Below are 57,543 nucleotides of genomic sequence, written 5' to 3'. Positions count from 1 at the left end.
CAACCGTGTCATCCGGGTTCATCGTTACACCGACACCAATCACGGATGGAATCTGTTCTGATTGTGTCAAATAGTAGGTGAAATCATCACCAATTTCACCAGAAACAATAATCGATTGACCGAGGTACGGCTTCGAATAAGGTGCCAATTTCGTCACTTGGAAAGAACCATGGTTGCCAACAGCGCCAGCCACGTTCAATTGATTGTCATCGTTAACGATTGGTTCCAATTGAGGATTGGTTACGTAGCCACGAACCGCCCCATGAGCGTCCGCTTCCGTTACAACGTTGCCAATCGGTCCCTTCCCGTCAATCTTCACACCAAGACGCTCTTCGCCCTTCAAAGTTGCCTGGGCCAAGATTTCTGTTGCGAGCAATGCCCGTCCGAGGACGACCGTTGCAATCCGTGAGGCATGGTGAGCGCTTGCTGCTTCTTGGACTAACTTTGTCCCGTCAATGGCAAAGGCACGGAAGGCCTCATCTTTTGTAATGACCTTAATTAATTGATCTGACATAAGAATTCCTTTATTTGTTCTTGTCTTTATTGTAAAAGAAAAAGCCGGCCTAAGCCAACTTTTTTAAAAAACTTATTTATCTGAATCAGTCGTATCGTCCGCCGATTCAGCTTGGTTATCATTTTGATCAAGAGGCTTCGTTGGGTTTTCATCACCCTTTTGCTCTTCATCTTCCACTTCGTCTTCCTTGTGATCCAAAGAAGCCTTAGTTTCATCAAATGACTTGGCATCATCTTCGTCTTCTTCACCCTTCTTGGTGAAGTGACCAGTTTCGTAGATGTCCTTAATTTGCTTTTCGTCCAATGATTCAACATCCAACAAGGCATTAGCAATCGCTGCCAACTTATCCTTGTGTTCCGTCAAAATCTTTGTTGCTTCCTCAAAGGCTTCCTTAGTCAAACGACGAACTTCTTCATCAATCAATGCAGCCGTTTCGTCTGAATATGACTGTGCGCCACCCTGTTCGCTATAGCCAACAGAAGCATTTCCTTCAAGTTGAACCATACCCAACTTTTCAGACATTCCATAGGCCGTCACCATTTGGCGGGCCAAATTCGTTGCCTGCTGGAAATCGTTCGCAGCACCGGATGAAGCTTCGTTAAATGTTGCCAATTCGGCAGCACGTCCACCCATCAAACCAGCCAATTGTTCCTTAGCTTCTGAATAACGAATGTTATAACGATCTGTCTTTGGTGTCATCAAAGCGTAACCACCAATGCGTCCACGCGGCACAATCGTAACCTTACGAACGACGGATGCGTTTGAACGAACCAAACCAACCAAGGCGTGACCGGCTTCGTGGAAGGCGGTTGTCTTCCGTTCCAACTCGGACATTGCCCGGTTGGCCTTAGCAGGTCCTTGGAAAATCCGATCTTCGGCTTCATCCAAGTCAGCGGAGTCGATTAACTTCTTGTCGCGACGAGCAGCCAGCAAGGCAGCTTCGTTCAACAAGTTTTCCAAATCAGCCCCAACGTAACCAGGTGTTTGGTGGGCAATCGCCTTCAAGTCCACGGCCGGTGCCAATGGCTTGTTCTTAGCGTGCACCTTCAAAATTGCTTCACGACCCTTAACGTCAGGAGCGCCAACCAAAATCTTTCGGTCAAAACGACCTGAACGAAGCAAGGCCGGATCCAAAACATCAGAACGGTTGGTTGATGCCAGAATAATAACACCTTCAGAGTTCTCAAATCCATCCATTTCAATCAAGATTTGGTTCAACGTCTGCTCACGTTCATCGTTACCACCGCCAACGCCAGAACCACGGCGACGACCAACGGCATCGATTTCATCGATAAAGATAATGGCAGGGGCAGCCTTCTTGGCTTCCTCAAACAAGTCACGAACACGTGAAGCACCAACACCGACAAACATTTCAACGAAGTCTGAACCAGACATTGAGAAGAATGGTACGGAAGCTTCACCGGCAACAGCCTTTGCTAGCAATGTTTTACCAGTTCCGGGAGGGCCTTCAAGCAAAACCCCCTTTGGAATACGGGCGCCCATATCTACGAACTTCTTTGGCGACTTCAAGAATTCAACAACTTCAACCAGTTCTTCCTTTTCTTCGTCAGAACCAGCAACGTTTTCAAAGCGAATCTTGTTATCCTTCGGATCAGAAGGCTTTGCCTTTGACTTACCAAAGTTACCCATCATGCCGCCTTGACCGCCCTTGCCGCTTGATTGGGACATCATCAAGTAGAAGACACCCACAATTAAGAGCAATGGCACAATGGAAATAATCAAATTCAACCAGAAGCCAGAAGATGGTGCTGGCTTTGTCGTCATATCCGTGTTGGTCTTCTTGGCCAAATCAGTAATCTGCTTCAATGATGAATCATTTTCCAAGACAGAAGTTGAAAACTTCGTTGTCGTAGTCTGATTTGCCAAGAGGCTATTCAAGCCTTGACCAGTCGATGATGACTTTTGGCTATTTTTATAAGTTCCAGTCACCGTGTAAACGTCGTTACCGGGCTGGATTGTGAAAGAGTCAATCTCCTTGTCGGACAATTGCTTAACGAAGTCAGACGATGATAACGTCTTTGTTCCGCCATTTGACCCACCAACTAGTGAGTAAATTCCAGCAATGACCGCCAAGAAGATGATGACATATAGAAAGGAGCTTCTAAAGAAGCCACCGTTATTTTTTTTCATCGGGAGTCCTCAATCTTGAATAAAAGTTGCTATAAATTATACGGGTACGAGATTAAATGGATGTTAACTATAAATATCCTTTTTCAGAATACCAACGTAAGGCAAGTTACGATACAAGCCTGCATAGTCTAAACCATAGCCAACAACAAATTCGTTGCGAACATCGAAGCCAACGTAATCGGCATCGATTTCAATCTTCCGTCCACCCTTTTTGTCTAAGAACGTAGCGACCTGCACGGAATTGGCGCCACGATCTTTAAGTAAGTCCTTCAAAAACCGCAGGGACTGACCTGTATCAACGATGTCTTCTATAATCAAGACATCGCGTCCAGCGACATCCGACTGGACATCCGTTACCAACTGAATTTCATTGGATGATGTTACCCCACCATGGTAGGAAGAAATTTTAATAAATTCTAAATCGACGTACAAATCGATTTCACGGACCAAATCCGCTGTCCAAAGGTAAGCACCTTTGAGCACTGACAACACGAGAGGCTTTCTCCCCGCGTAGTCTTTGGTAATGGTTTGACCAAGACGAACCGCTGCTTCGTGGATTTGCTCTTGGTCAAATAATACTTCTTCGATATCGTTATTCACTAATTTTCCTCAATTCGCCATACTAACCATTGCTTAGCTACATTCGGACGATCACGTCCGGCGGGCAGGTACCAAGTCTGTTGACCTAGCCAAACAGCCAAAACTACCTGACTTTGATCTTTTAATAACCAGGTCTTTTCCCGTAATGTGACCGGAATTTTTTTGTCAATTAAGAGACGACGCACTGATTTTGTACCGATTTTCAGAGGGACACGATCATCTTTTTTAGCCAAAGATAACGTTAAAACGCCCACCGAATGTTCGGGTAAAACCAGGGCTTGATCAGCTTTTTGCGGTCTTTTTTGGGTCCACAAAAGCTGGCCACAGTCAAAAAATTGCCATTGGTCTAATTTTAACACAAGTTCTTCGGGCTTTCGGTCATTTTTTACAGTTTTTTCTTCTTTTATAAGTTGAACCCGTGAATAAGCCTTAATCATCATCCAGCCATCCCCCAAATCAACCTGACCATTGGGCTTTTGGTCATTGGCTAATAAAGACAAAATGGCAATCATTTGTCCATTTTTGACTTGATAGATGCCCTGATTTTGTAGCCATAGTAAGATTGTTTTCTCCCACCAAGGTTTCGGCACCTGGTGAAAATCAGCCTGAAAAATCGGCAAAAATGTCTTCGCCTGATCTTGCAGCAGTTCTTGGTCAACAGCTTCCTGCTTGGCAAAATCAGCTAAGTGTTCTTGCGCTTTGGCATTAATGGTCGCTAAGGCCGGAATGATTTCGTGGCGCAACTGGTTCCGACCTGTATAACTAGGATCTGCATTCGTCGCATCTTCCCGCCACTCGACCTGATTATCTTTAGCGTAGTTTTTGAGTTCTTCCTTTGAGAAGTCCAGAAAGGGCCGCAAGTAATAATCCGACTGCCCCATCATCCCCACTTTTTGCTGGGCTAGACCACCCCGAATTAATTGTAATAATAGTGTTTCGACCTGGTCATCTTGGTGCTGGGCCAAAACAACAGCCCGAGCACCTGTTTCTTTTGCAACTTGGTCAAAAAAATCGTAACGCACCTTTCGTGCCCAGGCCTCCACGCCACTGTTTCCGGGCGCCGTCACCTTTTTAAAGTAACAGGGAATTTGGCGTGCTTGGCACTGATTTCTCACAAAGATTTCATCGCCATCGGAAGCGGCACCACGCAGTTGATAATTGACATGGACAACGACCAGTTTGATGTCTGGTCGATAACGGTGCAATGAATCCAGGAGTGTCATGGAATCAAGGCCACCAGAGACGGCTAGCACCACCTTCTCTGGCCACTCTTTTGCTTTAATTGTCTGTGCAATCGTTTTCTTCATCGCTTTTATTTTACCCATTGTCATCAAGAAAAAGCCACCCTTATCCAGGGTGGCTTTTAGACAATTCATTAAGATTTGTCTGGTAAATTATAAATCGTTTCGTCCTTGCGTGAGTAACCGTACTTATCACGCAAAATTTGTTGCAAGTAAACCGGATCCTTCAATTGGTTCGACATTTTTTTCAAGGATTTGTTTTCCTTTTGAACGGCTTGAAGGGATAGTTCGGACTTAGTCAGTGTTTGGTTAGCAGCGTGCAACCGCACCTGCCCCAGCACCAACTGAACCATGAAAACCACGGCCACAGCAAGACCGATTAAGACAATCCGTCGTTCCCGCAAGTGGTGGGCCCTGGCATAGTGCCTACGACTCGCTTCACGACGGGCATCGGAGGCAGCAATCTGCTTGGCAATCCGAGCATTTAACGGCCGAATATTCGATTGTCGGTGCTCGTTTTCTACCATCGCCCCACTCCTTATCAGTATTATTTTGACATAATCGCAATAGACTTGCAAGGCAAATTAGCAGGCTTTAGACAAACTTAATCTTCCTTGTCATCTTGCTGCTCATAAGATTCGGAAACAACCTCATACAGATCCTGTGCTTCGTCCTTTTTAACGATTTCGGCCAATTTCAAAACCCTGACCACCAAAGTCTTGTTACCGAAATGAATCGTAATCAAATCATTGGTACCAACATTAGCAGCTGACTTCGCCCGCTTATCGTTGATTTCAATCCGTCCTTGGTCGGCCAAATCCTTGGCAACGGCCCGGCGCTTAATAATCCGTGAAAGCTTTAAAAACTTATCAATTCGCATCAAATTCATCCTTTTTTGTTAGTTGCAAAACAACCAAGAGGAAGTTTCGCAGGTTATTGAGCCAGTATGCTGACTCCTCTTTTAAATCAACAGTTAACGTGACGGCCAGCTGAGCCTGCTTGCCATCGACTACCGCCTTGTAGGGGACGTCCTGCAAAGCTTGGAAAATGGTTTCCCCAGCTAATTTGCTGGTCATCGATTCAGCAAAGCGTACTGTGACCTGATTTTTCTGGCGCCGGATTTGCGTGGCCTCTGCCAAATCAGCCAAGTTCTTGATTCGAGAAACCAGTAATAGGCGACCAACCTCATCTGGGAAATCACCGAAGCGGTCAATCAAATCAGACTCCACATTCTCGAAGTCTTCATCTGACTTCGCCTGACGAATTTGACGGTAAAGGTCAATCTTTTCCGCCGAATCTGCCACGTAGTCATCGGGCAAGAAGGCCAATACTCCCAAAATGAGTTCGGCATCCGTTTGCGTTGTCGTTGCCGGCTTGGTCTGACCCTGCTTTGCAGCAACAGCCTCTTTGAGCATCTGGGTATACAAATCATAACCGACCGAATCAATAAAGCCGTGCTGCTGCTTACCAAGCAGGTCGCCGGCGCCTCGAATCGATAGGTCACGCATCGCAATTTTAAAGCCTGAACCCAGTTCCGTAAAGTCCCGAATGGCTTCCAGCCGCTTTTGCCCCTCTTCACTCGGCGTGCGGGTAAATGGATAAGTAAAGTAGGCATAGGCTAACCGGGCTGACCGTCCGACTCGGCCACGAAGCTGGTAAAGCTGTGACAGACCCATGTGATCGGCATTATCAACAATCAACGTGTTCGCATTGGGAATGTCGACCCCAGTTTCTATAATCGTAGTTGTTACCAGGACATCGAATTCCTGGTTTAAGAAGGAGTAGAGAATCCCCTCCAACTGGACTTCTGACATTTGACCGTGAATGACTGCGACCCGAGCATCGGGTACCAAGTCTTGAATCTGATCTGCTATCCGTTCCAGGTCGGCCACCCGGTTATGCAGGTAGAAAACCTGGCCATTACGGGCCAATTCCTTGCCAATCACATCGCGCACCAACGTCCAATCAAGTTCCACGACGTAGGTCTGAATTGGGTAACGGTTCAATGGTGGCGTTTCAATCACGGACAAATCGCGAGCACCAACCATGGCCATGTTCAGCGTTCGTGGAATTGGCGTTGCTGTTAACGTCAAGACATCGACGTTAGTCCTGATTTGCTTTAACTTTTCCTTGTGCTTAACACCAAAGCGCTGTTCCTCATCGATGACCAGTAAGCCAAGGTCGGCAAAGGCCACGTCGGCACTTAACAGACGGTGTGTGCCAACGACGATATCCAGTTCGTGGTCCTTTAACGCCTGAATGGTCTGCTTGTTTTCGGCTGCCGTTTGAAAGCGGGACAAGTGGCCAATCCGAATTTCCGGGAAATCAGCAAAGCGTTCGACCATCGTCTCATAGTGCTGTTGAACCAAAATCGTCGTTGGCGCCAAAAAGGCAACTTGCTTACCAGCGTGGGCAGCCTTGAAGACCGCTCGCAAGGCAACCTCGGTTTTACCAAAGCCAACATCCCCAACCAGTAGCCGGTCCATTGGTCGTAAGCGCTGCATGTCAGCCTTAATTTCTTCGATACTACGAACCTGGTCGGGCGTTTCCGGATAAGGAAAGGCCGTATCAAACTTTAGTTGGGCCGTATCACCGGGTGGAAAGGCATAGCCTTGCTTGGCCTCCCGTTCGGCATAGAGTTCTAACAGCTCATCAGCAATATCTTCAATCTTATTTTGAACTTGCTTCTTGGTCTTTTGCCATTCGGTCCCGCCCAATTTATTAATCTTAGGCTTCTTCCCAGTGTCTGACCCACCAATATACTTTTGAATCAGATTTAACTGGGTGACTGGCAAAAAGATCTTAGCATTCTTTTGGTACAAAATGACCAAATAGTCCTGCTTACCACCATCGGCCTCGAGACTTTGCAAGCCCTGATACTGACCGATTCCATGGTTGATATGGACAACATAGTCGCCTACCTGAAGCTCATTATAGGACTTCAAACGTTCGGCGTTCGCCATCTTCCGGGACCGACGGGCCACCGGCTTCCGTGCCTTATCAAACAACTCGCGCTCAGTTAAGACCGTTAAATGACTCTTAGGCCACTCAAAGCCGGCCACAAAGTTACCAATAATTATTTGGACCTGGTTGGGCTGAATTTCGCGGTTAATTGGCACCGTTAAATCATGATCCTTCAATGTTGCCACAAAATTTTGTGCCCGATCGCGGTCGCTGATTAAAAGCACCATCGTCATCCCGCGGTCTTTTGCAAACTGCAAATCCGGTAAAAGAGCCGGAATTTGACCGTAGTATTGGTTTGCTGGCCTGGAGGTGATCTCTTCCAAGTGAGCAAACGTTAACTTATTCAAGCCACGCTGGAAGTTGGCCAGATAAAGTTCGGCCTGGTGAACTCGACCCAAAATGGCTTCCAAGTCATCCTTAATGGCCAATGGTGGCACAATCTGGTAGGTCTCGACCTGCTGGTCAAGCCATTCCTGGTCAAGGGTATTTTGCGATAAGGCGCTTTCCTGCAAGCGAGCAAAGTCATCAACAACAAATAATCCCTCTTGACCCAAGTAATCAATCAACGTCGTCTTCTCTTGGAAAAAATACTGAGCATACGGCAGAATCGATTGATCCCGCCGCCCTTCATCAAGTGCCGTCTGCGTGCTATCAAAGCCCTCCGTGGCGTGTTTTTTCTCCACTCCCGGCAAACCCTTACGATAAGCTGAAAAGGCCTCCTCCAGACGTTCTTTACCAGCCTGATAGCGGTCTTGGTCAATCACCAAATCAGTCGCTGGCAAGACCGTCACCCCGGTCACCGAATCGGCACTCTTTTGGCTGGACGGATCAAAGGTCTTAATCATATCCAATTCATCATCAAAAAAATCGAGCCGGTAGGGATTATCGGCTGTTGGTGGAAAAACATCAAAAATAGAACCCCGTTGGGCATATTCACCCGGATTTTCCACTCGAACAACCAAGTGGTATCCCAGAGTCACCAACCGCGCTTTCAAATCTTGAAAGTCATAGCTCTCCCCAACCTTCAAGCGCATTTGTGCATTCGTGAAATCAGCCACCTGCGGCTCATAACGAACGAAGGCCGCCAAATTTGTCAGATAAATTCCAGGCCGACCAGTGGCCAAGCCTGTTAAAGCTTCTACCCGATCAGTCACAAAAGAATTGGAAGAAACGGCGAGTTCCGTCGCCAATGCTTCCTCGGCCGAAAACCGGTAAAGGTCCTCCTCGGCTACTAAATCAGCCAGATCGTTCGCCAAATCCTCCAAGTGAGCCTGAGTATCGGTGAGCACCAAAATCGGCTGTGGCCGCCGTTCATAAAGCGCTGCTAACGAGGCCGCCTTTGCTGCCCCATTCACACCCAAAAAAAGCTGGCGCTCGCCAGGCTTTTGTTGTTCGGTTAATTTCGTAATTGTTTCATTGTTCGTTAAATATTTTGTTAACGTCATGCTTACCCATTATATTGATTGCTCAATTCAGCCGCATTTGCCCCATGAACCCAATCCACGAGGGCCTGGTCGACCTTTTTAAAAGTGTCATCCCAGGTGGCTAAATCGTCTTTTGAAAATTTACCCAAAACGTAATTAACGACCGACTGATGGTCATGGTCTGGATGGCCAATGCCAAACTTTAAGCGCAAAAAACCTTGCGTTTTCGTATGGGCCATAATTGATTTTAATCCATTATGGCCACCGGCAGAGCCCTTGGCCCGAAAGCGAATCTTGCCAAAGGATTGGTCCATATCGTCGGCCAACACGAGGATGTCATCAACATCCCCACCGTAAAAGTCCAAAAAAGCTCGAACCGCCTGGCCAGAATCGTTCATGTAAGTACTTGGCTTGACCAACCAAACCGTTTCCCCATCAATCACAACCTTGGCGGCCGATGCATAAAGTTTCGTTGGTACAAATTCGACCCCCTGACTAGCCGCGAAGTGGTCTAAGGCCATAAAGCCAATGTTGTGTCTTGTCAAATCATAGCTTTCACCAATATTTCCAAGGCCAAAAATAAATTTCATCAGGGTTTCCTTTCAAACATTTCTACTAACATCCTAATCTTATCATTATAACACGCAAGTTTGACACATAAATATGTTAGGATAGAGCAAAGAAAGAACTTTTATAAAGGCAGGCAATCTATGTTTCCAAAGTCTTTGATCGTCCCTAAAAATCAATTACTTACCATCAGCGAAGACACCACTATCAAAGAAGTCTACGAACTGTTTGAAAGTAAAGAAGCCGATCACATCCGTACAATTCCAATTTTAGATACCACCGGGCACCTCTTCCGTGGTAATGTTTACCGTCAACACGTTTATGAGTATATTGCTCGTGGTGGTGATACAAGCAAGCGGGCAACTTCAATCATGCGCAATTCAACCAAGTTTATCTCAACTTCGGCTGATTTCTATGAACTTTTCTTCGCTATTCGCGACCTGCCACACATTGCGGTGGTTGATGACGCCCACCACTTTATCGGCGTCCTAACCCACTCCTCTTTGATGGACCTGTTATCACAGTCATGGTCACTCCAAAAGGGTGGCGTTTCACTGGCAGTCAAGACCAAGCAAGAAGAACGGGGAAATCTACAACAAATTACCCGAGTTATCACCCGCTATACTAATATCGAGTCCGTTCTTTCGATCCAAAACGAGAAAAACGAACCGAAATCCATTCTCTTTACTCTACCACTAACGGAAGACTCCCCCATCCTGCGCAAGATTATCACCAAGCTCGAGCGCAAGCGGTTCCAAGTTCAATCCGTTGAAAACTTAAATGAATTTGTCTAAGCACTATAAACCGATGACAGTAGTGATATAAAGCCTAAAATTCAGGGTTCATATCTCACAGTCATCGGTTTTCTTTTTGATATTTAAATCAAGCACCTGCGATTACCAACACTAAGACAAGGGCAAGCCCCGTCAAAAAGAGGTTACGCGCTGGTAAATCAGCCGACTTATCCAAGTCGGACTCCAAACCAACCGCCAATGCCTGAGCAAAAACTAATGGGAACAAAACAAGCATTGCCCAAGCAAGCAGTGGTAGGTAACCTGACAGCGTTAGCAATAAAATTTCTGCATAGGCAATAACCGGCAAGAGCAAGAAGATTGGGCGCACCCAACTAGCCCGACTTTGAGCATGCTGGAACTCCTTGGCACTGATTTCCTCTGCGCGGATTTTACGAACATCCTTGGCGACTGAAATCGACAGTGAAAAGGCAATTAAAGGAAACGCAATCCCGAACCAAACAGTTAACAGTCCCGCAGTTGGCTTGAACTTTGTATTCAAGAACAGCATTAAAATAATTAAAAAGTATGGCAAGATAACGTCAATGCCCCGCTTCAGCCGCAAAATCCAAATCGAATGGATGGGGTACTGGTCAAACCACCAGTCATAGGCAAGCTTGACTATGGCCACCGTCACCACCATCAATAAGCTTGGCCAAAACAAAAGGCGCTGGTAACGCCACCACGAATAGGCAATACCAACGAGCATTGGCACCACAATGGTCCAAACTCGACTAGTGCGAGCGCGATGATAGATTTCTTTAAGAGTCAATGAAAAATCCTTTCTACGCCCGCCTTGACAACAAGCGATTACTTCTTCTGATCACTTTGATTATAAGGAGTCAACCGAATCTTCCCCTGAATGTATTCGCCAACGAAGATATCATTAATCCCGGCATAGCCTTCCGCAATGACCTGATTTTCCAACCAATCCTCGTCTTGATCAATGGCATCCAACACATCAAAGTTCGCCTGGCCATCATAAATAATCGGATATTTGGGATTTTGATCGCCATATTCAATCACGGTTAACTGACCGTTTTGTTCAATCACGGCCCGCTTCACTTTAGAAACATCGTAGACTTCTTGCTCTCGGAGCTTAAACATCAAATCAGAAGCCGACTGGCCGGCCATCACGACAGCATCAACATCAATCTGGCCACGGTCAATTACGACCTTTGGCGTGCCATCAATAATCTTTTTGGCCAAGTGATTGTGTTCCTTTAAGAACTTCAAAATCATGACCCAAAGCGTCCAGATGACCAGCACGATAATGAACTGAAAAACGGTAATCGTTGCCGTATAAATGGTTCCTCCAATGATACCACCTAAAACATAGTTTTGAACTTGGTCTAAGGCATTTGATGGGGCCAAATTCCCTTTTCCAAAAATATTAATTTGAACGATCAAGGCAATCAGGCCGATGCCCAACTTTAAAATAATCGGTAAGTAAAAACTCATCGTTGTACCTCCACATTCGCATTAACCAAATAAACCTGAGTCCGGGTATAGGACTGGCCATCTTTTGAAAGGCCAATTTGGTAATAATTCTTGCCTTCTTTAGCAATCATGCCATCAACAAACGAAGTCGAATTAAAGTAAACGTCGTCGGTTTTAACATGCTGTGCCTTAACGTAGTTTTTAATAAAGGCCGTCATCTGACTTTGCTGTGAATTTCTAATATTTGTGTTTTGCAAATCAGTAAACTGAACGCCCGCGAAAAAAACAAAAAATAAAAAGGCAATAATCGTCAAATCGCGATAACGCGTATTAAAGCGATGGCGAAAAGTTGCTACCAAACCAACAGCCAAAAGAACAAAGGTCAAGGCCACCAGCAAGATCACAACGGTATTGGTTAAGTTATTTTGCTTGGTTAAATAATCAACACTATAAAACGTCATAAGTTCCCTCCGTTACTTTATTCTAGCACAAGGCAGCCATCGGTCCAGCTGATTTTTTTAGAAAAAAAAAGTAATCCAAATTGGACTACTTCCTTCTTTAGCACTTATTCAAAACATTTTTAGCAGAAATGCGCTCAGTTTACATCATGCCTGGCATGCTTGGAGCACCAGCGGCAGGCATTGGTGCGTCTTCCTTAGGCGATTCAGCAACTACGGCTTCCGTCGTCAACAACAAGGCTGAAACAGAGGCAGCATTTTGCAAAGCAGAACGTGTGACCTTGGTTGGATCAACGATTCCAGCCTTGACCATATCAACCCATTCATCAGTCTTGGCATTGTAACCAGTTCCTTCAGGTTGTTCCTTTAACTTGTTAACAATCACAGAACCTTCCAAGCCAGCGTTTTCAGCGATTTGACGAACTGGGGCTTCAAGAGCAGCCACAACGGTCTTAACCCCCGTAGCCACGTCGCCTGTTGCTTCAACGGCAGCAGCGGCAGCCATGGCGTTCACCAAAGCCGTTCCACCACCAGCAACAAAGCCTTCTTCAACGGCAGCTCGAGTAGCGTTCAAAGCATCCTCAATTCGGTACTTACGTTCCTTCAATTCCGTTTCAGTAGCAGCCCCAACATTAATGACAGCCACACCGCCGGCCAACTTTGCCAAACGTTCTTGCAACTTCTCCTTGTCAAATTCTGAAGTGCTGTCGGCAATTTGTTGCTTAATCAAGTCAACCCGTTCCTTCACGGCTGCCTTGTCACCGGCACCTTCGACAACGGTGGTATTATCCTTGGTGATATTGACCTTATTGGCTTGACCCAATTGTTCGATAGTCACATCCTTCAAGTTCAAACCAAGGTCATCCGTAACAACCGTACCACCAGTTAAGATAGCGATATCTTCCAACATGGCCTTACGACGATCACCAAAGCCAGGTGCCTTCACAGCAACAACGTTAAAGGTGCCACGCATCTTGTTCAAAACCAAAGTTGGCAAAGCTTCGCCAGTAATGTCATCTGCGATAATTAACATTGCCCGCCCCTGTTCCACAACTTGTTGCAAGACAGGCAAGATATCTTGGATATTACCAATCTTCTTGTCCGTGATCAAGATGTAAGGGTTGTCCAAATTAGCTTCCATCTTTTCGTTATCAGTAACCATGTACTGTGACATGTAGCCACGGTCAAATTGCATTCCTTCGACAACGTTCAAAGTGGTTTCAATTCCCTTTGATTCTTCGATAGTAATCACACCATCGTTACCAACCTTTTCCATTGCTTCAGCAATCAAAGAACCAACTTCATCGCTGGCTGCTGAAATTGAGGCAATTTGAGCAATCTCGTCCTTCGTTGAAACCGTGTGAGACATCTCATGTAACTTCGCAACAGCCGCTGCCGTTGCCTTTTCAATACCCGTTCGAATGCCAACAGGGTTAGCACCAGCCGTCACGTTCTTAAGCCCTTCGCCAACAATCGCTTGAGTCAAAACGGTGGCAGTAGTGGTACCATCACCCGCAATGTCATTAGTTTTTGAAGCAACTTCAGCAACCAACTTGGCACCCATGTTTTCAAAGTGGTCCTCTAATTCAATCGCCTTAGCAATTGTAACCCCATCATTTGTAATAATTGGCGAACCATAAGATTCTTCCAAAACAACGTTACGACCCTTTGGTCCAATTGTTGTTTTAACAGTGTCGGCCAACTTGTCAACTCCGACCTTCATCTTTGAGCGAGCGTCTTCCGCAAACTTCAATTCTTTTGCCATTTTCCCTACTCCTTTAACCAAAACTGATTGAAATCATCATTATTTGTGCTAATTGTCTTGTAATTATTGTTTAATCAACGATGGCGATAATATCTTTTTCATGGAGAGCCAAGTATGATTGACCATCATAAGTCAATTCCTGACCAGCAAACTTGTCAAACAAAACCTGGTCTCCTTCTTTGACTGTCATGTCCAGCTTCTGGCCTGAATTAGCCACCAAGCCACTCCCTGTTGCCACAACCTTACCGGTTACTGGCTTTTCTTGCGTATTAGCGGCTAAGACAATGCCACCAACTGTCTTTTCACTTTGTTCTGCAACACTGACGACCACGCGGTCTCCTAAGGGCTTTAACATGAATCACAACCTCCGTTTGTTATTTTTAGCACTCGTACACATCGAGTGCTAATCTGACTTTAGTATAGCACCTAAGACCTATTTGTCAACACAGTGAAATTCGTTTTATGCAAAAGAAAAGCCGGTCAAGGCCTCCATCAATAGAGCTTGCACGACTTTTTATACATCTTTATTTTATTTTAAATCAAGTCCCTTATCATGAGGGTATTGAGATAGGGCAGTGTTCGCAGCACCCTTCGTTAACAAAGAGGCGTTATGCTTCGTCCAATTGGAATCAATATCCCGCCCCTTAAAGTAAGTGGCCATCGTTTGATCATATTCCTCAATGGCAGCCTTCATTTGGTCGTCATCGTAATGGTCCTTCATCAATGAACCAGCCAATGGCAACTTAGGTTTGACGCCTGGTTTTGGATTAGGGTAGCCAAGTGAAAAGCCCATAATTGGCTTAACGTACTTTGGCAAGTCCAATTCCTTTTCATAGAGTTCAAAGGCGCCCATTGCACCTGCCATTGTGACAGAACCGATTCCAAGCGATTCAGCCGCCACCTGAGCACGACCTAAGGCAATCGAAGCTGAAACAATACCGCCCTCCAAATATTGGTAGTGCTGGATTCGTTCTTCCATAATGGCCCGGGTTTCAGCGTCCTGATTTAACAAAACCTTGTGCCAATCGACGGTAACAACAAAATACCGAGTGGCATTTTCGATGTACTTCATCTTCACCTTTTCAGTGACCCGCCTCTTGAGGTCTTGGTCGGTGATTTCAATAAAAGTGACTGGCTGAAAGTTTTGCATATTCGGTCCGGCAAGGGCTGCAGAGAAAATTGCTTCGACTTCCTCATCGGTCACTGGCCGATCGGAGAAAGAACGGATTGATTGGTGGTCATGTAATTGATCAAGTACTGGATTTTTAATCATGTTTTACCTCACTGATTGGACAATCATTACCTTTATCTTACTATCTATGATACGCTAAATACTATCAATAAAATAGGAGCACCCCATGAAAAAGTTACAGATCCACGTCGGCATGCGGACCGTGAAAACCGCCATTGTTGTGATGTTGGTCTTACTCGTTTACCACTTTGTTGACCGACCAGCGTCTGTTCCCGCCCTGGCGGCCGTCTTCGCCCTTCGAGAAGATTGGGACAATACCATTCAATTCGCCAAAATTCGTTTACTATCAAATAGTGTTGGTGGTTTCTTCTCGCTACTTTACTTTTTGATCCGAGAATTTACACACCACAATAGTTGGATGCCAATCGTCATTATCCCAATTTTTGTTATCTGCACGATTGTTATTCTCAACGCTTTAAACTGTAGTCTAGGAATTGTCGGTGGCCTCGCAGCCCTCTTGTTGATTGCTTTGACCATCCCAATGGATGCCACCATCGACTACGTCTTCTTACGAATCGTTGATACCTTTATTGGTGTTTTGTTTGCTATCGGCGTTAATTATTTTGGTATCCCAGAACAGGAAACCAATTAAACATATCTTTCGGTCTAAGTGTCCGACAGCAAATACAATTTAATAGGCAAGAAAAAAAAGACTCAGCGAGTCTTTTTTTAATCCATTTCAACTTGATTATCGAGTTGTAATTCACTTTCAATGGTTGCCAACACGCCATCCTGAACGTTTGTCTTTAACGCCAACCGCTTATGGACATCGTGCATTAATGGCATGGCATTTGGCATCAGGTAAGAGTTGTCATACTTCGCCAGCATTTCCAAATCATTAGTGTTATCACCAAAGACCATCACTTCATTATCCGTGACGTTGTAATAATCTTGGAGAACTTCCAAGGCCGCCGCCTTATCGACACCCTTTGGCAAAACATCAACAGATCCAAAGCCAGAACCAGTGACGTGGACTTCTTCGCCAAAAACCTCTTCCAATTGTTGAACGTGTTCCTGGACCTCTTCATGAGGCCAGACGAAAGAAACACCTAAAATCTTATCATCAATCTTCAAAAGTTTTTCAACTTGAACAACATTCGGATAGAACATCGACAGCATTTCCTTAAACTCTTGGCTGACGTGGTTGGAAATATAGGTCCCGTTGACACCAGCTAAAACAATCACATTGTCGGCTGATTGGGGATTTAAAGCATTCCAATCAATCACCTTACGAATCTGTTCTGGTGTCAGATAGACCGCGTACAATTCTTGGCCTGGTGTTGTTACCACCGACCCGTTGGAACCGACAAAATCGATTTGGTCTAACAAGCCATAAGCGGCCATCGGCTCAAAAAGCTCCTTTAAATTGGCCACTTGTCGACCGGAGGCCGCGACAAAGCGCACGCCTTTTTCCTTTAATTGTGACAAAACCCGGGCAAAGTGTTCTTGATCGTAACTATCTTCACCGGATAAAAACGTACCATCCATATCGGATGCAATCATTTTAATGGTCATTGGATGCCTTTCTTGTCTTGTTTGCTAGTCGACTAGTTCACACAACTAGGGGCTACCATCATCGGCTAGGCAAATTGTTCTAAGTATTTTTGATAGGCTACCTGGTCGACAACCCAATCCAGCTCCCCAATATAGGCAACCTGTGGGTCATGGTAGGCAAAGCCGTGCTTAAACTTATAAAGACCGTCAGTGTGGTCAAATTCGCCAACACCGCCGAAATCATAAGCAACCTTCCCTAAGGAAAGCCCCCACTTCAGCATTTCCCACTGCACGAGGTAGGGACCATAGTGCTTGGCAAATTCACGGTTTGATCCGGCATACATATACCAAATCTTTTCCCCGTAACCAAAGCCAATTCCAGCCGCAATCACTTGGCCGTCATAATGTGCCAAGAAAACCCGGAACAAATCAGAATCAACCCACAGTTCTTGCATGCGGTAAAAGTATTCGATTGGCCGGTGGGTGATTCCCTGAGCCTTGGCCATCATCGTATAGGTCTTATAGAAAGCCTCAATGTCTTCCTTACTACGACCAGAGGTAACGGTGACCCCATCCTTGATGGCCCGCCGAATTTGATTGCGATAATCGCTTTTGAAGTGCTTCATCAAACTGGCTTCATCAGTGATTGGTTGTGCCCCTTCGCCTCGACCATCATAGAACAAAACCACGTTTTTACGTGGTTGAATGTTGCCATGCATATTCTCGACTTTAACATTCCGGGTCACAAAGCCAGCATCTTGGTAAGCCTGATCCAAGTCTTGGTTGTAGAGCACTTCCGGATCCATTCGAACCAAAAAGACGTTTTCTGGCAAATTAGCCAACGCTTCTTGAACCAATTCCTTAACCAAGCCAACGTTGGTCACGTCAGCAACAGGTCCCTTTGGGCAATATGCCAACAATTTTCCAGGTACGGCTTCAACAGTCAAGACCGCCATTGCGGCATCAATGTCGCCATCCTGATTTTCATGATAGAGGTATAAGTGGCCCCAATTAGCCTTCAAATCACCCCAGAGTGGGTCCTGGGTCACTTGGCCTTTAGCCGCTGTCCTAACAAAGTCTTGGTATCTTTGTACCTGACTTGGCTGTGTTAAATCTAAGACCGTCATATCCTTACTTTCCCGTCGTAATTGAGGCGTAGTTCTGAATAAAATAAACCAACGTTTGGAGTTCGTTAGTCAAATCAACGTTTTGAACCCGAACACCCTTTGGTACGGAAACCCGCAACGGCGTGAAATTCATAATCCCCTTGACCCCAGCGGCTACCAAGGTGTCCGTAATTTCCTGGGCAACACCTTGTGGTACCGTCAAGATGGCGATGTTAATCCGTTGGGCTTTGATTTGCTCTTCCAATTCACTCATGTCATAAATTGGTACCCCAGACAAAATCTTGCCCCGGTTTTCATTAATATCAAAGGCAGCGGCAATCCGCATGTTTGACGATTGGTGGAAGTTGAAGTTCAAAAGAGCCTGGCCCAAATGGCCAACCCCAATCAAAGCCACGTTAATCAATGAATTTTGGTCCAAAACCTTGGCAAAAAATTCTAACAAGGCCTCAACGTCGTAACCATAGCCACGTTTGCCTAAAGCACCAAAATATGAAAAATCACGGCGAATTGTTGCCGCATCAAACTTGGTTGCTTCAGCCAATTCAGCAGAAGAAATCCGGTTGGTGCCGGCATCATTTAAAAACGTTAAATAACGGTAGTAGATGGGCAACCGCTTGGCGGTTGCTCGTGGAATCTTTGCTTGCTCGTCCATGGCGTCTCCATTTCACTTTGTGAACTAAATTATATTTATTATAGCATAGATTGTGGTTTTTCCTATCTATTCGCTCATTTTTCACAAATATTTTTATTCATTATCCTGCTGGTTGAGGTCTGCTAATGGAAAATCAAGGCCAGGATTTGTGTTCAAATCAAGATCAGAAAAAATCTTGTCTTGGTAGTTCCAATAGCCCGCTGCGCCAATCATGGCTGCATTATCGCCAGTATACTGCTTGGGTACTGGGATAAAGTCAACGGCAGGAAAATCAGCCATTAAATCAGTTAACGCAGCACGCAATCCGCTGTTAGCAGCGACGCCACCAGCTAGAACCAGCGACTTCACTGGAAAATCAGTCAAGGCCCGTTTTGTGCGACCAACCAGTGCCTTAATCACCGCTGCCTGGAAAGAAGCCGCAAGGTCCTCTTCCTTGATCGTTTCACCACGTTGCTCGGCGTTATGAACTTGGTTGATGACCGCTGATTTTAAACCGGAAAATGAAAAGTCATAACCTGCCTCTTTGGCCATCGCCTGCGGAAAATCGATGGTGACCTGCCCCTTATGAGCCAATTCATCAATTGCCTTCCCAGCAGGATATGGCAAATTCAGCAACCGACCAACTTTATCATAGGATTCACCGGCCGCATCGTCAAAGGTCTCACCCAGAATATGAAAATCATTGGGTTCTTCCATCAAGACCAATTCCGTATGGCCACCGGAAACCATCAATGCCAAAGCCGGAAAGACAATTGGCTGGTTAAAATTAGCGGCAGCAATGTGACCAGCCAAGTGGTTGACCGGAATCAGCGGCAGGTCATGGGCCATTGCAAAGGTTTTCGCCCCCATCAAGCCAACTAACAAGGAGCCAACCAATCCTGGGCCGTAGGTCACGGCGACACCGTCGAGGTCTTCTGGTTGAACCTTTGCATCCGCTAAGGCGATGTCTAAGGTCTTCGTAATCCATTCTAGGTGGTGGCGGGAAGCAACCTCCGGCACGATGCCACCAAAACGTTGGTGCGAATTAATCTGAGTCGCCACCGCATTGCTCAAGACGGTCTTGCCGTCCTTGACAACGGCCACTGAGGTCTCGTCAGCACTTGATTCAAAGGCAATTAAAGTTGTCATAAATTCTTCTCCATTAGGATGGCTGTTTGGCCATCATGGTAATAACCATCACGACGGGCATAAATTTCAAAGCCAAATTTTTCATACAGCCGCCGGGCAGAAACATTGTTTTCAGCAACTTCCAAATAGGCCTTTCGCTCGTTATTTTGCTCACAGAAAGCCTGCATTAATTCGCGAGCGATTCCCTGCCCCTGGAAAGCCGGATCAACGGCCAAAAAAGAGAGGTCCACCTCATCCAAGATGGCACGGTAAGATAAAAAGCCGACAACTTGGGTGCCTTCGACGGTCCCTTCATCTAATAAATCAGCTTTGGCGGGCGCCTGTGCATCGGTTTCTGCTAATAAATAGGTCACCCGCCCAGCGGCCAATTGCTCATCAATCAACCGCTTTGGCACCTGGTCCCTTGAAAAAGCCGCCAAAGCGATTTGGTGGATTCTTAGACTATCATCGATTATTGCTGTTTTAATGTTCAAGGTCGAGCACCATTGAAATTGCATCTTCCTGGTTATCAATATAGTAATGTTCCAAAACATCCACAACCGTAAAACCATGACGGTCGTAGAGTGCCAAGGCACCAGTATTTGACCGTCTTGCTTCCAAGGAAAGCTCCTTTAAGCCGATTTCACGCGCAACTGCCTTCGCCGTGTTAATCAAATACGAGCCAACCTGTTGTCCCTGCCAAACCGGCAATACGGCGATATTGGCAATATGTAAATCAGAAACCAAATCACGCTTGACCAAAGCAATAAAGGCAATGACCTGGTCCTTTCTCAAAGCGACCAAGTATAATCGATCCTTTTCTTGGGTTAATTCATGGTAGAAATCGCGCGAAACCCATGGGGCATAGCCATTGTAGACTGCCTCTTGAATCGCGACAAGTCCGGGAATATCAGAAACAGTTGCTACTCGTAATAATAATTCTTCCCCAGCTGCTTCAAAAGTCTCACCAGGAAAATCGACCAAGGTCTGGGCGACCGGCCGCGCTTTCAGTCTTTTCTTAAACTTTAAAAACATAGGGTTTGTCCTGCCCGTCGTCTTGATGATTTTGTTCCCAGTTTAATTCCGCCTGGGTTTTTCTTAAGTACGATGGCGTCAAGTCATCGATATTTTCCACGGGGGTAGCCGTTTGCGCCAAGGCCAACAGCCCAGTCCCCGTTGGTAATGACTGGTCATGGTCCAAAATTGTGAGGGGCTGATTTGATAAGGCTTCTTCAATTGTATCTTGGAAATGTAAACCATCCCCAACCACAACTACCGGCTCGGCCACCTGGCTGACAAGGTCCAAGACCTCTTCTAATGGATAATGGCCATCTTCTAACACAACTGTATCGCCCAAATAAGCACCAGCGAAAACATTTTGATTGCGCGCATCAAAGAGAGCCAACACAACCGTGTCCTTGGTTAGCTTACCCGGATGAGGATTTTGCACCGTTGAATCCTCAGCTGCAAGAATGCCAGATTGCTGCTTCAATTGCACTTGCTTGGCCAAACTTTGCAAAGACGAAATCGCCAAGAGCGGCTTATTTAACGTGTCCGCTAAAACCTTGCCGACAGTCAGTCCAATTCGTAGGCCGGTGAAGGATCCCGGTCCCTTGGCAACAGCAATTTGATCAATATCTTGTACCGTTAACTCTTGAGCCGCTAGAAGCGACTTAATCGCTGGCAAAAGATCAATTGAATGATTTTTTGGCTTATCCGTTTGGAATGTGTCGAGTAATTGGCCGTCTTGGCCTAAGCCGACGAGCAGTGGTTGGTTACTTGTATCAATCACCAGAATATTCATGAAAGCCCTCCCGTGTCATCGACGCCAATTAACATCGATACTTTTCTTCATTTTACTAAAAATCATTCTTAATTCAAATAAAAAAAGCCGCCAAAGTGCGACCTTTCGTCGAAAATAATCTAAAATCAGCTTTGGTTACTTAACCAAGCCCTCATCCTTCATGACCTTTGCCACTGCTGCCAAGGCATCCTTTGCATCGTCACCATCAGCCTTGATAGTCACGTCTGCACCATGGCCAACACCGAGTGACATCACACCCATGATTGACTTCAAATTAACTTCCTTGCCTTGGTATGACAAGGTAACTTCTGAAACAAACTTTGAAGCTGCCTGTACTAATAAAGTAGCTGGACGGGCATGAATCCCTGTCTCTGAAATGATGTTGAACTCTTGCGTTTCTGCCATAATATTCTCCTTTTTGGAAAAGTCTTTTATTCAGTTTTAGTTTATCAAAGCGCTTACAAAATAGCAAGGTAAATCTCTTTTATTACAGAGCAAATCGCTGGCCACCACTAGCTTTGCCTAACCGATTGTTATATGCCTTACCCAAATCGATGTCCGGCATCACCTGGGCATAAATTTTATTAACTGTACCTTTGTCATCAAAGTAGCGCAACCCAGCAAAGAGGTTTTCACTCGCACTGGCCAAATCAGCTCCTAGAGACCACGATGGCACGGTTTTTGGTAATTCTGCCAACAGCTCCTCTGAAGCCAAGACAGCGTCGCCCTCTACCAGGCTTTCCTTGAGGTCATTGAAATCCAATGGATCAAAGACAATCACTGGCTTATCTGGTGCATAATGCCGGTACTTCATCCCCGGAGCCTTTGGTGTTTCATCGGCCGCCAAGGACTTTTGACTAGTTCCATCGATGACTTGCTTGCCCAAGACCACTGTTAACATCTTTTGGCTAACGGCTCCCGTACGCAAAATGGTGGGCTCGGCCGCCGTTAAATCGATGACTGTTGATTCCAAGCCCACTTGGGTTGGACCATCATCCAAAACAGCAGCAATCTTCCCATCCATATCATGATGAACGTGTGCGGCCGTCGTTGGTGATGGCTTGCCAGAAAGGTTGGCAGATGGACCAACAATTGGGGTCCCCGCCTGGCGGATCATTGCCCGCGTTGCTTGGTTATCCGGCATGCGAACGGCCGCCGTTTGGAGGCCACCCGTCACCAGCATCGAAACTGCATTTTCCTTAATCGGTAAAATAATGGTCAACGAACCCGGCCAAAACGTGTTCATCAACTGTCTTGCTTGGTGAGAAACCTCAACGTAAGCGGACAATTGGCTCGCATCCCCAATCGTCATAATCAACGGATTATCGGCTGGCCGACCCTTTGCCGTAAAGACAGCTTGGACGGCTTCGTCGTTGGTAGCATCCGCGCCCAAACCATAAACTGTTTCAGTTGGAAAGGCAACCACCTCACCCGCCTGAATCAGCGCTGCTGCCTCTGTGATATCTGTACTATTGTTTTGTAATTCTTTCGTTTTCATTTTTTTAACTGTACCCGGATCATCCGGTCAAGACCGGCTAAATCCTGCTTCAATGTCACTGTTGCTGTTGGTAATTGGTCTTGGAAGACCTTAGTTAACGCTTCGCCTTGATCATAGCCGATTTCAAAGTAGGCTACCCCGCCTGGCGTCAGCTGTTTTTCTAAGCCATGCGCCATTCGTTCATAGAGGGCTTTGCCACCATTTGGGGCGTACAAGGCCAAATCAGGCTCGAAGGCCACCACTGATTTATCCATTTCTTCCTGTCCATCCGGTCGGATATAAGGCGGGTTAGAAACGATAACGTCAAAGCGTTGGTCGGCCACCGCTGTAAAAAGGTCGGAATGCATCAAGCCAACGCGATTCGCCAATTCGAATTGGTGGCGGTTTTTCTTGGCCACTGCCAAAGCATCCAACGAAATATCAAGGCCAATTCCTCGAACGTCTGGTAACTCCTGAGCCAACGTCAAGATAATCGCGCCAGACCCTGTCCCAACGTCTAAAATGGTCGGGGCCTGCTCACCCTTAGCCTTCAAATCGCTCAAAACCCAGTCAACCAATAGTTCCGTTTCTGGACGGGGAATCAAGACCCGGTCATCAACCACGAACTCGCGACCATAAAAGGGTGCCTGCCCGAGAACATACTGGGCAGGAACGCCCTTGAGCAACTGGGCAATCCATGTTGGCCAGCGCTTGGTTAACCAGGGGTGCATTTGCCGGGTTAGGTTGGCCCGTAGCATCCCGTAGTTCACTTTCAAAGCGCCTGTTAAAAGAAAGTCAACGTTATCACTCGCCTCGTCTGCATCCAAACCGGCCGCCGCCAGTTCCTTGAGCGCCCACTTGCGCGCTTCTAAAAGTGAAATCTGAACCGTTTTTTCGGAGCCTGCCTGATTTGGGCGATGTGTCTGTTGCCAGTCAGTTTTTTCTTGTGTCATTATTGCTGATTTAACTCCGCCAGCTTAGCTGTTTGTTCGGCTAAGACCAAAGCATCAATGATTTCATCTAAGTCACCGGCAATAATCCGGTCCAACTTATTCAAAGTCAAGCCAATGCGGTGGTCTGTCACCCGGTTTTGTGGGTAGTTATAAGTTCGAATTCGTTCGGAACGAGCCCCAGATCCGACAGCAGTTTTCCGCTGTTCGGCATACTCCGCCTCGTTTTCCTGGGCAAAGTGGTCGTAAACACGGGCGTTCAAAATTTTCCAGGCCCGGGCTCGGTTTTGTTGCTGGGACCGTTCGTCTTGCATGGCCACCGTAATCCCTGTTGGTTCGTGGGTCAAGCGAATCGCTGAAGACGTCTTGTTAACGTGCTGACCACCGGCACCAGATGACCGGTAAACATCCTCACGGACATCTTTTGGATCAATTAATCCTTCTGCATCGACTTCTTCGAACTCTGGCATCACACCGACCGTAGCAGTTGAGGTGTGGATTCGGCCTTGTGTTTCCGTTGATGGCACTCGTTGCACACGGTGGGCACCCGATTCAAATTTCAACTTTGAATAAACGTTGTTACCAACAATCATCGCCACGACTTCCTTATAGCCACCAACTTCAGTTGTCGTTTCATCAACAATCTGCAATGACCAGCCCTGATTTTCAGCGTAACGGCGGTACATTCCTAGCAAATCAGCCGCAAACAAGGACGACTCATCCCCACCCGCAGCACCACGAATTTCCATAATGATGTTTTTATCATCGTTGGGGTCAGTGGGCAACATCAAGACCTTTAGCTTTTCCTCTAGTTCGGCCTTTTCAGGTTTGAGTGTCGCCAGATCTTCCTTGGCTAATTCACCCATTTCAGCATCCCCTAAGAGTTCTTCGGCCTCAAGCAAGTCGTTGACGACCTGTTGGTAGCGCTTGAATGTTTCAACCGTTTCGCGAATGCCACCCGCTTCTTTTGACAGCGCCATGTAATTCTTTGAATCGCTCATGACTTCGGGATCGGCTAGCATTTGATTCAATTCATCGTAATGGTCCACGACCGCTTGTAATTGTGAAAATATCGGATCCATCGTGTCTCCTTAATTATTTGGAATCATTTCTAAAATTGGGTGGTACCAATGTTTGCGGCAGGTTGGCAAGTAAGACTCATCCCCCCCGATTTGCACCTGGTTACCAGAATACTGCGGTTGGCCATTGGCAATTCGCAGTTGGGTCGTTGCCTTTTTACCACAAAACGAGCAAATCGTTTTCATCTCTTCAAGCTTATCGGCAGTCTCCAACAAGCGACGTGACCCTTCAAACAGGTGGTTAAAGGCATCCTGCTTGAGGCCAAAGGCCATCACAGGCAAGTTTAAATCATCGACTACGTAGGCCAATTGATCGACCTGATTCGCCCTTAAAAATTGCGCCTCATCAACCAAGACAGCCGCTAATTTATCGTTCTTGCGGGCCCTAATCATTTTATAGAGATTTTCATCCTCGGCCACAACCGTCGCTGGTCGCTTTAACCCAATTCGTGAGGCAATCACGCCAATCCCATCGCGGTCATCCACTAAGGGCGTTAGCAACAAGACCTCTTTGTCTTGAGATTCATAATTATGAGCGACTTTCAAAATTTCAATTGATTTGCCAGAGCCCATCGCCCCATATTCAAAGTACAGTTGTGCCACGTTTTCGCCTCACTTCTTCCATCTATTCTATCAATCTATTATAGCAATTTTTTAATCATAACTCGACTGCCTAGACCATTTTAGGGAAAATTCGCCAGGTGCATGGTAAAATAAGAGTTTAGAAAAAGGGGGACTTTTTTATGTCAGTAAAAAGTCAGTTAGCCAAATTTACGGCCAAAAGTAGTCATTTTTTGCTCCGCAACATCTTAAAGCGCGGTGGCACTTCTTTGCCCGGCAAGCTAGCCGTTAAGATTGATCCAGAAGTTTTACAGACCATTGAAAAAGAATTTGACCTAGTCATTGTCACGGGGACAAATGGAAAAACGTTGACAACCGCTTTGATTACCCGGGTTTTACGGGCCGGCGGTTACACAGTAGTGACCAACCCATCTGGTTCCAACATGGTCCAGGGAATTGTCGGTACGCTTCTAACAACAAAGGTGAAGCCATCACCCAATGGGAAAAAACCGGTTGCGGTCTTGGAGGTTGATGAAGCCAATGTTTTGTCTTTGGCAAAGGCCATTGAACCAAAATACTTTGTTCTCACCAACCTCTTCCGCGACCAACTCGACCGCTACGGTGAAATTTATTCCACTTACGATAAGATTATCGCCGGCATTAACCAGGCACCAAACGCAACGGTGATTACCAACGCTGATTCGCCCATCTTTGCTCGCGGTTCTTACTCAAATCAGCGGATTTATTATGGCTTTGACAACGTCAAGGAAGCTGATTTTAAAGACTTGAAGGCACCAACAAATACGGATGGTATCCTTTCCCCAACGGACAACTCCGTCCTCCACTATGACTTCATTACTTACGCGAACCTCGGCCGCTATTTTTCAACAACCGACGGTTTCAAGCGTCCCAAACTCGACTATGCTGTAACGGCATTAAACGAGTTAACACCAAAGTCTTCTGCCTTTGACCTCGATGGCACATCTTACAAGATTGCCATTGGTGGCCTCTACAACATCTACAATGCATTGGCAGCCTATGCTGTTGGCCGGACCTTTGATGTCAGCCCTGCAGATATTAAGAAGGCCTTTGAAGAAGATAAGCAGGTTTTCGGTCGCCAGGAATCACTTAATGTCGATAGCAAGGATGTCACGATTTTGCTCATCAAAAATCCCGTTGGGACAAACTCCGTTATCGATATGATGGAAACGGAAAAAGATCCCTTCACTTTAATTACGTTGCTCAATGCCAATTATGCGGATGGAATTGATACTTCTTGGATTTGGGACGCTGAATTCGAACGCCTCCATGACTCAAGATTAGCCTCCTTATCAACCGGCGGTGAACGCTACAAGGACATCACTGTCCGCTTGAAGATGGCCGGTTTTGACCTCGATGGCACCTACCAAAAGACGGAAGATATCCTAAAAGCAATCGACCAGGCACCAACTAAAAAGATTTATCTGGCCGCTACTTACACGGCGATGCTCCAAATTCGAGCCGTCTTAAAAAACCATGGTTACATTCAGGAGGAATATTAATGGCTGACTACACACTCGAACTAGCCCACCTCTACGGTGATTTAATGAACACCTATGGTGACTACGGTAACATCATTGCCCTGCGTTACTATGCCAAGCAAATTGGCGTCGACGTTGACGACCGCCTCGTTTCGCTCAATGAGGACTTCAATCCCAAAGCTTACGACTTTGTCCTCTTTGGCGGAGGCCAGGACTACGAAGAAACTATCGTGGCTAACGATTTGAAAGCCAAGGCTGATGGCCTAAAAGAATACATCGAAAACGATGGTCCACTTTTAGCCGTCTGCGGTGGTTTCCAGCTCCTAGGTCATTATATGGAAATGGCCGATGGGACCAAAGTCGATGGTATCGGGGTCATGGACCACTACACCACTAATATGACTGATGACCAGGTTAAAACCCTCAATGGTAGCCGACTAACTGGTAATATCGTCATCAAAAATAACGAAACCGGCGAAGAATACCACGGCTTTGAAAACCACCAGGGTCGGACATTCTTGGGCAAGGGTGAGAAGGCCTTGGGAACCGTCACCACCGGCCAAGGCAATAATGGCATGGACAAGACCGAGGGCGTGATTTATCACAACGTTTACGGTTCTTACTTCCACGGCCCAATCTTCACCCGTAATGGTAACCTGGCCAAGCGTGTCTTGGCAACAGCCTTGTCTCGTAAGTATCCAGACATTAATTGGCAAGCTAAGTTAAATCAAGTCCCTACCGAAACTTTCTAAAAATCAGCAATACAAAAGCCTCCAAAAATTTGGAGGCTTTTTTTCACCAATCATCGCGATGATTGACTAGCTGATTTTTATTCTGAAAGATGATAATAATAGGTCGAAATCGAGATATTATCCATGGCCGATAAGGCTGCTCGCAACCGCAGTGAAGACTGATTATGCAAAATATTTTGCCAAGGCTTCTTCGGTACGAACTGTGGAATAATGACCGTTACCGAATGATTAATCTTTTCAGATTGATGCGAAACCTTGGTTACAAAGCCAACCACTGGCTTGACGATTGACCGGTAAGAAGAATGCACATCGACATAACGGACGTCTGGGAAATTAGCCGCAAACTGCTTAGCAATTTTTTCTTCCTTGGCAGGATTAATATCAAAGGAAACGTGCATGGCCACTACCTTGGTCGCAACGGATTGCGCATAGTCGATGGCCTCAGCCGTTACCTGCGTTAAGTTGGAAACAAGGACAATTGCTGTCGAGCCAGCATATTCTAGGTGCTTTTGTTCCTTTTGGTCGAGATACTGTAAACGTAATTGCTTGGAAACCGCATCGTAGTGCTTCCTAATTTTAAAGAATACGGTCAAGACCGCTGGCATGATAATCAAGTACGGCCAAACATGGGTTAATCGGGTCGCAAATAAGACGATGACCAAGGCAGCCGACATAAAGGCACCAAGGAAATTAATAGCCGCCTTCCCCCACCAAAACTTTGGCTTCAACCGCCACCAATGGATAATCATCCCCGACTGAGACAGCGTAAAAGGTACGAAAACCCCAACTGCATACAGCGGAATCAAGGCGTCGGTCGATCCATGAAAAATCACGGTCAAAATCATGGCCCCAAAGGACAACGACAAAATACCATTTGAATAGCCCAACCGGTCACCCTGGTCCATAAAGAGGTGTGGCAGGTACTTATCCTTGGCTAAGTTCACAGCCAAGACGGGGAAAGCCGAAAAGCCAGTATTGGCCGCCACTGCTAAAATCAGCGTTGTGGCTGATTGAACCAAATAAAAGCCTAGACCATGACCGCCATAGGTAATGGCGGCAATTTGCGACAAAACCGTCGAATGGCTGTTTGGCACAATGCCATACCAGTAAGACAAAAAAGTAATGCCCAAAAAGAAACTAGCCAAGATTAAGGCCATCATCGTCAAAGTGGCAGCCGCGTGTTTTTCCTTGGGTGCCTTAAAGTTTGGCACCGCATTTGAGATGGCTTCCACCCCTGTTAGTGAAGATGAACCGGATGAAAAGGCACGCAAAAAGAAGATGAGCGATAAAGCCGAAAAATCAGTGCCGATTTTTGCGGCAGCATGGTAGGCAATCGCCCCGGTTGCGGCCTGAAAGAGACCATAACCAACCGTCGCCGCCATAATGACGATAAAGAAGTAGACCGGAATCATCAAAAAGTTAGCCGATTCACGCAAACCACGAAGGTTTAAAGCAGTTAAAATCAGGATAATCACCAACGAAAGCGGAACAGCAAAAGGCAGCAAACTCGGGATAGCGGCTGTAATCGCATCAGCAGCAGCCGATGCCGACACCGCAACCGTTAACATATAGTCAACTAACAATGAGCCACCAGCTACGAGGCCAACCTTGGGGCCCCAATTCTTACTAGCAACCGTATAAGCACCACCACCGTTCGGATAGGCATGGATAATTTGCCGGTAAGACAAAACAATGGCCGCTAAGAGTAGCAAGATTAAGAGCGCAATCGGCAATTGCAGCCAAAGGGCCACTGCACCACCGGCTAGCAAAACCGCTGTAATCGATTCCGTCCCATAAGCAACGGATGAAAGGGCGTCAGATGATAGAAGGGCCAAGGCCTTGGACTTTGACAAAGCCTGGTCGGACGCTTCTAATGTTTTCAACGGCTTGCCAATTACAAACCGCTTCACGTTTCTAAACATGGTTGTCTCCAAATCGTTGTAATCAAACCATTGTACCTTGGAATGAAGAAGAAAAATAGCCATTCATCATCTTTTTTTCCACGATTCAACCCTTCTGCGTCCAAAAGAGCCCTCCTAAGCACTTAAAAATTAGCAAAATAGTGAATCCCTGCCGCCTGGCCGTCAGTTAAATCTGCAACTAAACGGGCGCTGGCCAAATCAGGATTTTCTCGCCAATCATCAGGGACAGTCAGACGTAAGACTCGTTGAACCCAGTCAAGCTGATTTTGGCTAGGATAATGAAGGATACCCGCCACTAAGATCAAATCCGATCCGCCCATCTTCAAACCCTCTTGAACCGCCAAAAAGTTATCCACGTCAAAGAAGATTTGGCTAATCAAAACTTTCGCCCCAGCCCTGTCCTTAGCCAAAGTCTGGTTAACCACCCAGGCAACACCGTGGTTAGCAACCTGGTTGACGTCTAAAGTTGTCGCCAAGCTTAGCTTCGCTAACCCGGTTTGGCCAGTGGCCACTAGCAACTCTTGAGCTGATGAAAACCCATTGCTATCTGCCAGCTTATCCCCAGTCACCAGCAGAAAATTGTTTAATTCCAGGTCCAACAGGTGGTGAAAAGTTGATTTCACTTGGTCGGGCTGAACATCTTTAGCCCGAACGTGAACCATCACCGGTTTTTTCGTTGTCAGCTGAACTTTCGTTGCTGTCTTCAAAAGGGTCTGCCAATCGTGATCCGTTTGGCCTTGGTTGGCCAGGCTAAAATACTGTGCCTGATTTCGGGCACAGGCACTTTTCAAGCCATTTTTGATGGTTAATTCCTGTGAAATCACCGGTCCTCGATGGTCTTGGTAAAAATCAGTTACTGACTGCATTAGTTTTCCTTATTTTGCTTTCAAATAACGACACGATTACAACTAGGCCAATTTTCTTAATCCTGATTTTCATGCTATAATAGATGAAAAATAACGGAGGTCAATCCCATGTACCAACCTGAAAAACACACAAACGAAGAAATTCAAACCTTTATTGACCAACCCGGCCGGCAGCTAATGTTCTTATCTGCCGACTGGTGTGGTGATTGCAAGGTAATCAAACCTTTCGTTCAAGGAATCAAGGATGAAGTTTCTAAGACAGCTGGTTGGATTGACGCCGACCGCGATGACAACTTGGACCTAGCAACAAGCTATGGTTTACGAGGTATTCCTTCTTTTGTCCTCTTTGTTGATGGCAAGAAGGTTGACCAAATTGGTCACGGAGAACGCCTAACACCAAAGCAAGTAACTGACTGGTATGAAGGAACCCTTCAATAAGTCAACTTCATTCTAACAAAAAACCAAGCCAAAAGGCTTGGTTTTCTTTTTAATCATTTTTAACTGCTCAGTACTAACTAGTATGGAGCAGTTTTTATTTAATAAAAGCAGCCACCGTATTAGCTGGAATAGCAAAGCCCATTCCTTCAATATTGGTATCAGCAGCACCAGCCGAAATCTTGGCTGAACTAATGCCGACGACCTCCCCATCCAAATTAATTAAGGCCCCACCTGAATTACCAGGGTTAATGGCCGCATCTGTTTGGATAACTTGGACGTTTTGATTATTGGTCTGTGAAATTGCTAGCATCCGGTTTGGTGACGAAATAATACCCTTCGTCATCGTTGAGGCATAGGCTGCTCCCAATGGCGATCCAAGAGCCAGCACCTGTTGACCGGACTTCAAAGACGAGCTATCCGCTAGCTTAGCAACCTGCTTAAAGGCGGTTGACTTCACGCGAATCAAGGCTAAATCCTTGGCCGTATCTGTTTTAATAACAGTTGCTTCGGCCTTTTGACCGTTAGCATCAACGACCTGGATGGCTGCTGAACCTTCAATCACGTGGTTATTCGTCACGATATCAGCAGTATCCTTTCCAATCTTAACAACAACGCCTGATCCCTGGGCTGCTGTCTCATAATCGGTTTGCTGCTTATCCTTTGTTTGGTCATCAAAGACTGATGCACCATCGCTTAGTGCAGCTGATTTTTGTAAATTCTGCACCGTCACGACGGCATCTTTAACTTTGTTGTACGCACTAGTTGCCTGATCATTGCTTGTATAGGCAGTTTTGGCCACCGTTGCCGTCCCGGCAGCATTTGTATGGGTGGCTTGTGCCAACTGACTTTGATACCAAGATCCTGGTGAGGAACTAAACCACACCAGCAATGCTCCGATTACAAAGGCAGCCACTATCATAGTAGTAAAAGCGTGTACTCTTTTACGAATCATCCAGCAACTTTCCTTTCAATATTTTCTGATTTTTACACCACACTTAAAGTGGAAGGATCACCTTAAAAATTGTTCCCTTTGGTTCATTATCGCTTACGGTTATCTTACCATTATGGGCAGCAACTATCCATTCTGCAATGGAAAGACCCAAACCAGTACCACCAGTTTCCCGGTTTCCAGTTTTATCCTCGCGGTAAAAGCGGTCAAAAATATGCTTTTTCGCATCAGCTGAAATGCCCCGGCCAGTGTCGGCAACCGAAAGTGCTAAACGTTTTTTCTCAATCGCAGCCGAAACTGTCACGGTAGCACCATCGTCCGAATACTTGAGTGCGTTATCCATTAACAGTACCAATAATTGGTGAATCCGTTTTTGATCAATTTCGACTTCCTGACGAACAGCATTGTGGATAACCACCTTTTTGTCGGAAATTTCCCCCATTTCAACGTAGGGGGACAAAATTTGCTTCAAGAACTGCCCGACATCAGTTTTTTCCCTTTCAATCTTGGTCATGTTTGACCCGGTTTTCGCCAAGGTTAACATATTATTGGTTAAGGAATTTAACCGTCTGACTTCCGATAGCGACAGGATAATGGCTTCGGACTGCTGACGAATTGTATTATCCGGCTTGGTCAGCATCGTTTCCAGCTTCCCTTGAATAACCGACATCGGTGTCCGCAATTCGTGGGCAGCGTTATTAACGAAGTCTTGTTGCTGATCCCAGGCCTTTAAGATTGGCTTCATACTTTGTCGTGCAATAAAGAAGGCAAAGAACAAGGCAAAGATAAAGGCCGAAACAAAGGACCAAACCATCACGTCCTGGAATTTTTTCAAATTCAACACAGTATCCGTGACATCAACAAAGACGTAACCATAGGTAGCCGATTTCAAACCTTGGCCATCTGGTACTAAGACCGTGTTCGGCTTGAATTTAACGGCTTGAATTCGCAGATATGTCTTATTAACGTGAACTGTCCTGGGTGCTAAGTTCAAATCACCGGTATCAAACTTCAGACCAAAACGCCTCGTTAAGACATTTTTGGAACCATTATTATTTGTCTGATTTTCAATTTCCTTCCCCTTGTCATCATAGTACAAGAAGTTTCCACGAAAATCTTCTGGCATATGACGCATAGAGTCAGCCGTCAGCATCTTTTGCTTAGCAGAGACGCCTTCATCCAACCAATTATTCCGTTGATAGTATTCCACATACTGGTTAATGACCTTGTCAGAGCTATCGTAAATCGTGAAGGTATAAACCCAAAAAATGACCCCGGCCAAAAAGCCAAAAATGACCATTAGACCCAAGGCCAACGTTGAGAAATTATCAATTTGTTGTTTGCGATTAATCAGTCTTGGCATCCGGTACCTCGAGTATAAAACCAATGTTACGGAGCGTCTTAATTAGCCCGCCCTGGCCAACTGCCTCAAGTTTTCGGCGCAGATTATTCAAATAAATATTGACCACGTTAATCGTGGTATCAGAATCGATTCCCCAAACACGATCAAAAATTTGGTCACGGGTCACGATGATATTCTTGTTTTGACCCAAATAGGTCAAAATATCGAATTCCTTCCCAACTAATTTAACACTTTGACCGTGAACCTGGACACCACGATTTTCTAAGTTAATCGTTAGTTCACCGACCGTAATCGTGTTATCTTCGGAATAGACACCCGTTCGACGCAAGAGCGCCTTTACTCGAACCAATAATTCTTCCCGGTGGAAAGGCTTGGTCAAATAGTCATCGGCCCCAACGTTGAAGCCTTCAATTTTATCGTCCAAAGATGCCTTCGCCGTTAAAATCAGAACAGGGGTATCCACTTTGTCATCCCGTAGGTTCTTGATGATTTCCAGGCCATTTTCACCCGGCAACATCAAATCAGAAATAATTAAATCGTAAGGAACTTCTTTTCCTTCATATTCACCATCTTGGCCATCCGTCACCGCTGTGACATCGGCAAAGTCTTCCAAAAAGCCGACAATATTATCGGCCAGATTCTTATCATCTTCAATTAACAAGATTTTAATCGCTTTGGCCATAGTCCTTCTCCTTTGGGGCAGTCAGTGCCCGTTAAAATGTCTTATCAGTAATATTACTTTAGCAACAACAGATTAAGGTCATATTAAAAGGCCTTTACCATGGTCTAGCGAAGATGATGCCCTCGTTAATCAGGCTAACAAGCGATAATCATTGCTAACGGTGGTTGACGCCTGCTAAAAGGCAATCATCTAAAAAATTTTAGGCCAAGCCAATACTAATTTTCAAGGCCTTTGCCACCGCCTTCATCAAACCATCTTGCTGGTCAATGTGGGCAATGCGGTCGCGCAAACGGTGCTTATCGATGGTTCTGATTTGTTCGGCTAAAATAATGGAATCCCGTTTAATACCGCTAATTGCCGCCGGTAGTGAAATATGTGTCGGCAACTTGGGCTTAGCCATCTTGGAAGTAATGGCAACCACAATCGTGGTTGGGGCGTTCATGTTGCCCATATCATTTTGTACCACTAAAACTGGGCGTAAGCCGGACTGTTCGGAGCCAATACCCTGTTTTAAATCGGCATAAAAAACATCGCCACGGCGAACGTTTTCATAATCTGCTGTCATGTCTATCCTCTTATGTATGGGCAATTTGCCCTATTTTGTCACTTCATATACTCTTTGTTACGCTTGTTCATCTTCAATGATACGTGGAATTCGTGACCCGATTCCAGTGAGCACTTCATGCGGGATACTTTGACCATATTCAGCCAGTTCCTCAATACTGATTTTTCCTTGGCCATCTTGACCAAATAGAATCACATCCGTATTGATTGGAACAGGCTTACTCAATGAAACAATAATTTGATCCATTGTGACCCGGCCAAGGACTCGCTCTTTATGACCGTTGACCAAAACGGTCATACCCGCAAGCGTTCGATGATAACCGTCGGCATAGCCAATCGGCACTGTTCCAACCCACTGGTCTTCTTGTGCTACATAGGTTGCTCCGTAGGAAACTGCCTCACCAGCCAACAGCTGATGAACACCCCAAATTTTAGCTTTAAAGGTCGCTACCGGTTGCAATGGCAGGTCAGTTTTCTTGGCTGGATAGGCCGGATTATAACCATAAAGGGCCGAACCAACGCGAATCGTTTCGGTTGGAATTTCATCAAAATGGAAGAGTGCCGAACCAGAGTTCGCAACATGCCAGTACTTGGAATCGATATCCAAGGCCGTAACCTGTGCTAAGAAATCAACCTTCTGCTGGTCATAGTAAGCCTGGTTTTGGTCATCTGCCGTAGCAAAGTGCGTGAAAACCCCCGCCAGTTCAAAGGCATCCTCACCCATGACGAACTGATACATCGATGACAAATCAGCCTTCGTCTTGGCACCCATTCGACCCATGCCGGTATCAATCGCCAGATGGACTCGCAAAGGTGGCAGTGACCTTTCGCTAGCTTGTAAAAGGTCTCTTGCAGCCAGTAACCAATCCAGGTTGCCAACAGCCGGTGCGAGATAGTTTTCCGCCATCACTGGTGCCAAATCAACGTTTTGTACGCCAAGGAGGACAATCTGGTCACTTTTTTTCGGTAAAACCTGACGGACGGAAAGTCCTTCATCGACCGTTGCCACAGCAAAGTCGTGAACGTCTGCTTGACTCGCCAAAACTGTCGCGGCCCAATTGGCACCATGCCCATAGGCATTGGCCTTAATAACGGCAATTAAGCGCTTGGCTTTTGCGTGAGCCATAATTGTTTTGGCATTATGAACCAGCGCTGCTGCTGAAACGAAGAGTGCCGCTCCTCGCCTAGAAAATGGATCATCATTCATGTCTATTTCTCTTTTCTACCAATAAAATGAGCCGTGAGGCGTTGTAACCAGCCAACTCTTTCAATCGTAACAACTGTGCTAACGTAGTCGCCACTATGGGTAATGGCAACTTCAATTCGATTTTTTTGTCCAACAACCTTCATAATTGGTCGGCCTGATTTGGCATTAAGGATTGAAATATCCTGCCAAGACACATCGCGGCCAATCCCGGTCCCCAATGCCTTGGCATAGGCTTCCTTGGCTGAAAAACGACCCGCAACAAACTCTAAGTAATGCTTGCCCGTCCGCTTTTGAACCGCCTCTTGCTCAGCTGGCGTTAAGATTGTCGACAAGAAGTTTGGTCGTCTAGACAATACGCCTTCAATTCGGCTAATGGACTCCATGTCGTTTCCGATTCCGATAATCATACCTCCATTTTATCAAAAAAAAAGAGAATCAACACAGAATGTGTCAATCCTCTAACTTTTTATGAAAAGGTTTGTAGTTCTTGATCTTGTGGCTTAAAGTTCTGCCATTCCTTTGACAAGAAGTTGTTGTTGATCTTGTAGTCGTTATCCTGGTACTTACCAGACAAGAATGGATTCAAATACTGATCTAATGCCAGCCAACCACGCCAACCAATGTGAATGGTATCCTGCATGAAGAAGTCCTCCCCACCACGGCGTGACAAATCAGCAATGTTGTTAAAGCCTTGGCTTTGCAACTGATACTTAATCTTATCAACCGCCTGGTAGTACATCTTATCTGACAAACCAGTGTAAGCAGCCCAACGTTGATTAACAGGTGTAATGACGAATTCGACATCAGTATGGTTCTTGGCAAAGTTTTCCAAAACCGCCTGAAAGTATGCGTATTCAACTGATTGACGGTAGTCATAGTTGACCTGAGCATCCTTGAGCATCTTCTGGTCAGCCCAAACACGAGTACGATAGAACGAGTTCTTAATCCTAAAGCGGTTTGAACCGGTGTTCTTTTCACCCTGTTCAAAACCAATTTGGTTCAAAGTTTGCTCTTGATACTGGTTAGGCAAGTCCTTAGCATACTTCATCACTTGGTTCTTGTAGTTATGGCTTGTTTCAAAGTTTGAGAACAAGGCATCCTGTCGTGACAAAATCTTATGCTGGAAGCGCAAGGCTGATTTATCAGCTGAACTTGGACCCTGACCATCTTCTACGCTGTGTAACAGCCGGTTAAACATCGGCTTGTCACGCACCAAAGACTGCTTCAACACGGCCTGGGCCATAAATTGATCAGTTTGGCTTGGTTTGTCCATGTTCAACAACCAATCAACCACTTGTAGTGGTGAATAGAAGATTGAGAACGCATCCGTTGAGCCGGTCTTGGTGAACCACTGTGGTGAAATCACAAAGACTGCCTTCTTATGATCCAAGGCTTTGGGCATCTCTTGCATATTCAAGAAATGAACCATTGATTCAGATCCCGCCTTACCCAGCATAAATGGTCGATAAGAACGGTTATACTTTTCAGCCAAAACAGATGGATGCAAAGAATCAAAACGAGATAATTCTGATGAACCAAAGAAAGGAATATAATTTACTTTTTTGTCACTAAAGGCAGCGTCTTTAACCGCTTCCCCTTTAACGATTTGGCTTGAGAAAGAAACAGAAGCTTCTCTCAAGTCCTGCTGACTATAATGATTCAGCGGGAATGGCAGAAAAAAGACCAGGCCGATAAGTGCCAGTGCTGCAAGCACCGGGCCAAAGATCTGCCACAATTTTTTCTTGTTAGTCATGAGGTTTTATCCCAACAATGATTCTACTTTAGCAATAATCTTATTTGCTGTGTCCCAGTCTTCACGGTTAAATTCTGAAACGGGTGCTTGAATACCGAACTTGTTTTCCAGGTCCAACAACAATTCAACAGTAGCCATTGAATCCAACAACCCTGAATCAAATAGGTTTTCGTCCATTTGTGAAGACAAGTCTTCCCCAATGATGTTGTTCAAAACTTCTAATACGCCTGCTTTTACGTCCATTATATTTCTCCTCTATTAGTGGTGGAACCAGAACTTATCTAAGAATCCACAGAATACCAAGAATGTTAACATCACGAAGTTGAAGGTCAAGAAGATGGCGAACAATTCCGTGAATTTGTTATGTGGGATTTGGTCACGATGCTTCTTTTTAAAGCGCAACCAGGCGTCGTTGACAATCATTCCCGTTCCATGCAGCAAAGCATAAACGATATAATACCATGTCAATCCATGCCAAAGACCCATGACCATCATGTTGACCAAATAGCCAACATTTGAAACAGTCGTCCGGCTCTTAATCCACTTCTTACGCATCACCATGAAGGAGAAACGCATGAAGACGAAGTCTCGGAACCAAAATGACAACGACATATGCCAACGATTCCAAAAGTCCTTGATGTTATGGGCCCGGTAAGGTTGGTTAAAGTTTATTGGTGACTTAATCCCCATAACATATGATGTAGCTATGGCAAAGCGAGAATAACCCGCAAAGTCAAAGAACAAATACATACCATAGGAATAGGCCACACCAATCAACCACCAGGAAAAGCCGTGATGGTTGTCGCCCATTGCCAAACTTTGAAAGAATGGATAGACGATTTGACCGAAATAATAAGACAAGATGAACTTGTAGACAAAGCCTAAGAAGTAAGACTTGACTGCGTAGCTCAGCATGTCAATGTAGTCCGTTCGCTCTGGCACCGAACCAGCATCGCCGGCAAAGCGCGTGTAACGATCAATTGGACCTGATGACAGGGTTGGCATAAAGAGCATGAAACGCAAAAACATGATTGGCTTAAACTCTTTAATGGCACCATCCCGCGTCTCAATAATCATCCCTGTTGAGCGAAAAGTCAAATAAGAAATTCCTAAGAAACCAAGCAGAGTGAACTCAGGCTTGAAAACGCCAATGGCACCGAAGCGCACCATTGTAATTGGCAAAATTGACAATGCTACCATTAAGTAGAAAACCCAGTTAGCATTCTTTGTTTTACGATAAGCCGAATAAAAGGACACGAGACAGAACTGCCAGATACTATAAACTAGTATCGCAATTCCCTGGTTCACATAGTGACCAGTATCGAAAATGAAAAAGATAAAAGCCAAAGAGACCAAAATCTCATACCAGACAAAGCGCTTACCAAAGTAAAGGCCAATTGCCAGTGGCGCTAAAGCCACTAGAAGGTAAAAGAAATAGGTCGGATCAGCATAGGGTTGTAGATTAGGCATTGCCATTCACCTCAGCAATCAGGCCCTTTAAGTTTACCTTACCATTTGGTGTCAAAGGCATGGCATCGCGGTAGATAAACCGTGATGGCATCATGTACGGCATGATGATGTCCTTTAAATCAGCCTTAATAGCGTTCGTCAAATCCATTGGCTTTTCAAAGTCGTTCTTCTTTGGAACAACAATGGCCAAAAGTTGCTTAACTTCGCCATCTGCATCGTAGCGAGGAACGGCAGCAGCCTGTTCAACCCACTGAGACTTCAAGAAGTGCTGAGCGACTTCTTCCAATTCGATTCGGAAACCATGCAACTTGATTTGGAAGTCCACACGACCCTTGTAGTGCAACAAGCCGTCTTTGTCCATGTAACCCAAGTCACCAGTCTTATATCCTGGTTGACCGTCAACCGTTAAGAAAGCGGCCTTCGTCTTTTCAGGGTTGTTTAAGTAACCCTTTGAAACGGCTGCACCAGACAAAACAATTTCACCTGATTCATCAATTGGCAAGACCGTTCCGTCTTGATCCATGATGGTTGCTTTCATTTCAGGTTGCATGTAACCGATTGGCAACTTGTCGTACTTGGCCAAGACTGCGTCCGTGATTTCAATGGCTGATACGGCAACAGTTGCTTCCGTTGGTCCGTAAGTATTGAAGATTCGGGCATCTGGGAAGCGTTCGCGCAACTTCTTAGAAGTTGTTGCTGTCAAAACTTCTCCACAGAACAAGAACTTCTTCAAGCGAGGGTAATTTTCTTGCTTAAAATCCGGACTCAATAAAGCAACGTTGACAAATGAAGGTGTTGAAACCCACAAGTCCAAGTCCATTTCTGGCAAAACCGTAAAGAGTTGCTTGAAGTCATCGGCAATTTCTTTTGACAATGGCTTCATCACGCCACCCATCAACAGTGAACCACCCCATGACATAACAGAAACGTCAAATGAGAATGGCGTCTGTGTCAAGACATTGTCACCATGATGCAAATCAAATTCATCAGAGAAAAGCCAGTTCAAATAAGACAAGGCGTTCTTATGTGAAATCTGAACACCCTTTGGCTTACCAGTCGTACCAGAAGTAAAGATAATGTAGTAATTATCATCGCCCAAAGCCGGATGCGTTAACTCGTATGACTTCTTAGCAGTAAAGGCTGCTTGCAATTCTTCGCCCTGGAAGACAGGAACAGAATCGATTGGCAATGGCAATTCATCCAAAGCAATCACTGCTGAGGGTTGACCAATTTCCAAGATGTTTTCGATTCGATCCTTGGCAGAGTCCTTGTCAACCGGCGCATAGGCGTGGCCTGATTTTACAGCAGCTAAGAAAGCAGCTACCATTTCAAATTGGTGACCACCAAAAACCATAATTGGTGACTTGTCAGGCAAGTTTTGCTCATCTAAGTAGGCGGCCAACGAGTCAGAGTATGACTTCAAATCGCCGTAAGTATAAGTATGGCCCAAGCCATCGTAGGCAATCGCATCAGGATTTTCTACTGCATAGGCATCAATATTTTTGTAAATGTTATCAATCATTTGTCGCTTCCTCTTTATTTTAGAATTCGTTATAAATGAAGTGGCCCCCGGTGACACCGGAATAGCCGTACAGATAAATCAAGGCTAAAATGATTAAAAAATAAGCCAGGGTTCTGACAATAAATGTCACCCAGGGCTTGCTTAGAAAACGCTTGAACATCGCGTGACGCCCCCAAAATTGTTCGGTTAGTGTTATAATTATTGGCATATTACCAGTGGTATCTAGTAAAACACTTTTACTATTATAGCACAATATCTTTTCTTGCAATACCACCCCAAATCTGGGGGAAGTCTGGAGGCACTTGTACATGTTTGCAAAGATCCTAGCAAAGGTTCAACAATGGGATCGAGCTTGGGTAGGTCTTTCACCTATCAAAAATCTTTTTTCTTCCTTTAAGCAAGTATTACCTTTGGTAATCATTGATGTTTATTGGCGTTTGATTACTCGATTATTTTTAGACCCTGGCGCTTTATTCGCCACTATTTTCCATTACAAAATCCACTTTTTTAGCAATCCACAATTTTCACAAGGAGTCGGCAATGTCTTAGACTACCTAGTTGTCGCCTTTACGATTGCTCTATGGACAAAAAAGTATTTAACGGAAAAGCTTTCCGACAAGCGCGATCCAATCTTGCCGGTCACCGTTAACTTTGGTCTGGTCTTAGTTCAGACCTTTTTCACCGTTTCCAACCAGGGACAGTTGACTATCCATCTTGGACTGTGTTTACTAGTGGCCTATCTCATTAATCTGACCTACTTAGCGCTAACCAAGATTACGAAAAATCGGTTGCAAGACATGGGCTTTGCCTATCTTAGTTGGGCAGCCATCGTCTCAGTTATCGTCGTGACTATCACCTCATTCATGCCCAACATTGTGACCCAGGGGACTTACACCACCTTCTTTTCATCTAATTTTTTCGCGCATTATTATTCTTTGGCATTGGTTGCTGTTTTGGCACCAATTATGCTTGTTTTAGGAATCAGTATCCCCTTGGACTTATCAACTAGCGCGACCGATTTAGCCCAGGTGAACACAAACCTGAATGCCGTTTATCAATCAGTGATGGCCACCCTGCCACAACCACAAAATCCCTATTCTGTTTTGACCACTTCGGCCATGATTGGTGGCGTTGGGGCAACTTTGGGGCTGGCATTCATCCTTATTTTTGCAAAAGGTAAAAAGACAAGACGACTTGGATTTTGGTCTTTGTTACCAACTTTATTTGATAGCAACCGTATTTTAGCCTATGGTGTGCCCTTGTACTTCCGGCCACTGACATTGGTACCGATGATTTTGAGTTCCCTTTTTGGTTCACTTTCAGCTAGTGTCGCCATTAAGCTTGATTTTATCCGGCCAACCGTCTTTAGTGCGCCAAATGGTACGCCTCACTTATTGCTTGGTTTCATGGCCAGTCAAACCCCATGGCGGTCATTAATCTTGGCCATCTTTGTCCTGATTGGCTCAATTTTGATCTACTGGCCATTTGTGAAAGACATGGTTAAAAGGGAGGCAGAGCATGACTAAAAGTACAAAATTCATGCTGGTCCTGACGGTCTTGTTGACCGTTGTCATTGCCCTTTTTGGTCGTGTTTGGATGCTTTCTGAGCACCAAAATGACCGGGCAATTCAAAAATCACGGATGGAACCCGTCATTTTTGTCCCTGGTTCCAGCGCAACTGTCAGACGGTTTGATGATCTCTTTGCCACAATCAATTCAGAAGACCGCGATAAAGGCACCCACTCTGTCTTGAAGGTCCAGGTCAATTACGATGGTAGCCTCACTTATTCTGGTCACGTTGATAGTTCTAACCGTCGGCCTTTTATTGTTGTTGGCTTTGAACGTAACCAAGATAATTATCCAACCATCCAAGCCGACTCAGAGGCGCTATCGAAAGTCATGACTGACTTGCAAACTCGTTACCACTTCCGGAGCTTTTCAGCCGTTGGTCACTCAAACGGTGGCTTGATTTGGACAGATTATTTGGAAAATTACTATAGTTCAACCAACTTCCACATTCGGACGTTGATGACTTTGGGAACACCCTTCAATTTCTCTGAAACCTCAACAACACGACAAACAACCATGCTTTCGGATATGATTGATGGCGCAAGTAGCCTGCCTAGTGATTTGGTCGTCTACTCGGTTGCCGGTTCAGAAGATTACACCGATGACGGTACGGTTCCCGTCCAATCCGTTCTTTCCGGTAAGTATATTTTCCAAAAGAATGTTGCTAAGTACACCCAAACAACAGTTTCGGGTGATAATGCCGGGCATTCCAAGTTACCGGAAAATCCTGAAGTGATTAACCTGATTCGTGAACTTGTCCTACAAAATCCAAATGATGGTTCCAAACTAACACCAAAAAAAGCCAAGAGTATTAGCGATGGCTTTAGCCGCTAACCGCTCATCAAGCATTTTGCTTCGTCAACTGGAGGTCTTATGATGGTTTTGCTAAAAAATAAAATTGGGCTAACCACCATTAGCCTACTGGCCCTTTTCTTCCTGGGATTACACTTTCAAACAGCTCAGGCAGAAGACCCAAACAAAATTGAACCCAGCTCAAACTTTGTTGTCACTGATAATGCCAATGTGCTTTCAGATCAAACCAAGCAAGTTATTTTAAAGCAGGAACAAACGTTTAAAAAGACCAAGGAACAGCCCCAAGTAGCAGTTTTAACTGTCAACAATACCGATGGCCAATCAATCCGCGACTTCACTAACGATTTAACCATGCGCTCGGTTTGGCACGCTGGTAAAAAAGGGCAAGATAATGGCGTTATTATTGTCTTTGCCAAGAATAACGGCGAAAATAATGTCCGCGTGGTCACAGGAACTGGTGCTGAATCCGTTCTACCAGATGGTAAAATTTATCAGCTCCTACAAGCTAACCAGCAGGAGTTAAAATCTTCGGACCCAACAGCGATTGATCGAGGGATTCGCAATCTCTTTTTACAGGTTGAAAAGACGCTACCAGCAACACCAACAAGTGGTAAGCAAAGCGCCTCAACAACCAGTGCAGTGATTAGCTTTGGCTTAGTCGCCATTCTGGCTCTCGTTATTTTCTTAGTTTGGTCCAAGATGCGTCGTTTTAGGGATGGTAACACGTCTTATTATCGCGGCGGTAATGGCAATACACACTACTTCAATCAATCACCAAATGGGCCGCAGCGTGGCCACAGTTCAGGCCTGAATTGGTTCCTAGGAGGATTGTTACTTTCAAACCTCTTCTCGGGTCCAAGACGCCATTTTGACGATGACCATTACGATCACTACGATGATTTCGGTAGTGGCTTTGGTGGCGGATCCGATTTTGATGGATCTGACTTCGGTGGTGGCGGTGACTTTGGTGGCGGTGGATCTGATTTCTAAAGACTGACTATGGTTGCGCCAGGATACAATCCCCGCTACAATATTTCTAATAGCGTCAAGCTAAACAACGATAAAGGATACGAATCATGACAATCATTAATGAAAAGACGCCCTTTTACAAGAAACGCGGTTGGCAAATTACGGCGATTATCGCCTTAGTCCTCATCATTCTCATTGGCGGCTTTATTTCTTCTGCCAATGGCTTGTCCCGCAAGGAACAGGATGTTGATGCTGCCACTGGTGGTATTCAAACCGCGTTGCAAAACCGCGCCGATTTGATTCCAAATCTGGTCAATGCTGTTAAGGGGGCCCAAGGACAGGAATCTACGATTTACGGTAAGATTGCTGATGCCAGAACCCAATACAATCAAGCAAAGCAAAGCTATGCAAATGCCAATGATCAAGACCAAAAGACAACGGCCATGCAAAATCAGGATAAGGCTTTCAATCTGATGGTTTCGACGATTAACGAAAACTATCCTGATTTGAAGTCCTCTGACCAAATTCAAACTTTGATGGTCCAACTCGAAGGTGTTAACAACCGTGTGACCTACGAGCGTAAGGTATATAATAAGGCTGTCCAAGACTACAATAACAAAGTTGTGTCATTCCCTAGTTCTTTAGTGGCATCTATGACAAACCATCATAAGTTCAACTACTTCACTGCAGACAGTACTGCCCAACAAAATCCAACCGTTAACTTCAGTAAATAATCTTGAAGAAGACAGCAGAAAGCCCCAACCAGTAATGGTTGGGGCTATTTTGTCTCTCATAAAGAATACTATTATTATACAAGAACTTCGATAATCGAACAATCTTTTTGGCCATTTCTTTTATTTCATTTTGTTACAATTCTGTAAGTTAATTTTTCTAACTAGAGAATTGTTCCAATCTAATTTTAATGATAGACTAATAAATAAATCGTTTGTCGCCACAAGTTGGCACTGGGAGGTATAAATGTTGATTAGCTCTGCTCTTGAAAAAACGCTTACCAACACTTCGATTATCGCTGCGATTGTCAAAACCTTAGGGACCATCCTCTTAGGGTTTTGGCTGCGTAAGCGGCGAACCCTTAGCCTGGATGCCGTCAAAACTTTGACGAGCATTACCATGACAATCGCCCTGCCCCCCTTAGCTTTTACAGCTTTTCTGACGCCGCTAAATCATCAAACCCTCGTCCAAAGTATGGATGTTCTGATTTGGGGCTTGATTATCTACGTCATTTTGATTGTCACGATGCCCTTTTTATACGGTCGATACGACAAAGACCAACGCGACGTTTTAGGTGTCTTAACCGCCTTTGGATCAACAACATTCTTTGGTATGCCAATCGCCGGTGCTGTCTATGGCGCTAAGGGGATAATGTATGCTTCCGTTTTCAATATTGGCTATCGTATCTTCTTGTACTCCTACGCCTACATCAAAATGTCCGGGGAGCAGCTACGCGGTGAACATATCAAAAAGATGCTTGTTAATCCGATTGTCATTGCGACCTTCGTTGGTCTGATTCTCTGGGCTAGTCAAAACTGGATGCCTAAAATCAGTATCAGCACTGCCGGTAAAACTAGTCAGGTGGCCTTCTACCGCCTCGATGTGACCGTCCCTTGGCTCTTTGCCTGGATGAAGCTGTTAGCCGGCCTAGCTTCACCATTAGCCTGGTTAGCCATTGGAGCCAACTTGGCACAGATGCCCTTCACAGATGCCATTAAAAACCACACTGCCTGGTACTATTCCTTTAATAAAGTCATTATCGTCCCAATCATCATGGCTGCCATTGCCATCTTGGCAAATACTACCCATATTTTGCCCGTTGACCAAGTGGCCATGGCGACAATGGTCATTATGATGGCGACCCCCGTTGCTACCGTGGCAGTCAACTACGCCATGGCCTTTAATCATCAAAGTTTACTGGCGGCCAATACCTCGCTGATTTCGACAATTTCAGCCACAGTGGTCTTACCGCTCTGGATTATCATTGTGCAATTTTTAGGCGAATTGCCCGTCTTCAAATAACAAAATAGCAAAAAAGAACCATTATCATGGCTAATCATCAAATTAATCACCTTTGGTGGTCAAAGCATCATCGTCGCTAACCGGCTGTGTTCAGGGCGATTGTTCTGATGATAACAAAAGCAACAGGTTGGGCAGATTGTCTCTTTTTCAATCGACCATTAATCGGTATAATGGTCCTTATTGAGGAGTTGAAAGGAGCCAAAATCATGGCCATTGTTGGATTACTCGTCGTCGCCTTTGCTTTATTAATCATCTTATTTGCGGCCGCTCACGGCTGGAAACTGTTCCGTCAAGGAGACGTCAGCATGCTCCCACTACTTGGAATTGCTGCCTTCCTTTTTCTAATCGGGCTCATCTTTATTATTTATAATTTGATGACGCTTCACTAATTTAAGAAAATCAGATTCAAACTAGCCCCAATCATAACGCTACTAAAAACGATAGCCACTGACCAGAGATCAGTAACTATCGTTTTTTTAAAAGGCAATCAAATAAGCAAGAAAGGCCTCAACGACCAAAAGCAAAAAGGTAATTAAACGGTAATAGGAAAGAATTCCGACGTATTCTCGAATCAAGGCCGTTGGCAAAAAGTACAAAGAAGTTGGCGCCCCAATTCCCTGAGCCGAAAAACCAATCCGTTTGGAATACAGACTAGCCCGCATAACATGGTAATTGCTGGTTGAAAAAAGAATCTGCGGTTGACCAGTACGACCTGATTTTTCCCAGTCTGTTAAAATCTTTTCCTTTGAAAACATAAAATTCTCAAAGGTATTGCGCGATTTATCCTCCAGGATAATATCTTTTTCCGGCACACCAACTTCGAGCAAATACTTCCGCATAGCATCTGCTTCAGATGTACTTTCATCAGACCCCTGTCCTCCGGAAACCACAAACTTTGGGCGTTTTCCTTCTTCGGCCTGACGGTAATAGGCCAAGGCCCGATCTACTCGACTCTGGAGCAACGGCGTGACCCGCCCACTATGGATGTAGCTACCCAGCACAATGATGTACTCAGCCTTCTTCGTCGCTGGCAATACCTGGTACAAAAGTGAATAACCCAGGTAACTGAGAAACAGCAAGAAGAAAGTATTGCAGACGAGCAGTCCCAGTGTATAGCAGAAGAAAAGAAAACGACCATGAACTTCCCCAATCAAAAAGAGCAAATAAAAATCAATGCCCATCGTGACTGCCAAGAAGAGCGCTAATTTAGCGGTAAAACTCTTCCCTTCCTTATGGGAAATAATATTAGTATTGCGCGCCAGCCAAAAAATAGCGAAGGCAATCACCGCAATTGGCAATAAGATGACTAAGACATTCATCACCGGTATCTGTTTGTCTAAGACATAACCAGCTAACTTCAAATAAAGCGCTATTACCGTCAGCAGCAACGAAAAAATCAGTAAACTTCCAAAAATGAAGTTCCGCTTATCAATGGCAACGGCGACGACTGCCACGACCACAAGAGCTAATAATAAATTAATGAATGGTGTCAGCATTTCAGCCACCCTCTTTACACTTTTATTTCAATTATAACAGAAATTAATGGCAAAATAGAAAAAGCACCCGGAAAGCAGAATCCGAGTGCTTGGAGAGAAGAATAAATTAAGCAGAAATGTATTTTTTAAGCGTAAGTTAACTTTAAGCGTCAGTTACTTAAGGACAACTTGCCAGCTAGTAGGCACTTCTAGAGTGTGTACTTCCTTGACCAAGTTATCTTCTTTATTTTGCTTGAACAACCACTTGTAAGTATGGTTCTTGTAAACCCACTTCGTTGTCACCGTCTTAACCTGGGCAGTTTGAACATCAGCCTTCGTATAAGTAGCTGATTGCTTAACTGATTTGACAATGTCACTTGTATCTGGCGCAAAGTGAGCAGTTGCTTCCTTGTCCGTTGCTTGGTCCTTATAGACCAAAACGTAGTCGTCAGTACCAATCTTCTTAGCAGCAGCCATGCCGACAGGCATCTGAGCCGGTGCAGCAGAGTAAACTTGCTTGGTAGCAACCGTTGTCTCCTTCTTCATCCCATAATGAGAATCCATGTTAGCAGCCAACAAAAAGATTGATGCAATCATCGCTAATGAGAAGATTGTCCCAAAAGTGGCCTTCAAGGCCTTTGATGAAATCAGGAACCAACTAGCAGCAGCTAAGGCAACAAAAATCGGAATAATTACCAAAATCATGATTATGCTTTCTCCTTGTCTTGCTTAATAAAGAATGACAAGATGAAGCCGAGAACGGCGAAACTAAGACTGATCATAAAGGCAATCTTGAAGCCGTCCAAGGAAGCATCCAGCATCTTGCTTGCATAACGCAATGGTTCTGTAAGCTTCATATGGTTACTTGGTGTGTTGTTGTTGATAACGTTTTGAACAACTGAAGTCAACAAGGCAACCACAACAGAGTTAGCAATCTGACGCAAAGTGTTGTTAGCAGCAGTACCGTGAGATGTCTTTTCATCAGGCAAAGCGGCCATGGCCTTAGTTGTCATTGGCATCATCGCCATGGCAATTCCGGCCATTCGAACACCGTACAAGACACTAATAATAATGGTTGGTGTTTCAGGGGTTAAGAACAAGAATGGGAAAGTTCCCAAACCAAGGATGGCAAAACCAACCATTCCTAAGGCCTTGGCGCCAACCTTGTTATACAAGGCTCCAGAAATGGCACTGAAGACACCCATCAACAAGGCTCCCCAAAGCAAAGTCAATCCAGAATCAAAGGCTGACAAGCCACGAACGTTTTGTAAGTACGTTGGCAACATCATTTCGACACCGAACATGGCCATCATGGCCAAGATTCCAACGATAGATGGAATGGTAAAGTCCTTCGTCAAGAAGACCTTAACATCCAAGAATGGGTTTGACAATTTTAACTGACGCCAAACGAAGACAACGATGAGCAAAACACCTGCAAAAATTGGCAAGAGAACGTTTGGCACGTTCCCCCAACCGTGTGAACCAACGTTGGTGAAGCCCCACAAGAAGAGACCAAAACCAATCGTTGAAAGAATCAATGACAAGAAATCCAACTTAACCTTCTTAGTTGGAATGACGTTCTTCATTAAGAATGGTGTCAAGACCAAGGCGATTCCAGTGATAATCAAAGGAATCAAGAAAGTTGAACGCCAGCTATCTGACAAGGTGAAGCCCAAAATCGTGTGATCTTGCTTCAAAATCCAACCTGACAAAGTTGGGCCGATGGCTGGGACCATTCCAATAACCAATCCCATCGCACCCATGGCTGCGCCTCGTTCTTTAGGCTCATACATGTTCAAGATAACGATTTGCATCATTGGCATCATGATTCCAAAGGCCATGGCTGAAATAATCCGGCCAACAATGAAAATCCACCAAGATCCACTATTTTCTGGTGTGGACATCGTCACCAAGACACCAATAAAGAGTAATCCATAGGCAACCATGTGTAAGATTTTGGTTGGAATTCGGTTAGCTAGGTAAGCTGACAATGGCACCATCATCCCGTTAAAGAGAAGGAACCATGTCGTTGCTTGTTGAGCTGTCGACAAGTTAATGTCGAAAGCCTTCATTAGGGAAGGAATGGCCGTCCCCAATGATGTCTGCATCAACGCACCGGCGGCCATTGCAATCATCATGACCACAACGACGAGTGTTCGATTGTAAGTTCGAGTATTTGTTTGAACTGCTTCCATCGTTATTTCCTTTCATGGTACAATTTGTACCAGTTACTTTGTGGAACATAGTGTAACAGTTAGATTTAACTGAGTCAACCTGTTTCACTAAATTTATTTATTTGCTATAATGTTCTTAGAAAAAAGGAATTTAATCACAAAACGACACTTGTCGTGGAGGAACCTAGATGAAATTTGGCCAACAAGAAAATATCCGAGTTAAGCAACAAATTGTGGACGGCTTTTTTGAGCAATTAAAGGAACAGCCTTTCTCAGAAATCCGCGTTGCACAACTCATTAAATCAGCTGGGGTCGCGCGCGTCAGCTACTATCGCAACTTTGACAGCATTGAAGATATTTTGACCTTTTACTTAACCTGCTTGGTTACCCAGCACCACGAGCAAGAAAAAAAGAGCCCGATTCCCCATAATCGCACCCGGGAAACCATGAAAATGCGCTTCACTACTGCTTTCGTTGCTTTCAAAAGTCAAGAAGAGCGCTTTATGCTATTAATCGACCGAGGGCTTTCCAGTCATATTTATGAATTCTTTGTAGATTTTGGTGAAATTATCAAGGCGAAGCATCCGGAAAAGAAGAATCACTTTACTTATAAGCACATCTTTGTTTTTGGTGCCTCCTTTCACGTGATGATGGCTTGGTTGCAAAACGGGGCCAAGGAAAGTCCAGAAGAAATGGCTGATTTTTTGGTCAATACGTTGCCGGATAGTTTTTTCGATAATCAAAAATCCGTAAAAGAATAAACCAATATTTTTTTCTATCAGAAGCCAAACTTATCAAAAATGTTGGCTTCTTTTTTTGCACCTTTAAAGCCACAATAGTCCACAAAAAAGCACCCGGAAAGCAGAACCCGAGTGCTGTTAGAGATGTATTTGAAGACATATTGTGAAAGATAACGCTAATTTAATGAGAAACAAAAAGAAGATTTTCCAGCGCACGCCACTTTTAAATCAGTTCTTGCTGGTTGGCCGTTAAAAAGTCCATAAAATACTGACTGGCAATTGGCAGTGCTTCTTTCTCCCGGTAAGCGATTGCCACCGGGCGCTTGACCTGTGGCTCAACTGATTTTGTCACCACGTTAAAATTAGTTCGACTAGCCACTAACTCAGATAACATACTGATACCTAAGCCCGCCTCAACCATGGCCATAATCGTGTAATCGTCTTGGATACGGTAGCGAACATTGGGCGTTAGGCCAGCCTTGCGAAAAGCCTCAAGTGGTTCGCTATAGCCCCCACCTTCGACTAAAATAAAGGGCTCTGCTGTCAAAGATTCGATCGGCACTCGGTCTAATTTTACCAGTGGGTGATTCGCCGGAAGAAAGGCCTTCATCTCGGTGGTATGGATAACTCGCTTAGCCAAGCCATCCCCATAGTCGGCCGTCATGAGGCCAAAATCAACGGTCCCATCCTGAATCCAATTCACAATGGTTCCATAATCACCTTGATGCAAAACAAATTCAATCGCCGGGTAGCGTTCTTGGAACCGTTTAAAGAGGTCTGGCAGCCAGTAACAACTAACACTCGTAATCGCACCAATTCGAACAGTCCCCGTTTCAAGACCTCGAATTGCCCCCGCCGTTTCTTGCAAGATTTGGTATTGGCGCAACGACCGCTCAATATAGGGATAGAGCTTTTCGCCTTCTGGGGTCAGTTGAACACCTTGACGCGAACGCTTTAACAATTGAATGCCAAACTCATTTTCAAGGCTGGCCACCATCTGGCTGACCGAGGACTGCGTATACCCCAACGCTTTTGCAGCTTTAGTGAAGCTATTCATCTGGAGAATTTTTTCTAAAACTAGTAAATGGTTCATCAATCGTTTTTCCTAATACAACTATATGATTTATTAATTGTACTTATCATATCATTTCTTCTATAGTAAAAAAGCTAGAAAGAAATATTTGAGGTATCATTATGAACATTTTCAAAAAAGAATCAGTCGCTAATTTTCTAAGCGCTGATGCTCGTCTCCAAAAAACATTAACCGCCAAGGACTTGATTGCCCTTGGCATTGGTGCCGTGATTGGTACCGGTATTTTCATCCTACCCGGTCACGAAGCTGCCAGTCATGCTGGCCCGGCCGTCGCCATTGCCTTTTTAATCGCCGCCCTCGTCTCTGGTTTGGTCGGCATGGCCTACGCGGAGTTTTCTTCCGCCATGCCGATTGCCGGTTCAGCCTACTCCTTTGGTTCCGTTATCTACGGGGAATTTGTTGGCTGGATCTTAGGATGGTCACTGATTTTAGAGTATTTTTTAGCTGTTTCAGCAGAAGCAACTGGCTTTGCGGCCTACTTTAATCACAATATTTTAGCAAGCTTTGGTCTTAACCTGCCAAAGGCCCTGCAGGCCAGCCCAATGGAAGGCGGTTTGATTAACTTCACCGCCGTCGCGATTGTCTTGATTATTGCCGGAATTCTCATGATGGGAACCGAATTATCAAAGAAAGTCGAAAACTTTGCCGTCATTGTCAAAGTAGCCATTATCATTCTCTTTATTATTGTTGGCTTTTTTTATGTCAAGACCAGTAACTACGTGCCTTTTTATCCAAAAGAATTTCACAGTGTTCCCTTTGGGATGGGTGGCATCTTCACGGCAGCGGCAACGGTTTTCTTTGCCTTTATTGGTTTTGATGCCCTCGCATCCAATTCAGCCGAAACCATTAACCCCGGTAAAAACGTCATTAAAGGCATTTTGGGAACCGTCATTATTGCCGTGATTCTCTACGTCGCCTTTTCCCTAGTTTTGACCGGTATCGTCAACTACAAAGAGCTAAATGTCGATGACCCCGCCGCCTACGCACTTCAGGTGGTCCATCTGACTGCCTGGAATAAACTCATTACGATTGGCGCCCTCTTTGGGATTTTTACCGCAATGGTCACGATGTTTATTGGTGGGTCACGCCTCGTTTATGCCCTTGGGCGCGACGGCCTTTTACCTAAAAAATTAGGTCAGGTGAGCCAAAAGCATGCAGTCCCAACCAATGCCGTTTTAATTGCAACCGTGGTCCAAGCAGTTTTTGCTGGGCTCGTTCCACTGACTCAATTGGCTTCCCTGATTAACGCTGGAACATTGATTGCCTTTACCTTTATCTCTTTTGGTATTTTAAAACTCCGTCGTCGATCAGATATTCAAAATACCGGTTTCAAAATGCCCTGGTATCCATTTCTGCCAATTTTGGCCGGACTGTGCAGTATTTTCTTTATTGTGATGCTGCCAGACATTACCAAGGTTTCTGTCGGTATTTGGCTCTTGATTGGCATTGCCGTCTATTTCACCTACAGTGTCCGTCACTCCAACCTACAAAATCAGTAACAGAAAAGGGACTTGCGTCCATCAACGCAAATCCCTTTTTTTAATTTAATCAATTGTTGCCGCACACCTTTCAATGTATGCTTCGCGGTCTTTTTGTGTCACACCTGAATCCATGTGGCCCAAAACATAAGCTTTGTTCAACTTAATTCCTGTGTAAGCAAAGATTCCTAACTTGTAACGGCTGACGACATTACCAAACAGCTTGTAGTACCAGCCCCCAAAATTAGAACTCGTAAAGACGTCCGCCTTCTTGCCCGTCAAGTGCTTAACGATTTTACCGTTACGACGGTTATAGGCAAAGCCAGGAGTGAAGACACGGTCGATCATCCCCTTCAAAACGGATGGTTCTGCTGACCACCAAACAGGGAAGAAGAATGAAATTCGATCCGCCCAGGCAATCTTTTCTTGGACTGCCTTGGGGAAACTTTCATCTTCCATATGTTGACGGTAGCCATAGCGTAAGACGCTATCAAAATCAGCGGTCGCTAGGTCCACAATTTGGACTTCATGGCCCTTTTCTTTTGCCACCGCTGCAAAGTTCATTGCATTAGCATGAGTGAATGATTCTTGGTCAGGGTGACCCTGAATAATAAGCATTTTCATGGTGTTTTTCCTTTTCTGTTGGGATACCCACTCGGGTATTCGTTATTGCGCCATATAACCCGTATTATACTATCTTTTCGGCAAACGATTTTTATTAAATACAACCATCATGGCCGCTTCCTTACTGACTTTAAAAAAAATTTTGGACTGTACGGACACATCTTGACAATTTTTGGTCAAAAGTCCATACTTCTTTACAAGAATACCGGAGGCGTAAAAATGACTCAAACATGGTTTCTCAACCACTTGACTCCCCTTGTTAGTGGCCGTCTGATGGCCAACGCAAAACGGCTATCTGCTGTCCATGTTTCTGCTATTTCCAAGACAAAAACGCCTGCAGACTGCTTTTTTATGATGTTTGCTGTCCGATTCTTATTTCCTTTTATGCAGCTTAATCAAGGCCAAACTTTGGGCTTTTGCTATCAGTGTTAGAGACTGTCAATTTTTTGATGGTCTTTTTATTTTTTCATTTATCCAACAGCGGATTTTGATTCGTTGGATATTTTAATATTCACTTGATACTCACTTAATCTTGATATAGCGCTTTAGGCCTACACTATTTTTATTCGAACGAAGGAGGTCCTCGCTTTTGCGATCAAAAAGGATATACAAACTTGATTGGTACCTTGTCGGCATACTGATTCTCAGCGCTATTTTATATGGCTGGGGTATCTGGGATGCAGGCAGTGCCAACAGTTTCTACACTGCAGCCATCACTTCCATGACAAAGTCATGGTCAAACTTCTGGTACGGGGCATTTGACCCAGCCGGTTTCATCACAGTGGATAAGCCACCTGTAGCGCTTTGGTTCATGGCCATTTCCGCTAAAATCTTCGGCGTTCACGGTTGGTCCGTTGTCCTCCCAAGTGTTTTGGCTGGAATTGCCTCCGTTTACCTGATGTATCGTCTCTTAGCACCAAAGTTTGGTGTCTGGGCTGGACGGACGGCCGCATTATTCATGACATTGACGCCCACTGTTGTTGCCAACAGCCGGACAAACAACATGGATGCCATCTTAGTCCTCTTCCTTCTGTTAGCGGTCTTCACATTACAAAAGGCTGTGAACAAGAGGAATGTCTGGTTAGTCATGTTGAGCTTTGCTCTGATTGGTGTTTCCTTTAACATCAAGATGCTCCAAGCCTTCATGATTTTACCAGCCATGTTCGCCTACTACATTGTTGCCATCAAGATTCCTTGGAAAAAGAAGATTGGCTGGTTGGGACTCGCACTCGTTTCCCTTTCCGTCTTCACCTTGGCCTACCCAATGGCAGTTGATTCAGCAAGCAAGAGTTCGCGTCCTTATATTGGTAGTTCTCAGACTAATTCCTTGATGGAATTGGCCTTTGGCTACAACGGGACCCAGCGTTTACTTGGGCAATCAACTGGTACTGGTGGGACATTCTCTGGTATGGGAACAAAGAAGACTTCTAAGACTTCTAAGTCTTCAAAATCCGCAACTGGAACGAACCAAATGGGCCAGGCTCCGACTACAGGAACTGGTACAACTGGTCAGACCGCTAATGGTCAAAATCAGACCGGAACACAAACTGGTCAGACAACAAACGGTACTGCACCAACTGGCCAAGCTCCAACCGGTATGAATGGCAAGAAGCCAACCGGTAAGATGGGCAAGATGACTGGTCAGCCTGGTGGTAAGACTGGTAAACATGGCGGTATGGGTGGTGCTGGAAGTGCCTTTGCCATTGGTTCTATCGGACCATTCCGTCTCTTCCAGTCAGATCTTGGTTCTCAAATAGGTTGGTACCTCCCATTAGCCTTCCTTGGCCTTATTGCTGGTTGGCTTGGCTTCCGCAAGCGCGGTAGCAAGTGGTACCACGTTTCAAGTGAACAAGAAGAAGTTCTCCTCTGGGCCGGCTGGCTCGTCCCTGTTTACGGCTTCTTCTCAGTCGCTTCATTCTTCCACCCTTATTACACCATCATGTTGGCCCCAGCCATTGCCGCCTTGACGGCTATCGGTGTCGCTGCCGTTGCCAAGATGATGAAAGTCGATGCCAACAGTGAAGATGAAACCGTTGACAAGACACAGCCATTCGTTGCTCGTATCATGCTTAGTGTTGCCGTAATTGCCACGCTACTCCTACAAGCTTATTACGTTTCTTCTTATTACCCAGTGATTACCGGTATCCTGATTGTACTGGCCGTTGCCCTCGGTGTCTGGTGGCTCTTCCCACAAAAGACAGCAATCAAAGCAAAGATTATTGCCACAGCTGTTTCAGTCTTGACAATGGGTGCCTTCTGGGCAGCCACACCAACCATCACCCATACTTCAGCAGCTATTCCAGCTGCCGGTCCATCCCTCTTCAGTCGTGGTGGTACCGATATGGGTGGCACTGTGAACAAGAAGCTCTTAGCCTATACCGAAAAGCACCAAGGTTCCGCTAAGTACCTCTTTGCCACAACCGATTCAAACTCAGCTTCTGGTTACATTATCAAATCAGGAAAGGCTGTCATGGCTCTTGGTGGTTATAATGGTACTGATCCAACGATGACTTTTAAGCAATTTAAGCAACTCGTTAAGGATGGTAAGTTGAAGTACTTCGTCCTTGGTTCCCGTAGCAAGAGTTCTGATGGTCAAATCAAGAAGATTCTGGCCTGGGTAAAGGAAAAGGGTACAGTTGTCACTTATGACTCAAGTTCAAAGTCTACAACGACAGCTGCTAGCCAAACAACAGCGACAACCGCTGGTGGTCCAACTGCAGGTGGCATGACAGCTGGTGGTCCAACGGGAATGGGTGGCTCTTCAAGTTCTACTCTGTATGATTTGTCCTCAATTTATTAAGACGAAAGGAGTCCAATTATGTTGACACGTTCAAAAATCCCACGGTTAGGGTTAATCCTACCAGCTTATAACGAAGAAGAAGTTCTTCCAACCACGCTGAACGTCCTCCAAGGGAGTAAAGCAAGCTTGGTTGAACAGATGCTCGTCAGCGAAGATAGCTTCATTATGATTGTTGATGATGGTTCAGCTGATAAGACTTGGTCAATTATCCAACAGCAAGAACGACAAAACTCCGACATTATCGGCGTTAAGTTGTCCAAAAACTTTGGTCACCAACCAGCTCTCTTGGCCGGTATGACCGAAAGTAGCAAGCTCGCGGATATCATGATTACCCTTGATGCCGACATGCAGGACAATCCGGACGTCATTAAACAAATGGTCGAAAAGTACTTAGAAGGCAATGAAGTCGTCTATGCCGTGCGCTCCAGCCGCCAAACCGATACTTGGTTCAAGCGTAATTCAGCGCTAGCCTTTTACAAGCTTGCTGGCTGGTTAGGGGTCAAAATGGTGCCCAACCACGCTGATTTCCGCTTAATGAGTAAAGTTGCCGTGAAGGCCCTCCTCAAAATGCCAGAACGCAACGTCTTCCTCAGGGCGATGGTTCCCTTAGTTGGTTTCCAATCCGCTAAGGTCTACTACGAGCGTGGTGAACGTCAAGCCGGGGAGTCCAAATACCCATTAAAAAAGATGTTCTCCTTTGCCATCGATGGGATCACCAGGTTTAGTATCCAACCAATCCGCTTGCTCCTTCACCTAGGAATTCTCGTCCTCGGAATTGCCGGTGTCGAAATTGCCTATACAGTTTTTGAAAAAATTGTCGGTAATCCAACTGCCGGTTGGTCATCATTGATGATTTCCATCTGGTTACTCGGCGGTTTGAATCTGATTGCTTTGGGTGTTGTCGGCACTTACATCGGTAAAATCTTTACCGAAGTCAAGCACCGCCCACTCTTCCAGATTGAGCGTGAGGATGGCTACCCTGTGGCAGAAGACCAACTCACAAAAGTGAGTCCAATGCCACAATCAGAAGAAACACAAGATTATGAAACTGATTACCAGGTTGTTCACCAAGTGATTAGTCGCTAAGTGATTGGTTAGTCTGGGCTTGGCTTAATCAACAAACTTCCCCTCAAAAGGATGTCGCTAACAATCATGTTAGTGGCATTCTTTTTTGTTTTTAGGGATGATTGATTTTAATTTTTAAAATCATTGGCAGATTCTATAATTAATTCGAACGAGAAAATTTAAAATAAAAACCCAAAGAATTTCTTTACAATGGTAGTTGATTAGACCAACCAAAAGGAGAAATTCTTTGAGCCATTTAATTTTATCATCTTATGACCGTGGT

At 45.1% G+C, this 57,543-nt stretch carries 59 protein-coding genes (1 of these 59 only partly in view); 15 read left to right on the top strand and 44 right to left on the bottom strand.

Features of this window, described 5'->3' with window-relative positions:
- The 8 genes from hslO to pth all read right to left on the bottom strand — a co-directional run.
- Positions 1-514: the 5' portion of an Hsp33 family molecular chaperone HslO gene (gene hslO / locus FEFB_RS02550; RefSeq protein ID WP_047974688.1), read on the bottom strand. The gene continues 437 nt to the left of window position 1, outside the view; 514 of the gene's 951 nt are visible here — the first part of the coding sequence; it begins with the start codon at positions 512-514; its stop codon lies off the left edge, out of view.
- A 72-nt stretch (positions 515-586) separates the two neighbouring features.
- On the bottom strand, positions 587-2,665 hold the full coding sequence (gene ftsH, locus FEFB_RS02545; protein WP_047974687.1) for an ATP-dependent zinc metalloprotease FtsH: 2,079 nt from the start codon (positions 2,663-2,665) through the stop codon (positions 587-589).
- Positions 2,666-2,728: 63 nt separating this feature from the next.
- On the bottom strand, positions 2,729-3,265 hold the full coding sequence (gene hpt / locus FEFB_RS02540; RefSeq protein WP_047974686.1) for a hypoxanthine phosphoribosyltransferase: 537 nt from the start codon (positions 3,263-3,265) through the stop codon (positions 2,729-2,731).
- Positions 3,265-4,641: a tRNA lysidine(34) synthetase TilS gene (gene tilS / locus FEFB_RS02535; RefSeq protein WP_047974685.1), complete on the bottom strand. Its 1,377-nt coding sequence runs from the start codon at positions 4,639-4,641 to the stop codon at positions 3,265-3,267. Before tilS ends, hpt begins: the two co-directional genes overlap by 1 nt.
- A complete protein-coding gene (locus tag FEFB_RS02530; RefSeq protein ID WP_047974684.1) occupies positions 4,641-5,033 on the bottom strand; it encodes a septum formation initiator family protein in 393 nt (130 codons plus the stop codon). Before FEFB_RS02530 ends, tilS begins: the two co-directional genes overlap by 1 nt.
- A gap of 77 nt (positions 5,034-5,110) precedes the next feature.
- Positions 5,111-5,386 (bottom strand): RNA-binding S4 domain-containing protein, encoded by a 276-nt coding sequence (locus FEFB_RS02525; RefSeq protein ID WP_047974683.1) that lies wholly within the window; start codon positions 5,384-5,386, stop codon positions 5,111-5,113.
- On the bottom strand, positions 5,376-8,915 hold the full coding sequence (mfd, locus tag FEFB_RS02520) for a transcription-repair coupling factor (RefSeq protein ID WP_047974682.1): 3,540 nt from the start codon (positions 8,913-8,915) through the stop codon (positions 5,376-5,378). Before mfd ends, FEFB_RS02525 begins: the two co-directional genes overlap by 11 nt.
- 2 nt (positions 8,916-8,917) lie before the next feature.
- The gene (gene pth / locus FEFB_RS02515) at positions 8,918-9,484 is read right to left on the bottom strand and encodes an aminoacyl-tRNA hydrolase (protein WP_047974681.1); all 567 of its coding nucleotides are present in this window, start codon (positions 9,482-9,484) and stop codon (positions 8,918-8,920) included.
- A 120-nt stretch (positions 9,485-9,604) separates the two neighbouring features.
- Between pth and cbpA the strand changes: the two genes are divergently transcribed.
- Positions 9,605-10,255, top strand: coding sequence for a cyclic di-AMP binding protein CbpA (gene cbpA / locus FEFB_RS02510; RefSeq protein ID WP_047974680.1), 651 nt, complete (start codon positions 9,605-9,607; stop codon positions 10,253-10,255).
- A gap of 88 nt (positions 10,256-10,343) precedes the next feature.
- Here the strand turns inward: cbpA and FEFB_RS02505 are convergent, their stop codons facing one another.
- From FEFB_RS02505 to FEFB_RS02480, 6 genes are all read right to left on the bottom strand, one after another.
- Positions 10,344-11,024: a hypothetical protein gene (locus tag FEFB_RS02505; protein WP_047974679.1), complete on the bottom strand. Its 681-nt coding sequence runs from the start codon at positions 11,022-11,024 to the stop codon at positions 10,344-10,346.
- A 38-nt stretch (positions 11,025-11,062) separates the two neighbouring features.
- Positions 11,063-11,713 carry a DUF421 domain-containing protein gene (locus tag FEFB_RS02500; RefSeq protein WP_047974678.1) on the bottom strand — a complete coding sequence of 217 codons (651 nt, stop codon included), beginning with the start codon at positions 11,711-11,713 and terminating at the stop codon, positions 11,063-11,065.
- Complete coding sequence (locus FEFB_RS02495) at positions 11,710-12,153, bottom strand: DUF3290 domain-containing protein (protein WP_047974677.1); 444 nt, start codon at positions 12,151-12,153, stop codon at positions 11,710-11,712. The genes FEFB_RS02500 and FEFB_RS02495 overlap by 4 nt, the downstream gene beginning before the upstream one ends.
- 139 nt (positions 12,154-12,292) lie before the next feature.
- The gene (gene groL / locus FEFB_RS02490; RefSeq protein WP_047974676.1) at positions 12,293-13,915 is read right to left on the bottom strand and encodes a chaperonin GroEL; all 1,623 of its coding nucleotides are present in this window, start codon (positions 13,913-13,915) and stop codon (positions 12,293-12,295) included.
- A 70-nt stretch (positions 13,916-13,985) separates the two neighbouring features.
- The gene (gene groES, locus FEFB_RS02485) at positions 13,986-14,270 is read right to left on the bottom strand and encodes a co-chaperone GroES (RefSeq protein ID WP_047974675.1); all 285 of its coding nucleotides are present in this window, start codon (positions 14,268-14,270) and stop codon (positions 13,986-13,988) included.
- A 174-nt stretch (positions 14,271-14,444) separates the two neighbouring features.
- Positions 14,445-15,185 carry a nitroreductase family protein gene (locus tag FEFB_RS02480; protein WP_047974722.1) on the bottom strand — a complete coding sequence of 247 codons (741 nt, stop codon included), beginning with the start codon at positions 15,183-15,185 and terminating at the stop codon, positions 14,445-14,447.
- 88 nt (positions 15,186-15,273) lie between these two features.
- Between FEFB_RS02480 and FEFB_RS02475 the strand changes: the two genes are divergently transcribed.
- Entirely contained in the window at positions 15,274-15,759 is a 486-nt protein-coding gene (locus FEFB_RS02475) for an aromatic acid exporter family protein (protein WP_047974674.1), read from the top strand.
- Between the two features lie 77 nt (positions 15,760-15,836).
- On the opposite strand, the gene FEFB_RS02470 is transcribed toward FEFB_RS02475, so the two are convergent.
- The 12 genes from FEFB_RS02470 to FEFB_RS02415 all read right to left on the bottom strand — a co-directional run bounded on the left by FEFB_RS02470 (position 15,837) and on the right by FEFB_RS02415 (position 25,460).
- Entirely contained in the window at positions 15,837-16,682 is an 846-nt protein-coding gene (locus tag FEFB_RS02470) for a Cof-type HAD-IIB family hydrolase (protein WP_047974673.1), read from the bottom strand.
- Between the two features lie 65 nt (positions 16,683-16,747).
- Positions 16,748-17,788: a peptidoglycan bridge formation glycyltransferase FemA/FemB family protein gene (locus FEFB_RS02465; protein ID WP_047974672.1), complete on the bottom strand. Its 1,041-nt coding sequence runs from the start codon at positions 17,786-17,788 to the stop codon at positions 16,748-16,750.
- 4 nt (positions 17,789-17,792) lie between these two features.
- Positions 17,793-18,440 (bottom strand): redox-sensing transcriptional repressor Rex, encoded by a 648-nt coding sequence (locus FEFB_RS02460; protein ID WP_047974671.1) that lies wholly within the window; start codon positions 18,438-18,440, stop codon positions 17,793-17,795.
- A gap of 93 nt (positions 18,441-18,533) precedes the next feature.
- A complete protein-coding gene (gene tsaD / locus FEFB_RS02455) occupies positions 18,534-19,568 on the bottom strand; it encodes a tRNA (adenosine(37)-N6)-threonylcarbamoyltransferase complex transferase subunit TsaD (protein ID WP_047974670.1) in 1,035 nt (344 codons plus the stop codon).
- Positions 19,565-20,041 carry a GNAT family N-acetyltransferase gene (locus FEFB_RS08220; protein WP_053068924.1) on the bottom strand — a complete coding sequence of 159 codons (477 nt, stop codon included), beginning with the start codon at positions 20,039-20,041 and terminating at the stop codon, positions 19,565-19,567. The genes tsaD and FEFB_RS08220 overlap by 4 nt, the downstream gene beginning before the upstream one ends.
- On the bottom strand, positions 20,031-20,582 hold the full coding sequence (rimI, locus tag FEFB_RS02445; RefSeq protein ID WP_047974669.1) for a ribosomal protein S18-alanine N-acetyltransferase: 552 nt from the start codon (positions 20,580-20,582) through the stop codon (positions 20,031-20,033). Before rimI ends, FEFB_RS08220 begins: the two co-directional genes overlap by 11 nt.
- On the bottom strand, positions 20,566-21,351 hold the full coding sequence (tsaB, locus tag FEFB_RS02440) for a tRNA (adenosine(37)-N6)-threonylcarbamoyltransferase complex dimerization subunit type 1 TsaB (RefSeq protein ID WP_047974668.1): 786 nt from the start codon (positions 21,349-21,351) through the stop codon (positions 20,566-20,568). The genes rimI and tsaB overlap by 17 nt, the downstream gene beginning before the upstream one ends.
- 135 nt (positions 21,352-21,486) lie before the next feature.
- Entirely contained in the window at positions 21,487-21,756 is a 270-nt protein-coding gene (locus FEFB_RS02435; protein ID WP_047974667.1) for a phosphocarrier protein HPr, read from the bottom strand.
- 82 nt (positions 21,757-21,838) lie between these two features.
- Positions 21,839-22,849, bottom strand: coding sequence for an L-threonylcarbamoyladenylate synthase (locus FEFB_RS02430; protein ID WP_047974666.1), 1,011 nt, complete (start codon positions 22,847-22,849; stop codon positions 21,839-21,841).
- Entirely contained in the window at positions 22,846-23,781 is a 936-nt protein-coding gene (gene prmC, locus FEFB_RS02425) for a peptide chain release factor N(5)-glutamine methyltransferase (RefSeq protein WP_047974665.1), read from the bottom strand. The genes FEFB_RS02430 and prmC overlap by 4 nt, the downstream gene beginning before the upstream one ends.
- Positions 23,781-24,860 carry a peptide chain release factor 1 gene (gene prfA, locus FEFB_RS02420; RefSeq protein ID WP_047974664.1) on the bottom strand — a complete coding sequence of 360 codons (1,080 nt, stop codon included), beginning with the start codon at positions 24,858-24,860 and terminating at the stop codon, positions 23,781-23,783. Before prfA ends, prmC begins: the two co-directional genes overlap by 1 nt.
- A gap of 9 nt (positions 24,861-24,869) precedes the next feature.
- On the bottom strand, positions 24,870-25,460 hold the full coding sequence (locus FEFB_RS02415) for a thymidine kinase (RefSeq protein WP_047974663.1): 591 nt from the start codon (positions 25,458-25,460) through the stop codon (positions 24,870-24,872).
- Positions 25,461-25,600: 140 nt separating this feature from the next.
- On the opposite strand from FEFB_RS02415, the gene FEFB_RS02410 reads away from it, so the two are divergent.
- Both FEFB_RS02410 and FEFB_RS02405 read left to right on the top strand, forming a co-directional pair.
- Positions 25,601-26,959 (top strand): Mur ligase family protein, encoded by a 1,359-nt coding sequence (locus tag FEFB_RS02410; protein WP_047974662.1) that lies wholly within the window; start codon positions 25,601-25,603, stop codon positions 26,957-26,959.
- Entirely contained in the window at positions 26,959-27,690 is a 732-nt protein-coding gene (locus FEFB_RS02405; protein WP_047974661.1) for a type 1 glutamine amidotransferase, read from the top strand. The genes FEFB_RS02410 and FEFB_RS02405 overlap by 1 nt, the downstream gene beginning before the upstream one ends.
- A 77-nt stretch (positions 27,691-27,767) precedes the next feature.
- Here the strand turns inward: FEFB_RS02405 and FEFB_RS02400 are convergent, their stop codons facing one another.
- Positions 27,768-29,612, bottom strand: a complete 1,845-nt coding sequence (locus tag FEFB_RS02400; RefSeq protein ID WP_047974660.1) for an APC family permease — start codon at positions 29,610-29,612, stop codon at positions 27,768-27,770.
- 122 nt (positions 29,613-29,734) lie between these two features.
- Positions 29,735-30,478 (bottom strand): methylenetetrahydrofolate reductase, encoded by a 744-nt coding sequence (locus tag FEFB_RS02395; RefSeq protein WP_047974659.1) that lies wholly within the window; start codon positions 30,476-30,478, stop codon positions 29,735-29,737.
- Positions 30,479-30,586: 108 nt separating this feature from the next.
- Between FEFB_RS02395 and FEFB_RS02390 the strand changes: the two genes are divergently transcribed.
- On the top strand, positions 30,587-30,916 hold the full coding sequence (locus FEFB_RS02390) for a thioredoxin family protein (RefSeq protein WP_047974658.1): 330 nt from the start codon (positions 30,587-30,589) through the stop codon (positions 30,914-30,916).
- Positions 30,917-31,010: 94 nt separating this feature from the next.
- Here the strand turns inward: FEFB_RS02390 and FEFB_RS02385 are convergent, their stop codons facing one another.
- The 11 genes from FEFB_RS02385 to FEFB_RS02335 all read right to left on the bottom strand — a co-directional run bounded on the left by FEFB_RS02385 (position 31,011) and on the right by FEFB_RS02335 (position 40,586).
- Positions 31,011-31,868, bottom strand: a complete 858-nt coding sequence (locus FEFB_RS02385; RefSeq protein WP_047974657.1) for a S1C family serine protease — start codon at positions 31,866-31,868, stop codon at positions 31,011-31,013.
- Positions 31,869-31,911: 43 nt separating this feature from the next.
- Complete coding sequence (locus FEFB_RS02380; RefSeq protein WP_047974656.1) at positions 31,912-33,228, bottom strand: cell wall metabolism sensor histidine kinase WalK; 1,317 nt, start codon at positions 33,226-33,228, stop codon at positions 31,912-31,914.
- On the bottom strand, positions 33,212-33,910 hold the full coding sequence (locus FEFB_RS02375) for a response regulator transcription factor (RefSeq protein WP_047974655.1): 699 nt from the start codon (positions 33,908-33,910) through the stop codon (positions 33,212-33,214). Before FEFB_RS02375 ends, FEFB_RS02380 begins: the two co-directional genes overlap by 17 nt.
- Positions 33,911-34,109: 199 nt before the next feature.
- Positions 34,110-34,475, bottom strand: a complete 366-nt coding sequence (locus FEFB_RS02370; protein WP_047974654.1) for a type II toxin-antitoxin system PemK/MazF family toxin — start codon at positions 34,473-34,475, stop codon at positions 34,110-34,112.
- 57 nt (positions 34,476-34,532) lie between these two features.
- On the bottom strand, positions 34,533-35,681 hold the full coding sequence (gene alr / locus FEFB_RS02365; protein WP_047974653.1) for an alanine racemase: 1,149 nt from the start codon (positions 35,679-35,681) through the stop codon (positions 34,533-34,535).
- A gap of 2 nt (positions 35,682-35,683) precedes the next feature.
- Entirely contained in the window at positions 35,684-36,088 is a 405-nt protein-coding gene (gene acpS / locus FEFB_RS02360) for a holo-ACP synthase (RefSeq protein WP_047974652.1), read from the bottom strand.
- A gap of 59 nt (positions 36,089-36,147) precedes the next feature.
- Positions 36,148-37,434: a D-alanyl-lipoteichoic acid biosynthesis protein DltD gene (dltD, locus tag FEFB_RS02355; RefSeq protein ID WP_047974651.1), complete on the bottom strand. Its 1,287-nt coding sequence runs from the start codon at positions 37,432-37,434 to the stop codon at positions 36,148-36,150.
- Between the two features lie 6 nt (positions 37,435-37,440).
- On the bottom strand, positions 37,441-37,677 hold the full coding sequence (dltC, locus tag FEFB_RS02350) for a D-alanine--poly(phosphoribitol) ligase subunit DltC (RefSeq protein ID WP_047974650.1): 237 nt from the start codon (positions 37,675-37,677) through the stop codon (positions 37,441-37,443).
- Positions 37,678-37,692: 15 nt separating this feature from the next.
- Positions 37,693-38,904, bottom strand: coding sequence for a D-alanyl-lipoteichoic acid biosynthesis protein DltB (gene dltB, locus FEFB_RS02345; protein WP_047974649.1), 1,212 nt, complete (start codon positions 38,902-38,904; stop codon positions 37,693-37,695).
- The gene (gene dltA / locus FEFB_RS02340) at positions 38,897-40,426 is read right to left on the bottom strand and encodes a D-alanine--poly(phosphoribitol) ligase subunit DltA (RefSeq protein ID WP_047974648.1); all 1,530 of its coding nucleotides are present in this window, start codon (positions 40,424-40,426) and stop codon (positions 38,897-38,899) included. The genes dltB and dltA overlap by 8 nt, the downstream gene beginning before the upstream one ends.
- 19 nt (positions 40,427-40,445) lie before the next feature.
- Positions 40,446-40,586 carry a teichoic acid D-Ala incorporation-associated protein DltX gene (locus tag FEFB_RS02335; protein WP_047974720.1) on the bottom strand — a complete coding sequence of 47 codons (141 nt, stop codon included), beginning with the start codon at positions 40,584-40,586 and terminating at the stop codon, positions 40,446-40,448.
- Positions 40,587-40,734: 148 nt separating this feature from the next.
- Here FEFB_RS02335 and FEFB_RS02330 point away from each other — a divergent pair, with 148 nt between their 5' ends.
- The 6 genes from FEFB_RS02330 (at position 40,735) to FEFB_RS08575 (ending at position 46,200) form a co-directional block, all read left to right on the top strand.
- Positions 40,735-41,952 (top strand): PTS transporter subunit EIIC, encoded by a 1,218-nt coding sequence (locus FEFB_RS02330; protein WP_047974647.1) that lies wholly within the window; start codon positions 40,735-40,737, stop codon positions 41,950-41,952.
- On the top strand, positions 41,945-42,829 hold the full coding sequence (locus tag FEFB_RS02325; protein ID WP_047974646.1) for an alpha/beta hydrolase: 885 nt from the start codon (positions 41,945-41,947) through the stop codon (positions 42,827-42,829). Before FEFB_RS02330 ends, FEFB_RS02325 begins: the two co-directional genes overlap by 8 nt.
- 39 nt (positions 42,830-42,868) lie before the next feature.
- Positions 42,869-43,798: a YgcG family protein gene (locus tag FEFB_RS02320; protein ID WP_082131892.1), complete on the top strand. Its 930-nt coding sequence runs from the start codon at positions 42,869-42,871 to the stop codon at positions 43,796-43,798.
- An 86-nt stretch (positions 43,799-43,884) separates the two neighbouring features.
- Entirely contained in the window at positions 43,885-44,511 is a 627-nt protein-coding gene (locus tag FEFB_RS02315; protein WP_047974644.1) for a LemA family protein, read from the top strand.
- 244 nt (positions 44,512-44,755) lie between these two features.
- On the top strand, positions 44,756-45,811 hold the full coding sequence (locus FEFB_RS02310; protein ID WP_047974643.1) for an AEC family transporter: 1,056 nt from the start codon (positions 44,756-44,758) through the stop codon (positions 45,809-45,811).
- A gap of 206 nt (positions 45,812-46,017) precedes the next feature.
- Positions 46,018-46,200, top strand: a complete 183-nt coding sequence (locus FEFB_RS08575; protein WP_059393772.1) for a hypothetical protein — start codon at positions 46,018-46,020, stop codon at positions 46,198-46,200.
- An 87-nt stretch (positions 46,201-46,287) separates the two neighbouring features.
- Here FEFB_RS08575 and FEFB_RS02300 read toward each other — a convergent pair whose 3' ends face one another.
- The 3 genes from FEFB_RS02300 to FEFB_RS02290 all read right to left on the bottom strand — a co-directional run bounded on the left by FEFB_RS02300 (position 46,288) and on the right by FEFB_RS02290 (position 49,481).
- Positions 46,288-47,307, bottom strand: a complete 1,020-nt coding sequence (locus FEFB_RS02300; protein WP_047974641.1) for a YdcF family protein — start codon at positions 47,305-47,307, stop codon at positions 46,288-46,290.
- Positions 47,308-47,460: 153 nt separating this feature from the next.
- Positions 47,461-47,991 (bottom strand): DUF4811 domain-containing protein, encoded by a 531-nt coding sequence (locus tag FEFB_RS02295; RefSeq protein ID WP_053068923.1) that lies wholly within the window; start codon positions 47,989-47,991, stop codon positions 47,461-47,463.
- Positions 47,992-47,993: 2 nt separating this feature from the next.
- Positions 47,994-49,481: an MDR family MFS transporter gene (locus FEFB_RS02290; RefSeq protein WP_047974640.1), complete on the bottom strand. Its 1,488-nt coding sequence runs from the start codon at positions 49,479-49,481 to the stop codon at positions 47,994-47,996.
- Positions 49,482-49,648: 167 nt separating this feature from the next.
- Here FEFB_RS02290 and FEFB_RS08215 point away from each other — a divergent pair, with 167 nt between their 5' ends.
- Entirely contained in the window at positions 49,649-50,221 is a 573-nt protein-coding gene (locus FEFB_RS08215) for a TetR/AcrR family transcriptional regulator (protein WP_053068922.1), read from the top strand.
- 202 nt (positions 50,222-50,423) lie between these two features.
- Here FEFB_RS08215 and FEFB_RS02280 read toward each other — a convergent pair whose 3' ends face one another.
- Positions 50,424-51,293 carry a LysR family transcriptional regulator gene (locus FEFB_RS02280; RefSeq protein WP_047974639.1) on the bottom strand — a complete coding sequence of 290 codons (870 nt, stop codon included), beginning with the start codon at positions 51,291-51,293 and terminating at the stop codon, positions 50,424-50,426.
- A gap of 98 nt (positions 51,294-51,391) precedes the next feature.
- Here FEFB_RS02280 and FEFB_RS02275 point away from each other — a divergent pair, with 98 nt between their 5' ends.
- Positions 51,392-52,792 carry an APC family permease gene (locus tag FEFB_RS02275; protein WP_047974638.1) on the top strand — a complete coding sequence of 467 codons (1,401 nt, stop codon included), beginning with the start codon at positions 51,392-51,394 and terminating at the stop codon, positions 52,790-52,792.
- Positions 52,793-52,837: 45 nt separating this feature from the next.
- Here FEFB_RS02275 and FEFB_RS02270 read toward each other — a convergent pair whose 3' ends face one another.
- Positions 52,838-53,395 carry an NAD(P)H-dependent oxidoreductase gene (locus FEFB_RS02270; RefSeq protein ID WP_047974637.1) on the bottom strand — a complete coding sequence of 186 codons (558 nt, stop codon included), beginning with the start codon at positions 53,393-53,395 and terminating at the stop codon, positions 52,838-52,840.
- Between the two features lie 589 nt (positions 53,396-53,984).
- On the opposite strand from FEFB_RS02270, the gene FEFB_RS02260 reads away from it, so the two are divergent.
- Together FEFB_RS02260 and FEFB_RS02255 are read left to right on the top strand one after the other, a co-directional pair.
- A complete protein-coding gene (locus FEFB_RS02260) occupies positions 53,985-56,195 on the top strand; it encodes a glycosyltransferase family 39 protein (RefSeq protein ID WP_047974635.1) in 2,211 nt (736 codons plus the stop codon).
- An 18-nt stretch (positions 56,196-56,213) separates the two neighbouring features.
- Positions 56,214-57,281, top strand: a complete 1,068-nt coding sequence (locus FEFB_RS02255) for a glycosyltransferase family 2 protein (RefSeq protein WP_082131891.1) — start codon at positions 56,214-56,216, stop codon at positions 57,279-57,281.
- The last annotated feature ends 262 nt before the right edge of the window (positions 57,282-57,543 follow it).

The organism is Fructobacillus sp. EFB-N1 (assembly GCF_001038455.1).
Classification (GTDB): domain Bacteria; phylum Bacillota; class Bacilli; order Lactobacillales; family Lactobacillaceae; genus Fructobacillus; species Fructobacillus cardui.
Note: the sequence above shows the minus strand (reverse complement) of the source record. Positions and strands in the feature narration are given on the sequence as shown.

Coding starts and splice junctions, on each gene's coding strand:
- ftsH (WP_047974687.1), bottom strand. CDS start 2,665: ATGAAAAAAAATAACGGTGGCTTCTTTAGAAGCTCCTTTCTATATGTC.
- tilS (WP_047974685.1), bottom strand. CDS start 4,641: ATGAATTGTCTAAAAGCCACCCTGGATAAGGGTGGCTTTTTCTTGATG.
- FEFB_RS02530 (WP_047974684.1), bottom strand. CDS start 5,033: ATGGTAGAAAACGAGCACCGACAATCGAATATTCGGCCGTTAAATGCT.
- FEFB_RS02525 (WP_047974683.1), bottom strand. CDS start 5,386: ATGCGAATTGATAAGTTTTTAAAGCTTTCACGGATTATTAAGCGCCGG.
- mfd (WP_047974682.1), bottom strand. CDS start 8,915: ATGACGTTAACAAAATATTTAACGAACAATGAAACAATTACGAAATTA.
- pth (WP_047974681.1), bottom strand. CDS start 9,484: ATGAAATTTATTTTTGGCCTTGGAAATATTGGTGAAAGCTATGATTTG.
- cbpA (WP_047974680.1), top strand. CDS start 9,605: ATGTTTCCAAAGTCTTTGATCGTCCCTAAAAATCAATTACTTACCATC.
- FEFB_RS02500 (WP_047974678.1), bottom strand. CDS start 11,713: ATGAGTTTTTACTTACCGATTATTTTAAAGTTGGGCATCGGCCTGATT.
- FEFB_RS02495 (WP_047974677.1), bottom strand. CDS start 12,153: ATGACGTTTTATAGTGTTGATTATTTAACCAAGCAAAATAACTTAACC.
- groL (WP_047974676.1), bottom strand. CDS start 13,915: ATGGCAAAAGAATTGAAGTTTGCGGAAGACGCTCGCTCAAAGATGAAG.
- groES (WP_047974675.1), bottom strand. CDS start 14,270: ATGTTAAAGCCCTTAGGAGACCGCGTGGTCGTCAGTGTTGCAGAACAA.
- FEFB_RS02475 (WP_047974674.1), top strand. CDS start 15,274: ATGAAAAAGTTACAGATCCACGTCGGCATGCGGACCGTGAAAACCGCC.
- FEFB_RS02470 (WP_047974673.1), bottom strand. CDS start 16,682: ATGACCATTAAAATGATTGCATCCGATATGGATGGTACGTTTTTATCC.
- FEFB_RS02465 (WP_047974672.1), bottom strand. CDS start 17,788: ATGACGGTCTTAGATTTAACACAGCCAAGTCAGGTACAAAGATACCAA.
- FEFB_RS02460 (WP_047974671.1), bottom strand. CDS start 18,440: ATGGACGAGCAAGCAAAGATTCCACGAGCAACCGCCAAGCGGTTGCCC.
- tsaD (WP_047974670.1), bottom strand. CDS start 19,568: ATGACAACTTTAATTGCCTTTGAATCAAGTGCTGACGAGACCTCAGTG.
- rimI (WP_047974669.1), bottom strand. CDS start 20,582: ATGTTTTTAAAGTTTAAGAAAAGACTGAAAGCGCGGCCGGTCGCCCAG.
- tsaB (WP_047974668.1), bottom strand. CDS start 21,351: ATGAATATTCTGGTGATTGATACAAGTAACCAACCACTGCTCGTCGGC.
- FEFB_RS02435 (WP_047974667.1), bottom strand. CDS start 21,756: ATGGCAGAAACGCAAGAGTTCAACATCATTTCAGAGACAGGGATTCAT.
- FEFB_RS02430 (WP_047974666.1), bottom strand. CDS start 22,849: ATGAAAACGAAAGAATTACAAAACAATAGTACAGATATCACAGAGGCA.
- prmC (WP_047974665.1), bottom strand. CDS start 23,781: ATGACACAAGAAAAAACTGACTGGCAACAGACACATCGCCCAAATCAG.
- prfA (WP_047974664.1), bottom strand. CDS start 24,860: ATGGATCCGATATTTTCACAATTACAAGCGGTCGTGGACCATTACGAT.
- FEFB_RS02410 (WP_047974662.1), top strand. CDS start 25,601: ATGTCAGTAAAAAGTCAGTTAGCCAAATTTACGGCCAAAAGTAGTCAT.
- FEFB_RS02405 (WP_047974661.1), top strand. CDS start 26,959: ATGGCTGACTACACACTCGAACTAGCCCACCTCTACGGTGATTTAATG.
- FEFB_RS02400 (WP_047974660.1), bottom strand. CDS start 29,612: ATGTTTAGAAACGTGAAGCGGTTTGTAATTGGCAAGCCGTTGAAAACA.
- FEFB_RS02395 (WP_047974659.1), bottom strand. CDS start 30,478: ATGCAGTCAGTAACTGATTTTTACCAAGACCATCGAGGACCGGTGATT.
- FEFB_RS02390 (WP_047974658.1), top strand. CDS start 30,587: ATGTACCAACCTGAAAAACACACAAACGAAGAAATTCAAACCTTTATT.
- FEFB_RS02385 (WP_047974657.1), bottom strand. CDS start 31,868: ATGATTCGTAAAAGAGTACACGCTTTTACTACTATGATAGTGGCTGCC.
- FEFB_RS02380 (WP_047974656.1), bottom strand. CDS start 33,228: ATGCCAAGACTGATTAATCGCAAACAACAAATTGATAATTTCTCAACG.
- FEFB_RS02375 (WP_047974655.1), bottom strand. CDS start 33,910: ATGGCCAAAGCGATTAAAATCTTGTTAATTGAAGATGATAAGAATCTG.
- FEFB_RS02370 (WP_047974654.1), bottom strand. CDS start 34,475: ATGACAGCAGATTATGAAAACGTTCGCCGTGGCGATGTTTTTTATGCC.
- alr (WP_047974653.1), bottom strand. CDS start 35,681: ATGAATGATGATCCATTTTCTAGGCGAGGAGCGGCACTCTTCGTTTCA.
- acpS (WP_047974652.1), bottom strand. CDS start 36,088: ATGATTATCGGAATCGGAAACGACATGGAGTCCATTAGCCGAATTGAA.
- dltD (WP_047974651.1), bottom strand. CDS start 37,434: ATGACTAACAAGAAAAAATTGTGGCAGATCTTTGGCCCGGTGCTTGCA.
- dltC (WP_047974650.1), bottom strand. CDS start 37,677: ATGGACGTAAAAGCAGGCGTATTAGAAGTTTTGAACAACATCATTGGG.
- dltB (WP_047974649.1), bottom strand. CDS start 38,904: ATGCCTAATCTACAACCCTATGCTGATCCGACCTATTTCTTTTACCTT.
- dltA (WP_047974648.1), bottom strand. CDS start 40,426: ATGATTGATAACATTTACAAAAATATTGATGCCTATGCAGTAGAAAAT.
- FEFB_RS02335 (WP_047974720.1), bottom strand. CDS start 40,586: ATGTTCAAGCGTTTTCTAAGCAAGCCCTGGGTGACATTTATTGTCAGA.
- FEFB_RS02330 (WP_047974647.1), top strand. CDS start 40,735: ATGTTTGCAAAGATCCTAGCAAAGGTTCAACAATGGGATCGAGCTTGG.
- FEFB_RS02325 (WP_047974646.1), top strand. CDS start 41,945: ATGACTAAAAGTACAAAATTCATGCTGGTCCTGACGGTCTTGTTGACC.
- FEFB_RS02320 (WP_082131892.1), top strand. CDS start 42,869: ATGATGGTTTTGCTAAAAAATAAAATTGGGCTAACCACCATTAGCCTA.
- FEFB_RS02315 (WP_047974644.1), top strand. CDS start 43,885: ATGACAATCATTAATGAAAAGACGCCCTTTTACAAGAAACGCGGTTGG.
- FEFB_RS02310 (WP_047974643.1), top strand. CDS start 44,756: ATGTTGATTAGCTCTGCTCTTGAAAAAACGCTTACCAACACTTCGATT.
- FEFB_RS08575 (WP_059393772.1), top strand. CDS start 46,018: ATGGCCATTGTTGGATTACTCGTCGTCGCCTTTGCTTTATTAATCATC.
- FEFB_RS02300 (WP_047974641.1), bottom strand. CDS start 47,307: ATGCTGACACCATTCATTAATTTATTATTAGCTCTTGTGGTCGTGGCA.
- FEFB_RS02295 (WP_053068923.1), bottom strand. CDS start 47,991: ATGATTTTGGTAATTATTCCGATTTTTGTTGCCTTAGCTGCTGCTAGT.
- FEFB_RS02290 (WP_047974640.1), bottom strand. CDS start 49,481: ATGGAAGCAGTTCAAACAAATACTCGAACTTACAATCGAACACTCGTC.
- FEFB_RS08215 (WP_053068922.1), top strand. CDS start 49,649: ATGAAATTTGGCCAACAAGAAAATATCCGAGTTAAGCAACAAATTGTG.
- FEFB_RS02280 (WP_047974639.1), bottom strand. CDS start 51,293: ATGAACCATTTACTAGTTTTAGAAAAAATTCTCCAGATGAATAGCTTC.
- FEFB_RS02270 (WP_047974637.1), bottom strand. CDS start 53,395: ATGAAAATGCTTATTATTCAGGGTCACCCTGACCAAGAATCATTCACT.
- FEFB_RS02255 (WP_082131891.1), top strand. CDS start 56,214: ATGTTGACACGTTCAAAAATCCCACGGTTAGGGTTAATCCTACCAGCT.